The sequence below is a fragment of the Providencia sp. M-27 genome, assembly GCF_011077905.1.
Taxonomy (GTDB): domain Bacteria; phylum Pseudomonadota; class Gammaproteobacteria; order Enterobacterales; family Enterobacteriaceae; genus Providencia; species Providencia huaxiensis.
The window spans coordinates 574,690-632,360 of the sequence record NZ_JAALBT010000001.1; the positions used below are offsets into that span (position 1 = coordinate 574,690).

Here is a 57,671-nt window from a genome sequence, read left to right on the forward strand (position 1 = left end):
CACATTAAAATGCACGATGTCGCGCGGCATTTACAGCAATATAATCTACAAAGCTCACTCGTGGATAGCTACCCAAACCAGTTATCTGGTGGAATGGCAAAACGGGTACTTGCCAGCAGTGCGACACTCTCCTGCGCACAATATATTTTAGCGGATGAAATTTCATCATGGTTGGATGATGACCATGCCATACAGCTACTCGAAAACATTAAATCGCTCTGCCACGATGGCCGAGGTGTTTTATGGGTCACCCATGATTTGTCCATGGCAGTGCGTTTTGCTGACCGTATTGCCTTATTGCGTAACGGAGCATTGGAAGAAGTGTTAAGTAGCCAAACGCTACAACAAGGTGGCGGTGGAAAATGGCTGCAGTCGTTGTGGAATGCGTTACCGGAACATCAATTTATGGCAAGTAAATGAGTATCACTGAACCTATTTTACAAGTAAATAATTTATGCATTGAACAAGGTGGGCGGCGGCTGTGGGATGGCTTTAACTTATCACTCGCTAGCGGTGAACGCCTTGGGATCTCTGCGCCTAGTGGGTTTGGTAAAACTACGTTGGGCCGAGTATTGGCTCAGTGGCAAAAGGCATCTCAAGGAACCATTTTGTTTGAAGGGCGACGGCTACCTCAACAAGGCTATTGCCCGATTCAATTAGTCCCTCAGCATCCAGAAAAAAGTTTTAACCCATACCGTAAGGTCGGTGCGAGTTTGTTTGATGCTTGGCAGCCAGACTCCCATTGGTTAGCACGTTTTTCAATTAAACCTGCTTGGCTAGAAAGGCTTCCCAGTGAGTTATCCGGTGGTGAGCTTGCTCGTATTGCGTTACTGCGAGCCCTTGACCCGCGAACGAAAATTTTAATTGCCGATGAGGTCACTGCGCAATTAGACGCTAATTTGCAAAAAGAGATTTGGCAATTGTTACTGAAGTTATCCGAAGAGCGGCCACTAGCAATGGTTATTTTTAGCCATAACAAAGCGTTATTAGAGAAAGTGTGTAGCCGTATTTGGACTGCGAATACACTACTATGAAATAAAATGGGTTATTAATCCTTTGATACCCACAGTAATTTAAAGTACCACTTGGCTAATTACATGTGTGATTAACCTGAAAATGAAGTTCACTCTAGGCATTTTTGACAAATGTCATAGGGATATCAATTCCCATCCTCTATTTTAAACTCCTCAAATGAAAATGATAACCATTACTATTATTAGGGTGAATATATGTCTTATCGTTTAAAACGGCACCAATTGGCGCATTGTATTGCACTCACTTTAGGCATCGGATCTTTGGCGACACCAATTGGGTTCGCTGCACCAGCAGTAACAGCAGATAAACTGATCGTCACGTCTTCAACAGGGCAAAGCCGCTTGGTACCGAGTGAACAGCAAGAAAAAGATAAACTCGAAAAAGTGGCAGGCGGAACAAATTTAGTGGTTATCGAAAAAGAGACTCGCCTTGCGACTTTACAAGATGCCCTTGATTACCAGCCAGGGCTGGTGATCCAGAATTTCTTTGGAGGGATTGACCAGCCGCGTTTGAATATTCGTGGCTCAGGAGTGCAAAGTGCACCGCTTGCCCGTGGTGTGTTGCTGCTCCAAGATGGTTTACCTGCAACGGATGCAGATGGCAGTTTTCATATCAGTACCTTAGAAATGCGTGATGCGCGGATGGTGAGCGTACGCCGTGGTGCAAATAGCCTGAACCCACAGAGCAATAGTTTGGGGGGAGAATTGGACGTGCTCTCTTACACAGGTCGAAACGAACAAGGCCGACTACGCTATGAGTACGGCTCTCATGGGCGCGAAGGGTTGCAAACGGCATTCGGTGGTGTTTCTGACGATGGGGTACTTGATGGGCGTGTTAATTTTACCTACGACCATTTTGATGGTTATCGAAAACATTCTTCTTCTCAACGCAAAACTTTACGCAGTAACTTTGGTTATGTGACCGATAACTTTGAAAACCGAACTTGGTTGAGCTGGACAGACTTGCGTTTTGACGTTGCAGGGCCCGTTTCCGAAGAGGTACTAAATAATAACCCAACGGATGTGTACCCGATGGTATGGTTGCGTGACCCACACCGTAATGTTGAGCAATTGCGAGTGGCTAACCGCACTGACTGGCAAGTGGATAACCAAGCGATTGGCGCAGGAGTTTGGCACATTCGTACCCATGATAATTTTACCACCCCTGCGTACTATCGCTTTAGCCGCAGCCACAGTGAAGGGCTGCAATTTACCTATAATATTGAAACTGAACCCGTTACTTATCGCACGGCACTTGCTTGGGACCAAATGACCTTGCAGACCGAATTAATGCAAAACCGTAAAGGAACACCAGCAGACAAAACAAAAATAGGTAAATATGATGGCCGAGCTGAAAACCTCTACGGCAGTGTTGGGGTGGATTTACATATTACGCCAACCGTGACAGTTAATTTAGATGTCAAAGGTACGCATGCACGCCGTGATGTGGAAAAACGGCAAAGTCATTTGTCGTTAGACCAAAGTTGGACATTTTGGACACCAAAAGCGGGTGTTATTTGGCGCCCAACAGAAAGTCAGCGCTACTTTGCCAATATCAGTACGAGTGAAGAACCAGCGACATTTTGGGAAATTATTAACTCCAGCAATGGAAAATTGACGAAACTTTCACCACAAAAAGCCATCACTTATGAAATTGGAGGGGAAGGGGATATCACGGATGCGTTGAAATGGAACTTAGCGCTGTATCGTAGCCAAATTAAAGATGAGTATATTACCACTTATGACAGTGCAGGAACTGTCGTGGGCGTGTTTAATTATGCCGCGAAAACTCGCCATCAAGGTTTAGAAGCAGGGCTTGCAGGACGCGTTGGCGCAGGGCCGGGAGATATTAATTACCGAGTTTCTTGGACTTATAACGATTTTCGCTTTATGGGCGGAGAATATAATGGCAACTATATCGCGGGTATTCCACGCAATATTGTCGCTGCTGAGGTGCTATATGAAATTGGGGATTGGAGTGTTGGACCGAATATTCATTGGGCGCCAACAGATATGGCTGTTGACCACCAAAACAACCTTGATATTCAAAAACGTAAACATTATGCCGTACTGGGACTTAAAGGCAGTTATAAGCCAACAGAGCAGTGGTCTGTGTATTTATCGATGGATAATTTAACGGATGAACGTTATGCGACAACATCGGTTGCTAACCAAACCGTCACCGCAAAAGACAGTACCTTATTCCCCGGTATGGGGTTTAATGTGAATGGTGGCGTAACCTATAATTTCTAATAATAAATAACGCATTAATATTGGTTAATGCGTTATGCCTAAAATGGACGCTGTGCAGAAATAGATAATTGCGTTAAGTAGTTTTCATTATGGATATGCACAGTGTCTTTTTCGATATCAATAAATCCTTTTTGCCGCCAGCCAGAAACCAACCGGCTGAGTGTTTCGTAGCGTATGCCTAATTTAGCCGCGAGCTGGCCTCGTGATAAAGGCAAAATAATATTTGAAGTCAATTGCTTGTGTTTTAAATCAAGGATATAAGCGGCTAGTCGTTGCTCCGCAGAACTCGAGGTTAGCCAATCGATATGGTTAATGTTTTCATACAGTTTGCTACTAAAACGCATGAGTAATTTTTCCATAATCTGTGGGCAAGCATGGCAAAGCCGCAAAATATCGCGTTTATCGAGTAGCAAGGCTTCACCGTCGGTTTTCGCCCGTAAACTCATCGGATAGCGGTTGTGCGGCATAAAAACCGCGGCGATGGCAACGATTTCCCCTGTACAAAATAAACCGAAAATTTTTTCCTCGCCCAGATAAGTGTGGCGGTACACCTCGATTTGCCCGCTTATCATTAGGGGGCAATGTTTGAATGGCTCCCCTTCATGGTTCAGAATTTCACCACTTTTAAAGCGAATATAGCCACAATTTTCCAGTAGTAATGCCAGTTTTTCATCTTCTACTTCATTAAACAGCAAGCATGATTTAAGGGCATTGAGCGATTGTGTATGGGGGAAAACGTTTTTGACAAATGTCATAGGTCATCCACTTACGTCGTCTTAGAATGGCTTGAGTATAAATGATAATCATACACATTATCAATTGAGATATTAGCAGAGAGCTGAATAACCCTATGATAAATAATGCTTTTAGACTAGCCGCTGTTTTTCTAACTATTGGTGGGATGGCCAATGCAAGCGCATCACAAGCCGTTGATTTCACAGATATGTCAGGTGATGAAATTCATTTATCAGCCCCTGCAAAACGTATTGTCGTGATCCCAATTCCCGCTGCTTCGATGTTAGTTGGCATGGATGAAAGCAGTGAAAAATTAGTCGGAATGCACCCTTTTGCAAAGGTTGCCGCTCGGGACGGCATGCTAAGCCAAATGTTTTCACCAGTTTTACAGGTGAATTCAAATGTTGTGGGGAATAATTTTACGCCAAATATTGAAGCGTTACTTAATGTCGAGCCCGATCTGGTATGGCAATGGGGGCACCGAGGGGATGACATTATCTCACCAATGCGAGATGCGGGGCTGACTGTTGCTACGTTAGATTATGGGCAAGAGCGCTATACGCAAGAGTGGGTTCGCTTAATGGGGCAAACACTTGGCCACAATGATAAAGCACAAAAAATGATCCAGTGGCGCCAAGAGGTAGTGACCTCACTCTCCTCTACAGCCGCTAAAATTCCTGAATCTGAACAGCCTCGAGTTTTATATCTTTCACACTTTAATCAAAGCATTCAAACGTTTGGTTCAACATCGCACAACAATGCGGATTTTGCGCTAGCGGGTGGAGTAAGTTTAAACCGTGACCTCACAGGGCCAAGAACCCTCAATATTGAGCAAATCCTGGTTTGGGATCCTGACATTATTCTCTTGGGGAATTTCGAAGAGGGGTTATCGCCAGCTGACGTTTATCGTAACCCTATGTTAAGTGAAGTCACTGCAGTGAAAAACCAGCGCGTGTATAAGCTCCCCATTGGTGGTTTTATCTGGGATGCACCAAACCAAGAGACCCCACTGTACTGGCAATGGCTATCAATGATTTTTCACCCAGAAACGATGAAAATGCCATTGCGGGAAGAAATTCGCCTGCGATATCAGCAACTTTATGGCTATGACGTTTCGGATGAACAAATAGACGGCATATTGCAAATGGAGATGAACAAAAGTAGCCAACACTATCTTTCTTTAATGGGGAAACCGCATGCGTAGGCCCCAATATCTTTGGCTTGTTTTCGCTATTTGCCTATTGTTGACTTTTGTTTTGGCACTCAGCTGTGGCCGCTACCCAGTTTCGTTTTCCGCGGTTTGGCATATTCTCTATGACACTATTTTTGGTAACGAAATGGTGGGGAACTATAGTCGTACAGAACAAAATGTTGTGCTGAATGTACGTTTACCACGTGTTCTGATAGCCGGTACAGCAGGGGCGGGGTTAGCCGTTGCGGGGGCGGCTTTGCAGGGGATTTTCCGTAACCCATTAGTTGGGCCACAAATTATTGGTGTTTCATCAGGGGCCGCACTCGGCGGGGCTTTAGCCATTTTATTATTTTCCTCTTTAGTTATCACCATTTCATTCGCTTTCATCGGTGGGTTGTTGGCTATCGTACTGGTTTTTTTACTTGGTTTGAATCGCCAAGGCAGCCAGCTATTAATGTTGATCCTTGCTGGAGTCATTATTAATGCTTTTTTTGCTGCATTAATTTCGTTAATTACCTATTTTGCAGACCCAAACAACACGTTACAAACCATTGTTTTCTGGCTTATGGGCAGCTTTGCCAGTGCGTCTTACCTCAAACTCAATATTGTTTTTCCGGTTGTGCTGGTCTGTGTTTTGGTTATTTTTGCACTGCGTTTTCGTATCAATGTGCTGTCCCTTGGGGAAGAAAATGCACAAGCCTTAGGGATGAAAATCAATAGTATCCGTTGGGCGGTGTTACTCAGCGTTACTTTGATCACCAGTGCGACAGTAGCGGTATCCGGCACTATTGGCTGGGTAGGGCTAATTGTTCCCCATATTGCACGATTAATGGTAGGGCATGACCACCGAATATTACTGCCTGCCAGTGCCGTCATTGGTGGGATTTATATGGTGGCTGTTGACACTTTCGCACGCAGTATGACCAATGCAGAAATTCCATTGAGTGTGATCACCGCACTGATCGGCGCCCACATTTTTGCGTTACTTATCCATACATTAAATAAAAAGGTGGCCGATTTATGATCCAAGTTGAACACCTTAATTTCAAAATTGCCCAACGCCAGTTATTTACCAACTTAAGTTTTCGGCAACCAAAAGGCAGTATTGGCGCAATCTTAGGGCCAAATGGTCGTGGTAAAACAACCTTATTAAAGCTCTTACTCGGCTTACAAAAAGGGGCAACGGGCAATATTTTATTGAATGCACCGGTCGCTTATGTTCCACAGCTTAGTGGTTCACTGTTTCATTATTCTGTTCGCACAATGGTGAGTCTCGGGCGTATTCGTCACCTGCCTTGGTATGCCTCACCTAATGAAAAAGATCACCAAATTGTAGAGCAGTGCTTAGCGTACTTAGGCATAAGCAAATTTGCGGACCAGCCCTTTAACTGCCTCAGTGGCGGGGAAAAACAGATGGTCATGATTGCGAGAGCATTAGCCAGTGAGCCAGAAATCCTGATCCTTGACGAACCGACTTCCGCATTGGATCTCGCCAACCAAGACAGTGTGCTCAGCGTATTACGTGACTTAGCCATACACCGCGGAATGACTATCTTGTTTACGAGTCATTATCCACAACATGCGCTGCATATCGCTGATTATTCACTGTTGTTATTTAACGGCAGCGGTTGTTTATTTGGTGAAACTGAACAAATTTTAACGGAAGAAAACCTGACACAGCTGTACCAATTACCTGTCGCAATTACGCCAATGGATTATCAAGGCCGGCAGACCCAAGGGGTCATTCCGCTATTTAGATAACTGAATGAAAACGATTGAATTAAGGAATATAAAACGATGAGCAATAACACAGTAAGCAGTAACACTATAACACCCGCAGAAGCGCTGATTATCAACCAGTTAATTAATTATACTGAACAGGGGATTGCTAGCCGTGTATTAGCGAAGAATGGCGGGGGAAATATCACCTTATTTGCTTTTGATAAAGGCCAAGCGCTATCTGAACACAGCGCCCCTTTTGACGCTATTGTAATGGTTGTTGAAGGGAGTTTACAACTCACCATCGAAGGAAAGCCTGTGATGGCTAAACCGGGGGAAATTGTCAGAATGCCCGCCAATATTCCTCATGCGGTAGATGCGCTAGAGCCCGCAAAAATGTTGTTAGTTATGTTACGTGAGCCTGAAACGGCTTGTACACACTAGCTTGGAGGTGCGAATGGACCAATCATTTACCGCCCATGAAGCTGGGCACAAATTTTTAGCGCGCTTGGGGAAAAAACGCCTACGCCCAGGGGGAAAAGAAGCCACCGAGTGGCTACTTAGCCAATCAGGGGTACACAAGAACAGCCAAGTTCTTGAAGTCGCGTGTAATATGGGAACCACAGCTATTGAAATAGCCTCCCAATTTCATTGCCATATTACGGGTATTGATATGGACAAGCAGGCGCTCGCTCAAGCACAAAAAAATGTGGCGAATAAAGGGTTAACAGATTTAGTGACAATCCAAATGGCGGATGCATCAAAATTACCATTTGAAGATAACAGCTTTGATGTGGTCATTAATGAAGCCATGCTGACCATGTATGGTGATAAAGCGAAAGCAAAGTTATTGCAGGAGTATTATCGAGTACTAAAACCGGGGGGCTGTCTATTAACCCACGATATTGCATTTAAGGATGCCCAAGCGGTACAAAATGTGGTTTCTCAAATGCAGCAGGCGATTAATGTCAAAGCGCAGCCATTACCTGAGACACAATGGGTGGAATTATTTCAACAAGCGGGTTTCCAGCAAGTGGTATCTCATACAGGGCCAATGACATTGTTATCACCAAAAGGGCTGATTTACGATGAAGGTATATTCGGTGCATTAAAGATTGTCCGTAATGCATTGAAGAAAGAAAATCGTCCCCAATTTTTGCGTATGTTCCGTCATTTTCGGCAAAATCGTGGAAAATTGAATTATATCGCTGTCGTTAGCGTGAAGTAATTAATAGGAAGGCTTTGCGCAAGGATGCGTGACTAATACTGAATAACCTTTCACTTTTTGTTGTTAATAATAATAATTCTTATATTTATCTTGATTCTTAGTTACTGTTGTTAATAATTATTTGATAAAATAATAAACAGTAATTTAATTATGCATTGTGATTTATTTTTTAGATTCAATAACAGCAATTCTAATAATGTAAAGGTTTAATTTAATGAAAATAAAGCATTTTTTTATTATCTCCCCTTGCGTTCTCCCTTTTATTTCTCCCTCTGTATTTGCCGTTGATAAAAAAGAAGAATCCATAACCGTATCCGCTACACGTGGCTATAAATCGGTTTCAGAAATGGCACAAACCACATGGGTGATTGATAATGCTGAAATTGAGCAGCAAGCTGAAGGTGGAAAAGAATTAAAAGATATTTTAGCGCAGCTTATTCCAGGAATGAGTGTCAGCGGCCAAGGGCGGACAAACTATGGCATGAATATGCGTGGCCGTTCAATGATTGTGATGGTTGATGGGGTACGCCTTAACTCTTCTCGTAGTGATAGCCGCCAATTAGACTCCATCGATCCTTTTAATATTAACCATATCGAAGTTATTTCAGGTGCTACGGCGATGTACGGTGGCGGTAGCAGCGGCGGCTTGATTAATATTGTGACGAAAAAAGGCCAAGAAGAAAAACAAGTTTCCCTGCAATTAGGTGGAAAAACAGGCTTTAACAATGGTAAAGATCACGATGAAAATATTGCTGCAGCAGTAAGTGGTGGTAACGAGAACGCTCACGGACGTGTTTCTGTTGCTTATCAACGCTATGGCGGTTGGTATGATGGTAAAGGTAATGCGATTAATATCGATAATACCCAAACAGGGTTACAATTTTCTGATCGCTTGGATGTGATGGCGTCAGGTACTATCAAAATCGATGAAAAACAACAGGTTCAAGCTGTTTATCAGCATTATAAAAGTGAGTCTGATGGTAAACACGGCCTCTATTTAGGAAAAAATTTTTCCGCGGTTAAAGGGCAAGGTGATGCTTATAACAGCAGTAAATTAAGTTCTGACCGTTTGCCGGGAACTGAGCGTAATTTGCTCAACTTACAATATTCAAATGCAGATGTATTTGGGCAGGATTTTGTTGCACAGGTTTATTATCGTGATGAATCACAAAAGTTTTATCCCTTCCCAACCCTTACAGGCAAAGATGTTACAAGTATCAGCTCATCGGATCAAAAAACCAATTTTTATGGAACTAAGCTGACGTTCAATAGCCAACCTATCGATGAATTAACGTTAACTTATGGTGTGGATGCAGAGCATGAGCAATTTCGCGCGAACCAAATGTTTTTTGATTTAGATAAAGCGAAAGAATCCGGGGGAATGGACTTAACTAAAGCTTTCCAAATTGGCCGCTATCCAAGCTATACCACGACGAATATGGCGACATTTTTACAAAGTAGTTATGACATTACGCCAATGTTCACGTTAAGCGGCGGTGTGCGTTATCAGTACACAGAAAATAAAGTGGATGATTTTATTGGTTATGCACAGCAAGAAGCCATTGCTAACGGCAAAGGTAAATCCGCCGATGCAGTACCGGGTGGGAAAACGGATTACAACAACTTGCTGTTTAACGCAGGGCTGCTGGTTAACCTAACCGAAGAGCAACAAACATGGTTTAATTTTTCTCAAGGTTTTGAAATTCCCGATATTGCTAAGTATTACGGAACTGGTGACTATGCGAAGACTCCAGATGCCAATGGCCACTATCATCTAAATAAAAGCGTTAACATTAATGATACCAAGGTAAAAGGAATCAAGGTTAACTCCTTTGAGTTAGGATGGCGCTACACAGGGGAAAACCTGCGCACGCAAGTTGCTACCTATTATTCATTATCTGATAGAAGCTACGGCATTAATAAAGATGACATGAGCATCTATATGAAAACCGATAAACGCCGTATCTATGGGGTAGAAGGTGCGGTGGATTACTTCTTTGCTGACTCAGATTGGAGTGTAGGAAGTAATTTCAATCTACAAAAATCAGAAACTAAAGTGGATGGTAGTTGGGAAAAATGGAGCGTTGATTTCGCGAGCCCATCAAAAGTGAATGCCTATATTGGTTGGGAGCCGAATGACTGGGCACTACGTTTACAAAGCCAGCAAACGTTCAATTTAACGGATGCGGCTGGTAAGAAACTTGATGGCTATAATACCGTTGATTTATTAGGAAGTTATATGTTGCCAGTGGGTAAAGTCAGTTTTGCAGTTGAAAACTTACTGGATAAAAATTACTCCACAATTTGGGGGCAACGAGCACAAAGCTTATATAGCCCTAAATACGGTGCTGCAAACCTGTACGATTATAAAGGCCGTGGTCGAACCTTTGCTCTGAATTACAGTGTGACGTTCTAGTTTATTTTCAAAACCTATTCGACTTGCTGCCAAACATAATATATTTGGCAGCAGTTTGAAGCCACTTTACAGTGGCTTTATTCATACCAACCTTTTTAAATTTAAGGTAAAAGATTTTCCATGAAATTATTTCTCACAGGATTATTGTGCTTACTAAGCTTTTGGGGGCAGGCAAAAACGCCAACGGTGATCACCGACTTACAAGGCCGTGAAGTCACAGTTAATCTTCCCGTTGAAAAGTTATTTCTGGTGGATAGCCGTGATATTTTGCCAGTAGATATTGCTGCGGGTAAAAGTGGGATATCTCGTATCACGGGTTGGAGTGATTCGCTTACACAATACGCACCAGATTTAAAACAAGCTTATTTCAGTGTGTTGCCTGAATTAGGCCAAATTCCAACGTTAAAGAAAACTCGTGAAGCCGGTCTCCAAGTTGAAAAACTGATCGAGTTAATGCCTGATGTGGTAATTATGCATAAGGCTAATTATGGTGCGATGCGTGATAGCCAAATTTTACCGCAACTTGAAGCCGCTGGTATCCAAGTCATTTTTATTGATTTTCGAATGGATATCGCGAAAAACACGCCAAAAAGTATTCTATTATTAGGTGAATTATTAGGAACACAAGAAAGAGCGGAACGATTTGCGAAGCTGTACCACGAAAAATTAGATGCGATTGAAAGCCAATTATCTCAGCCATTTCCAACTGTCTTGATTGAAGCGAATGCAGGGTTATTTAGCGATAATTGTTGTCAACTTTATGGTCGTTCAGGTTACGGTTCTTTAGCGGCCCTGGCAGGCGGAAATAATCTTGTTGCAGATAGCTTCCCTGCAAAAGGGGCTGAAAGTTCCATTGAGAATATTATTACATTAAACCCAGAATATTATTTACTGACAGGCGCCGATTGGCACAACTTTAATCGTCGCTCGCTCGCAGTAAGCTTAGGATATAATGCAAATAAAGCTAACGTGCAGAAGCAGTTATCAGTATTAATGGATAGACAAGGGATCTCATCATTAACGGCAGTTAAAGAAAAGCGAGTTATGGCGATTTACCATAATTTTTACAACAACCCGATGAATATATTTGCCATTGAAGCTATGGCTAAATTTATGCATCCAGAACGATTTAGCGCATTAAATCCAGAACAAAACTTAGTCGAATTTCAAAATCAATTTACAGAGATCCGAGAAACAGGGGTGTTTTGGGTGAGTTTATAGACAAAGTCACCCTTCGCCTTTTGAAGTATAAGTATCAAGATGGTAAATCATGTTTTTATTATCTTAGATACTTATTTTAAATTAAATTTTTAATCGGTTAGATATGATGTTTATGTCTTTTGAGTCATACTTCTTCTGTGTAAATGAACCAATTAAAGACCCTGCAGAGATGGAAGTAAAAGTAATATAGTTAAATATTTATGGCCACTTTTTATAAGTGGCTTTTCTATAAAAACAAATCTTATATTGATGCTCTAATTAAGTTGTCATTTGTAATTTATTGTTCTTATTGTTTGTTATTCTATTTTTAATTCAGTATAAATTTAATCATCAAAATTAGAATATATAATTTATATAAATAATATGCTAATAATAGCTAGCCACATAATTCTATATTTTAAATTTTCAATGGAGTTCAAAATGAGAAAGGTTATTATATCTAGCGTATTATTTGCAGTGTCTACAATTTCATTTAACTCAATGGCAGCAGACAAAAATATGGTTACACCTGAAAATATGACTTGCCAGCAATTTATTAATTTAGATCCTCAAAGTTGGGCACCTGTTGCGTTATGGGTAACAAACCAAGAAACGCAATTTAAAGGTGGGGATTATGTTGCGCTAACAGAGCAAAGTGTTGCTGAAGTCCCTCAGATTGTTGAGTTTTGTAAGAAAAAACCGGAAGGTACTCTGCAAGATTATTTAGCATCTAAGAAATAAAGCAGACTATTATGCCATGGAAGGCATAATAGGCATTACCAACGAGAAGGATAAGCTTTTATTCTGTGGTCGATTAGAAACTAAATTTTTGAAACATTTAACCTGCCTATCTCTATATTTTTATTTATTTACAGCTAATTTATCAGCTAAGTAATCAATAAAAGCACGTGTCTTAGCCGGTAAAACAAGAGTATTTGGATAAAGTAATTGAATATTTTGTTTAGGTAAATGGTATTCAGGTAATACATGAACTAAGCGTTCACACCGCAAGTCGTCATCAACCATCCAAGCAGGGCATATTGCAATACCTAAAGAAGCTAACACCATATGGTGAATAACGGCGGCAGAATTAGACTCGTATTGGTTTTTAATTATAGGTAAGTAATATTTTTCATTTTTTGCGTTCTGTAAAAAATATTGCGGATCTTGCCAGTTTAATAGGGCATGGTTAATCCATGGAACATTTGCTAAATCAGTGAGTTGTTTTATTGGGTGTTTTTCTATAAATTCCGGGGTGGCGACTAAGTAAATTTCATATTCACCCAGTTTCTTCATTTTAAGAGATGAGTTCTTTAGGTTGCCTAATCGAATGGATAAATCGAGTTTTTCTGTGATCAGGTCGTCTAAGGATGAGTTAAATGAATATTGTAACCGTAGCTTAGGATAAAGACGGCAAAATTCAGGAAGTAGTGGCAAAATAAAACGTTGGCCAAACTCACTCGTTGATGAAAAACGCAGCAAACCGGCAATATTAGTGCCTAAATTTTGGCTTCTTTCAAAAGCTTCATCTATTTGACTTTGAATACGTTTAAAGTCGTCATAGAAATGTTTTCCCACTTCTGTTAATGCAATATTTCGCGTATTTCGTGTTAGCAAGCTTACATTGAGCTGAGCTTCTAATTGTTTGATATCCACACTAACCATAGAGCGGCTTAGCCCTAAAATATCTGCGGCTTTCGTGAATGAACCGGAGTCAACAACTTGTAGAAAGCTGATAATCTTTTTGAGATTTTTTTGCATAATGACAATGATTGTTCTTTTTTATTAAACAATCATGTTACCTCCCTTGTATCGACAAAGAAAGTACTTAAATCTATTCTTTGCCACCGGAGGAAGTCCATGACTTATCGATACAAAATCGCCACAGTATTTTTACTCGGTTTCTTTATTGATTGTATTAATATTTTTATGTCAGCGATAGCATTACCTGATATTGCATCGTCATTTTCAGCGAGCCAATCTCAAGTTGCTTGGGTTGCCAATGGTTATATTTTAGGTTTAGTTCTGGTGATGCCCATCAGTTTATGGCTAGCAGGCAGGCTAGGTAATCAAAAGCTACTTTGCTATTCCATGTTGCTCTTTTCTGTTGCAGCTTGGTTCAGTGGGAGCAGTGATTCAATTTATAGTTTAATTTTTTGGCGTTTTATCCAAGGAGCCGCGGGAGGGTTATTAATTCCTGTAGGTCAGGCACTCGTTTTTGCATTATTTCCAAATAATGATCGTCAGCGTATATCAACATTGATTATGACAGTCGCGTTAATTGCGCCTGCATTCTCACCTGCCATTGGTGGTTTAATTATTGATTCTTTATCTTGGCATTGGGTTTTTTATGCTAATTTACCTTTTTCATTGCTAACGGCCGTACTTGCCTGGGTTTGGATAAAAAATGATGGGAAAACAATAAGAGAAAAGCCAGATATTTTGGGGTTAATAATGGTAAGTTTAAGTTTATTAAGCTTATTATTATCATTCTCTTTTTATAATGACTATCACAATTTATTATTGGCTTTGGTGAGTTTTTCTACTTCTGTCCTTGTATTTATTGTTTATCTTAAATATGCAAAAAAATGTCGAGAACCTATTTTAAATTTTCAGTTATTGAAAAACGCCAATCTGCGTAACGCTTTTATTGTTTACTATGCTGTTCCCGGTATTTTTACAGGGGTTAATTTACTCAATATTTTTAATCTACAAGAGAACATGGGATTCAGTGCGGCACAAACAGGGTTATTCATGGTGCTATATGCATTGGGAGCGGTGATATCAATGTTAACTGGTGGTCGCCTTTATTTGCAGATAGGGAAAAAACAATTATTTATTATTGGTATTACATTACATAGCCTTGGTATTTTTCTGCTTTATTGGGTTTCATCTTCAAGTCAGCTCTATTTATTAATAATCGCTTATTTATTGATGGGGATGGGTGGTGGATTGAGCGCCAATACTGCACAAATTAGCTCGTTGATGGACTTCAAAGATAAAGATTTACTTCAAGGGAGCGTTTTGTGGAATATTAATCGGCAAGTCGCATTTAGTGTGGGTGCCGTCATATTTATTTCTATATTTAGCCTAACGACTTTTTCGAGTGATTTATTACGCTATCAATATACGTTTCTTATCGCATCAATACTCGGGTTACTTTCATTAATTTCAGTGATCAAGGAAAAATAAATGAGTGAAACAATGGAAAGAGCGCTGCAAAGCGTTGTGGACGTACATGTCTTAATTGAGAATGTTTTTATGGGGAGAAATGGTGATAAAAGTTTGGCTCCTCTATTAGCCAGTTTCGATAAGCACTTTAAAATGGTTACAACCCAGGGCCATTGTATTGGATTAAATGAAGTGACTCAGTTATTCAGTCAGAATGTAGGGGCTCGAACATTATTTACAACAGAGTGTATTAATCTGATGCCATTACGCGAAGACAATGGTTATTGCTGGGTTCAATATCAAGAAAAACAGCAAATAAATGGTATTGAGTCGTTAAGAATTTCTGCTGCATGTATCAGGGTCGAAGCAGAAGAGTGTATTTGGGTTTATTTGCATGAAACTCCAGTAGTGTAAATGAGATAAAATGAGGGTGATAAAACAGAGTAATTACTGTTTTATCACCAACAGAGAGTATAAGTTTATAGATGATATTTATTCTCATTTTTATTGACCGTCGGTCGGTCGAGTATTATCATGCTACTATGATCGAAGATGAGGTATAAAAAATGAGACGACTTTTTTTGATCCTAGCTGTTTGCTTGGGCACTTTTATGGCAACGTTAGATATCAGTATTGTAAACGTTGCACTACCTGCTATTGGGCGTGATCTCGATGTGAATATGTCTATGCTACAATGGGTTATTGACGCCTATGCACTATGTTTGTCAGCATTGATCTTGTCTGTTGGCCCTATTAGCGACCGTTATGGGCGTAAAAAAATTTGGCTAACAGGAATTGTTATTTTCACTCTAGGGTCTGCAATTTGTGCATTTTCTACATCGTCGCACATGTTGATAGCGGGGCGTATTATTCAAGGGGTCGCTGCCGCGGCTTTAATTCCTGGGGCACTTTCTATCATTACACAAGCTTTCTCGAATGATATTGAACGTATAAGAATTATTGGCATTTGGTCAGCCGTGAGTGCACTTTCCTTAATTATCGGCCCTATTTTAGGGGGCTTTTTAGTCGATAGCTTCAATTGGACAACGATATTCTTAATCAATATCCCGATAGGATTGCTAACATTCCTGTTAGGCTGGCTAGGGATACAAGAAAGTTCAGATCCAGATAAAGCCGCACTGGATCCGATGGGGCAAGCTTTAAGTATCATTGCATTAGGTGGTTTAACCTTTGCTTTAATTGAGGCAGGGGAGCAAGGTTGGGGTAGCTATTTCACATTGAGTGGGTTAATCATTGCGACTATTGCATTCTTAGGGTTTATTTGGGTTGAACGCCACGTAGCTCGGCCATGACTACCTTTCTTTTTATTTAAAAAAAATCCATTTTTCTTTCAATATAATATGGCTTCTTTTGCGTTGGGTTTTGCAACTTACAGCAATGTATTTTTTATTGCGCTATTTTTACAAAAAGGCCAAGGGTGGGGGGCATTTGAAGCGGGGATCCGCATGGCACCTGAGTTTATTGCCATGGCTATTTTTTCATTCTCTTTCGGTAAACTCTCTCGCTATTTAAGCGTGCGAAATCTGATGATCTTTGGCTTTATTTTAATCGCGCTGGCTTCATTATTATTAACTCGTGTTAACGCTGAGACACCTTATATACCTATTGCGATAACATTATTTATTTTGGGTGCTGGAATGGGAATGTCTACCCCTGCAATTGGGGCACTTGTCATGGCGAGTGTTGATAAGGCCTATTCCGGCATTGCATCCGCTGTTATGAATGCATTGAGGCAAACAGGTATGACCCTCGGTATTGCTCTTTTGGGAACGTTGATGACACATCGCGCTGTAGAGCAGCTATTACAGGATGACAAGTTGGTTGGGATGTTATCGACACAGGAAATCAAACATTTGATTCAAACTTCTTCAGCAATGCCATCTGCCTTTATTGAGCAAGTCACACGGTCAGCTTTTGTTTCTGGTTTTAATGTAGCGATGTTAGGTGGAGCGGTAGCCATAATGATTACGTTATGCCTGATGGCAAGGTATAAATCAGTGAATTAATTGGTATTGAGGTTACGGACATAAAAAAACACCTGCCGGAGCAGGTGTTTTTAGGTATAAATCAACTAATTACTCGTCAAGGAAACTGCGCAGAACTTCTGAGCGGCTTGGGTGACGTAATTTACGTAATGCTTTCGCTTCGATCTGACGGATACGTTCACGGGTAACATCAAACTGTTTACCGACTTCCTCAAGGGTGTGGTCAGTATTCATATCGATACCAAAACGCATACGTAGCACTTTTGCTTCACGAGCGGTTAAGCCTGCTAACACCTCGTGAGTTGCAGAGCGTAAGCTTTCTGACGTTGCAGAGTCTAAAGGTAGTTCTAAAGTTGTATCTTCAATAAAATCACCTAAATGTGAATCTTCATCATCACCAATAGGGGTTTCCATAGAGATAGGTTCTTTAGCAATCTTCAGTACTTTACGAATTTTATCTTCCGGCATTAGCATGCGTTCTGCCAACTCTTCTGGCGATGGCTCACGGCCCATTTCTTGCAGCATTTGACGAGAGATACGGTTCAGTTTGTTGATAGTTTCAATCATGTGAACCGGGATACGAATAGTACGTGCTTGGTCAGCGATTGAACGCGTGATAGCCTGACGGATCCACCAAGTTGCATAAGTTGAGAACTTATAACCACGGCGATATTCAAACTTATCAACGGCTTTCATCAGGCCGATGTTACCTTCTTGGATCAGGTCAAGGAACTGCAAGCCACGGTTGGTGTATTTCTTAGCGATAGAAATTACCAAACGTAAGTTTGCTTCAACCATCTCTTTCTTCGCACGGCGTGCTTTCGCTTCACCGATAGACATACGACGGTTGATATCTTTAACTTGTTCAATTGTCAGACCCGTTTCTTCTTCAATTTGACGCAGTCTTTGCAGGCAACGTAGAATTTCTTCTTCAACTTCAAGTAGTTTTTCTGACCAAGGCTTGTTCATTGCTTTTGCAGCAGTTAACCAAGTTTCGCTGGTCTCATTACCACTAAATAAAGTAATGAAGTTTTTCTTCGGCATCTTACATTGTTCAACACACAGTTTCATGATGGTACGCTCTTGTAAGCGAACTCTGTCCATCATTTCACGCATGTTATTGACCAAGTAGTCAAATTGCTTAGGAACTAAACGGAATTCTTTAAATACTTCGGAAAGCTGCTCAATAGCGGCAGCCGTTTTCGCATCACTACGGCCATATTGTTTAATATGTTGACGCGTTTTTTCATATTGCTCGCGAAGATCAGAGAATTTTTGACGCGCTAATTCAGGATCGATGCTGTTATCGTCATCGCTATCGCTGTCATCGCCGTCTTCATCTTCTTCGTCTTCGTCATCATCTTTATCAAGCTCTGCTTGTGGTAATTCAGAGCCAACGTGAGTTGCTGTTGGTGCAAGATCTTCTTCCGCGTTAGGGTCAACAAAGCCGGTGATTAAATCAGATAAACGGCTTTCTCCTGCTTCAACACGGTCATATTGCTCAAGAAGATAGGTGATAGCCTCAGGATATTCAGCAACAGAGCACTGAACCTGATTAATACCATCCTCGATGCGTTTTGCAATGTCGATTTCGCCTTCTCGTGTGAGAAGCTCGACGGTACCCATTTCACGCATATACATGCGGACAGGGTCGGTTGTACGGCCGATTTCACTTTCAACACTGGACAGCACTTGTGCAGCGGCTTCTGCTGCATCTTCATCAGTATCGGAAGTATTTTCAGCCAAAATTAAATCATCGGCATCAGGTGCTTCTTCCATGACCTGGATGCCCATGTCATTAATCATCTGAATGATATCTTCAATTTGATCTGAATCGACGATATCTTCCGGCAGATGGTCGTTGACCTCGGCATAGGTTAAGTAACCTTGCTCTTTACCCTTGGTTACGAGTAGCTTAAGCTGCGACTGCGGGTTTTGCTCCATAAGACGGTATCCACACTTCTGAGTATTTTAATTGGTGTCGGTCGGCGAAACATTCGGCCAACAAGAACATACAAAGGGAATATTTATTATTCGCTACGCCCTTTATTTTCGTAGCATTTTACAGGCATTTGCCTTGTGTTTATCGGCACTTAAGCCGTTTAAAATATTAATTCTGTTTTGGGTTAGATTATGTTTTCACTCTTGAAAGAGTGATTAAGCGGACTTCTTCGCGCTCTTCTGGGGTCAGCCCTTCAGTTCGTTCTTTTGCTATCAAATAGTCAAAACGTTCGTCGAGTGCGCTATTAAATAGATGGTTTAACGCATCTATAAAGGTATTTTCCGCTATCTCCTCTATTTCTATATCGTTCCACGTTGCTAGTTTTTCAAGCTGTTTCGAAAATTTATTATCACGATAACGCTCTAGCAACTGCCCAGTTGACATTCCGGGGGTGGAACGGCAAACATCAACCAATTCCTGAAATAGAGAAAGCCCCGGCATTTGAATATGGGCGATCCCCTCTAATGAGGGAACAAGCTCCGAAAAGTTCGGATTCTGTACCAACAGCGCGATAAGTATTCGCATTGTGGTTGGTTTTAATTTGGGCGCCTGATAGTTAACTTGTTCTGTGCTCTCTCTATCAATCATAGCAAGAACTTGAGAAATATCCGGTATACCAATAAAATTTCCTAGCTCTTGAGCCATATAAAGGCGCAGTGTTTCACCAGGTATTTGTTTAATCAAAGGGATAGCCAGTTTACTAAATTTTGCTTTCCCTTCTTGCGTTTTTAAATCTACCTGAGGCACAAGTGAATCAAATAAAAAGGCGGAAAGGGTTTGAGCATCTTTCATGCGTTGCTCAAAAGTCTCTTTGCCTTCTTTACGCACTAATGAATCAGGGTCTTCACCATCGGGTAAAAACATAAAGCGCAGCTGGCGACCATCCGTTAGATAGGGAAGTGCTGTTTCCAGTGCCCGCCAAGCCGCTTCTCGGCCAGCGCGGTCGCCATCATAACAACAAATAACTGTATCTGTTGAACGATAAAGTAGCTGAATATGTTCAGAGGTTGTTGATGTGCCAAGTGAGGCAACCGCATAGCGGATGTCATACTGAGCGAGAGCAACAACGTCCATATAGCCTTCAACTACGAGTAACTTCGCTAATTCACTACTATTTTGTGTTGCTTCATAGAGGCCAAATAATTGACGACCTTTATGGAAAATATCAGTTTCGGGAGAGTTTAAGTATTTGGGAAGGGCATCCCCTAACACACGCCCACCGAAGGCAATTACACGACCGCGTCTATCCCGAATTGGGAACATGACACGCTCTCTAAAACGGTCATAGATTCGGCCATTATCATTTGTCACTAACATGCCTGCATCATCAAGCTGTTTGCGACTTTCTGGGTTTACAGCGAATTTTTTGAGTAAATTGTCCCAGCCCGCAGGGGCGAAACCAATCGAAAAATGCTCAATAATTTCAGCGCTTAAACCACGTTGGCTTAAATAATCTTTCGCTTTATTAGCCGAAGAATGACTTAAGGCAGCACAGTAAAATTGATTAATTTTTTCCATCAACTGATATAAATTTTGCCGTTGATGAAGTTCTATTTGGCTTGAACCCGTTCCTTTTTCATAAGGGACATCAAGGCCATGCAGTGCAGATAATTCTTCAATAGCTTCGACAAAATCGAGTTTGTCATAATTCATCAAAAAATCGATAGCGTTGCCGTGAGCGCCACAACCAAAACAGTAATAAAATTGTCTTTCACCGTTTACGGTAAAAGAAGGTGTTTTTTCATTATGGAACGGACAACAAGCGTGATGGTTTTTACCCTGTTTTTTTAACGGGACTTTTGCATCTACTAAATCAATGATGTCAGTTCTTGCTAACAAGTCATTGATAAATGAACGCGGAATTCGTCCAGCCATAAGCCTCTTTTTCGCCTGTTGATGAACGATAATAAGCCGCGCTTCCTTGAGGAAAGCACGGCCTTTAACTGCTTAGCTATTTACTACTACAAAAACTAAGTGACTACGAGAGAAACCAACGTTTTGTATTAGCTATCGTCTGTAATGAATGCAGTTTTCACTGCAAACAACTAGTACAGACGAGTACGGCGTGCGTTTTCGCGAGCCAGTTTCTTAGCGTGACGCTTTACAGCTGATGCTTTAGCGCGTTTACGTTCAGTCGTTGGTTTTTCATAGAATTCACGACGACGAACTTCAGCTAAAACACCTGCTTTTTCACAGGAACGTTTGAAACGACGCAGTGCAACGTCGAATGGCTCGTTTTCACGTACTTTAATTACCGGCATGTGCCTCTCACCTCAATAGAAATCGGTTTGTTGCTGGTACTGATTCACCAGCCTTCATTTAAAATGGTGCGGAATTTTACTTCAATGAGTACGGGTTTGTAAAGTGCCGTATAAAATTGAATCACACAAGATTACCTGATTTGCAGTTCATTCGATGAAAAAGCAAACAAAACCAGATAATAATGAGAATTAGCCACACGAAATTTTTTATTACAGGGGACTGATTATAGACTATACAGTCAGGAAAGTCAGCCTTTTACCAACATTAATTACGCGATTGCGCGAAAATAGTGATAGACTTGCGGTTATGCAATAAACAAGGGTAGTGCAATGCGTGTTTTAGGTATCGAAACCTCTTGCGATGAGACGGGTATCGCAATTTATGATGATGAGCGTGGCTTATTAGCCAATCAATTATACAGCCAAATTAAAGTTCATGCAGATTACGGTGGTGTCGTGCCTGAATTGGCTTCGCGCGATCATATTCGCAAAACAGTGCCGTTAATTCAAGCCGCGCTGAAAGAAGCTAATTTAACAAGCCAAGATATCGACGCTGTTGCTTATACTGCGGGCCCAGGTTTGGTAGGGGCTTTAATGGTAGGTGCAACCGTTGGGCGTTCATTAGCTTTTGCATGGAATGTTCCAGCCGTGGCGGTTCATCACATGGAAGGCCATTTATTGGCTCCAATGTTAGAAGAGAAAAGCCCTGAATTTCCTTTCGTTGCATTACTGGTTTCTGGTGGGCATACCCAGCTTATCAGTGTGACGGGAATTGGTGAGTATGAGCTACTTGGCGAATCTATCGATGACGCGGCAGGTGAAGCGTTTGATAAAACAGCGAAATTATTAGGTTTAGACTACCCTGGCGGCCCTGTGCTATCTCGCATGGCGCAGCAGGGTACTGCGGGCCGTTTTGTTTTTCCTCGCCCAATGACAGACAGGCCAGGGCTTGATTTTAGCTTCTCAGGGTTAAAAACCTTTGCAGCCAATACCATTCGTGAAAATGCGGATGACGACCAAACCCGAGCAGATATTGCGAGAGCCTTTGAAGATGCCGTGGTAGATACTCTGGCAATTAAGTGCAAACGCGCTTTAGAACAAACAGGGTTTAAACGCTTAGTGATGGCGGGGGGCGTTAGTGCTAACCGCGCACTCAGAGCTAAAATGGAAGACGTTCTTAAACAGCGCGGCGGTGAAGTTTTTTATGCACGCCCTGAATTCTGTACGGATAACGGCGCGATGATTGCTTTAGCGGGGCTTATTCGCCTTAAAGGTGGGTCAACGACAGGGCTTGGTGTAACAGTTCGCCCGCGCTGGCCACTGGCGGAATTGCCACCGTTAGAAAAATAACATCGCTGATGAGTTTATGTTTTTGATAAAAAGGGCTGGGTGACAGCCCTTTTACTTTTCAATTAAATATTAATGTAAAACAACGATTAGTGTAAGACAACGACCGCATCTTCAAGCCTGCTTGAACGAGCTTTTACCATATTTGATGTCTCTGTACTTTGCTCTACCAGTAATGTGCTTTGTTGTGTGATGGTTTCGAGCTCACTTACCGCTTGGGTAATATCGGCGATCCCAGCTGCTTGTTCAGAGGTTGCTTGGCTAATATGGGTAATCAATTGCGTGACATTCTGTATTTGGTCAACAATCTCCTTCATGGTGTCCCCTGCCGTATTTACTTGATTTTTCCCTGAATTGACTTTCTTTTCGCAATCATTAATTAATTCGCGAATATCATTCACTGCGCTTGCACTACGGCTTGCGAGGCTGCGTACTTCATTTGCGACAACAGCAAAGCCTTTGCCTTGTTCACCTGCACGAGCGGCTTCTACAGCGGCATTTAACGCGAGTATATTAGTTTGAAATGCGATGTCTTTAATCACATCCGTAATGGAATTGATTTTGCTGGTACTATTAACAATCTCATTCATGGTATCGACAACGGCTTCCATCATTGCACCGCCATTTACTGCGGTTTCGCTAGTGGTATTAGAAAGCTGATCAACTTGGATTGTATTATCGGCATTCATTTTTACAGAAACAGCCATTTGGTTCATGGTCGCAACGGTTTGTTGCATATAACCGACGGTTTGCTGAGTATGCGTTTCTAATTCACCACAATCGGAGACTAAAGATTCACTGCCTTTGCGGACGTTATCAACTTGTTCGGAGACATCTTTGATTAGCCAGCGGCAAACCAGTCCAAGTTGCCCTATAGCGCGTAATACTAAGCCAATTTCATCTGTACGTTGCATATGGTTAACGCTATGTTGATTTCCTCGTGCAATACCAAGTGCTTGTTGGGTGATGTTTTCCAATGGTGTGGCGAGCATTTTTTCAAATATCACATTACCGACCAGTAATGTGATAAATGTGCAGATGCTCATGATTAAAAGGGATCCGATTGGTTGCAAAACAACGCTTGCCATGATGAGCCAAAGAATAAACAACAGGCTCATGACGAGTCGGATACGCCAGCGTGTTGAACATATAGAAAAGTGAAACGGTATTTTTTTAGAAAGTACAATTCCCTTAAAAATTTTTCGTTTACTTCTATTTTCATTCATTGCGGTATAGAGCGGTTCTACTGTCGCAATTTCTTGGCGTGTTGCACGGGTTCGAATGGACATATAGCCCGTAATGACACCTTTGCGTTCCACTGGGATGATATTGGCTCTAACCCAGTAATGGTCACCATTTTTCCGACGGTTTTTTACAATACCAGTCCAAGGTTCTCCTTTTTTAAGTGTTGCCCACATGTCGGCAAAAGCTTCTTTGGGCATATCTGGATGGCGGATAATATTGTGCGGACGTGTTAATAACTCATCTAATTCATAACCACTAACTTGGACAAAGAAATCATTAGCGTGAACAATGTTTCCTTGCAGATCGCTAGTTGTCATCAATGTGATATTTTCATCTAACACATATTCATTTTGAGTGATATAAGGGGTTCTGCTCATTACAATACCATTATTATTGTTTAATTTTCCTTTTATATAGTCGACAGCTTTTAAATATTCCTTAGTAATAATTTTGCAATAATTTAACTTTTCTTTAAAAGTGTGCGCTAGTTATGGCTAAAATGTAACGCAGCACAAATTGCTACCAGTACAGTTTTAAGGAGGGATATCGCGCTGTTGTTATTGATGGGCTTTTTTGGGAAATTTTAAACAAGGCAAAATAGCATAAAAAAAGAGCTGAAATCAGCTCTTCTTAGGGAAAAATCAAATGTAACGATCAGTCATCCTGTTCTTGCTCTTTGGCTTCTTGGGCTATTTCTTTATTGGTTTTTTGTTTTTTGTTTTTCAGTTTTTGCCAAATACGGCTTTCTTGGCCGCGCCAAAGGCGTTGTATATTACCGTGATGGCGGACTAACACTAAACAAGACAGCATGGCAACAGGGAAGGTGAATTCAGGTTTAAACCACCAAACATAAAAGGGAGCAAGTAAGGCGCTGACAATCGCGCCGAGTGATGAATAACCACTAAGCAATACTGTAAGTAACCATGTCCCTGCGACTAAACCAGAAAGATCCCAACCAATAGCGGCAATTGAGCCAAATGCAGTTGCTACACCTTTTCCGCCTTTGAAACGAAAGAAAATGGGATATATATGCCCAAGACAGGCTGCAATTGCAACAAAGCCAAGATAGAATGGCTGCACATTTAAATAATAAGCAAGCCAAACGGGTATCATCCCTTTTAATACGTCACAAATGAGTACCCCGGCAGCGGCGGCTTTACCGCCTACACGCAATACGTTAGTTGCACCAGGGTTACCAGAGCCGTGTTGACGGGGGTCGGGTAGTCTCGCCAAACGGCAGATCAGTATCGCACTCGAAACTGAGCCGCAAAGATAGGCGAAGATTATCATGCCAAGCGCGGTTGCACTCATAGCTAACTCCAAAACGGTTAAGGCCATAAATTCACTTCAGTCTTGGATAATACGCATATTTTTGCTGAAGTGGTATCAATTCAGTACATAAATGAGAAAATGACGTGATGGATATCGTATTTATTGAGCAATTATCAGTCATCACCACGATTGGTGTATATGACTGGGAACAAGATATTGAACAGAAACTCGTGCTCGATATCGAAATGGGATGGGATAACAAACGCGCGTCTATGAGCGATAATGTAGAATATTGCCTAGATTATGCCAAGGTTAGTCAGGCTATCCTCGCTCATGTAGGGAATAACAAGTTTGGGTTAGTAGAACGTGTTGCTGAAGAAGTTGCACAATTATTGATGACACAATTTGCTAGCCCATGGGTTCGTATTAAGGTCGCTAAGCCGGGAGCCGTGGCGCGAGCCAAGCAGGTTGGGGTTGTTATCGAAAGAGGCGTGAAAAGCGCTTAAATGATGACTGGCGGTGTTCAGCCGCCAGCTTTATGAGTGTTAGATGATTTGTTGTTGCTGCCAACCTGCAACGGCTTCAATACGTTGTCGCGTAAGTTCTTGACGGATTTCAGGGCCTTGAAAGCCTTGTTCAATAATTGGTTTTACTTCAACGGATTGTGCAATGGAAAAAGCTTGCCTGAAGTACCGTCCTTGTGGATAGGCTTGTTGTTCAAGGCCTAATCGACCTCTTGCATCCGCCTCGCTGATTAAACTGAGTTGTTCAATACGTTCTGGTTTGCGCCAGCTATCAAGCCCATCAAAAATCGCAATGAGCTCATTAGCAGGTAATTTATTGATAACATGGATTTTATCATGATAGCGAGCCGCTAGACGGGCTAAGTCCCGAGCGGTAGTTGGCACTTTTAATCTTGCGCAGAGTGTTTCTATTAATGGAATACCTGCTTCACCGTGGTTTGGGTGACTTGGCCAAACATCCCGTGGTGTCAGCGCTTTACCTAAATCATGGCATAAGGCAGCAAAGCGAATATCCACACTGTTAGATAGCTCGGTAACCACTTTCATTACCATTAGGGTATGAATGCCAGTATCAATCTCTGGGTGCCATTTTTCAGGGGCTGGGACACCAAATAGTGCATCAACTTCAGGAAAAAGAACGGCTAAAGCACCACATTGGCGTAAAACGTCAAAATAAATCTGTGGGGAGTTTGATTTCAGTGCTTTTTCGGTTTCTGTCCAAACGCGCTCGGCGGTGAGGTGAGATAATTCCCCTGTTGCGGCCATTTTTTGCATTAATGCTAATGTTTCAGGCGCAATCGTAAAACCTTGTTCAAAGTAGCGAGCGGCAAATCGCGCAACCCGTAAGACCCGTAAAGGATCTTCAGAAAATGCGTCAGAAACATGACGTAAAATACGGTTGTTGAGATCTTTTACGCCTTGGAATGGGTCAACAATTTCGCCTGATCCACTTTGTGCTATCGCGTTAATTGTTAGATCGCGACGTAGTAGATCATCTTCAATGGTGACATCGGGAGCGCTATAGCAGCTAAAGCCAGTATAGCCCGCGCCAGTTTTACGTTCTGTTCGGGCTAAAGCGTATTCTTCATGGGTTTTTGGATGTAGGAAAACAGGAAAATCCTTTCCGACTTGTTGAAAACCTTGAGATAGCATTGCCTCGGGTGTTGTGCCAACCACCACGTAGTCCCTATCTGAAATAGGTAGTCCAAGAAGTTGGTCACGTACAGCCCCTCCCACGAGATAGACTTTCATTTGAATGGCCTCAATTACATCCAACCATCATTACGTTTTTTACGACGTGGAATAATGTGCGGTAAAATCAAACCTAAAATTAAGCCAACACCGGCGACGCCACCACCATACATAAACCATTGTAAAATCAATTCACGACGGCGATCATCTAAGTTGACCTCAGCAATTTCTAGCTTTTTGCCGGATTTGATCAACTCATTTTTTAATTTTTCATTTTCAGCTTTTAGTTGGCTGACGATATTGTCATTATCAGCGACTTTTTGCTGCATATCTGCAGTTCGTGTATTCCACGTGTTATCAATATTGTCGAGCTGTTGACGTAGTTTTTGGTTTTCAGCTTCAAGTTCTGGAATGCGAGTTTTCATACTTGGTGTATTACTGAGTTGCTCAACGGGTAACCAGACCGTTCTGCCTTTTTCATCGCGAACTTGTGCAAATTTGTTGTCTGTGGAGAGCAGTTCAACCGCTTCCCCGGCATTGAGCGTACCTACGATACGATATTTTGTGCCAGGTCCACTATGAACGTATGTGGATAAATCATCTGATACATAACGTTTTTCTGCTGCATGTGAATTTAAGGAAAGGCCTAGCCCCATGATTGAAATTAATAATAATGGAATTTTTCGCATGGTATTTACAGTCTTTTGATGGTGAATGAGTTTTATATTATTTGAATACTAATGAGTAAAACGCGAGGGTGCAAATCCTAAACGCAGATGTCTCTACAGTCTAAAGGAGAATGAGAACTATCCTAACTGTCTAAATTACCCTTGTTTTTACTTTGTTTTCAATATAACTCACTGAAAGAAATATGACAGGTAGAATTTTTGTTTATCGCACAGTTTCTTTTCTCAGCTTAGCTCGATTGGGGTAATATGAGTGAAGTGAAATAATTAAATAAGGATATGTATGAGCCACGTAGAGGTTGAACTCAAACTTGCTGCTAAGAGTTCCGCAATAGAGGCTGTACGACAGTGTCTATCGACATTGTCTCACCAATACAGTGAGCCGACGAAGTTAACCAATATCTACTTTGATACGGCAAATAAGCAGTTACGTCAGTGGGATATGGGCTTACGTATCCGAGGTTGTGATGGCCGCTATGAAATGACAATGAAAACGGCAGGACAGGCGGTAGGTGGTTTGCATCAACGGCCTGAATATAACGTTGACATAGATTCGCCAGAGCTTGATTTAGCGGCATTACCCGCTGAAATTTGGCCCGAAGGAACTGACATTTCACAGCTTAAGTCTGAATTAAATATCCTTTTCAGCACGAATTTTACGCGTGAAAAATGGTTAGTCACGTTTGAAGATAGCGAAATAGAAGTCGTTTTCGACCAAGGTGAGATATCCGCAGGTTCAAAGGATTTGCCTATTCAAGAGTTTGAATTAGAACTCAAAAAAGGTTTTATTGCTGATGTGCTCAATTTAGCAAAGAAATTTGCAGATATTGATGGTCTGCACCTGTCATCACTTAGCAAAGCTGCACGTGGATATTCATTGCTATCACCGTCAAAAGAGCCATTAGCTCGCCCTGACTCGGTGTTTGACTATGAAGAGCAACCCCTAGAAAAGTCATTAATGCATATGCAATTACTTTGCCAGCAGCATGAAGACTACTGGTTAGCAAATAGCAGCAATGCACGCCAAGGCTTCAGTGAGTTTTTACGTTTTGTTCAGGCATTTTTAGTGCATTACCAAAATTCAGTGCCTCACTTTATCCATGACACGCCACTGGAACAATTACGTTCAGATATTGCCGATGAAACCATCAGTGCGGAGGATTTTTGCTATAGCAGTCAGTGGTTAAAGTGTAAATTAGCCTTTATCCAGTGGTTAAGTGCTTTAACCTATCAAGAAGCCCATTAAGGTATTGATAATATGCATGCTTTTCCTGAGTTATTACAAAGCCAAGGTGAACGCGTTTTAAGCCGAATAACGGAACAGGCTCACGAGTTACTGCCGTTAAGCGAACAAGAAATTCAGGTGCTGTCTTTCAGCGATTTTGCATTCAAGAAAGTACTCGCGCATTCACAGTTTTTACTTGAAATTCGTTCTCAGCCACCGAAAGCGGATGAATGGAAAAGTTATGCATCATGGTTATCACAAGAATTGTCGTCAGTTAGTCATGAAGAACATTTGATGCGAGTATTGCGCATCTTTCGCCACTATATATTAGTGCGCTGCGCATGGATGCAAGTGTTAGAAATAAGCACGCAAGAAGAAACGATTTATCAGCTCAGTATATTGGCGGAGACCTTGGTTGTTGCGGCGCGAGACTGGTTGTATCAAGAATATAGTCAGTCATGGGGAACCCCTTGTAACGCAGAAGGAAAACCGCAGCCACTATTGGTTTTAGGGATGGGAAAGTTAGGGGGCAGAGAGCTCAATTTTTCTTCAGATATTGACCTGATTTTTGCTTATCCAGAAAATGGGGTTACCCAAGGTGGCCGGAAAGAGTTAGATAATGCACAATTTTTTACGCGTTTAGGGCAAAAATTGATCCGCGTACTCGATCAAGTGACGGAGTATGGTTTTGTTTATCGGGTCGATATGCGTTTACGGCCATTTGGAGATAGCGGCCCGCTGGTTTTTAGTTTTTCTGCGCTAGAAGATTATTACCAAGAACAAGGGCGAGATTGGGAACGCTATGCGATGGTTAAAGCCCGTATTATGGGGGCTGATAGCCTGCATTATGAGGCGTGTTTGCGAAAACTTTTGCGTCCTTTCGTCTATCGTCGCTATATCGACTTTAGCGTGATCCAATCCTTACGTAATATGAAAAATATGATTGAGCGAGAGGTTCGGCGTCGTGGTTTGGTCAATAACATCAAATTAGGCGCTGGAGGGATCCGCGAAGTTGAATTTGTTTCACAAGTTTTCCAACTTATTCGAGGGGGGCGAGAACCTGTTTTACAGTCGCAATCCTTATTTTCAACATTACAAGGGATCCGAGAACTTGCATTATTAACTGAAGATCAAGTTGATATCCTGCAAGATGGCTACCTTTTCTTGCGTAGAGTCGAAAACTTACTGCAAAGTATCGATGACCAACAGACACAAACACTCCCTGAAGATACTTTAAACCAAACGCGCTTAGCGTGGGGAATGGGGTTTGCGGATTGGCCTGAGTTTTACCAACTTTTGAGCCAGAAAATGGCGGCAGTACATCAAATATTCACTGAGCAAATAGGCCAGGAAGATGACACTGAGAATACTGATGCATTCGATGAAATTTATATCACACTGTGGCAAAGTGAATTATCGAAAGAAGAATTAGCCGCCTATTTACCCTCTAAAAATGAAGATATTGCACAACGCATTATTCACGGCATAGTGATGTTCCGCCATGATCTCAATAAACGCACTATTGGCCCTCGTGGACGGGATGTTCTTGATGAATTAATGCCTAAATTGTTGGCTAAAGTCGGTGAACGTGATGATGCAGGCCAAGTCATTGAGCGCATCACACCACTGTTATTGAGCATTGTTAGCCGTACAACTTACCTAGAGTTAATGCTTGAATTTGATGAGGTTTTGACGCACGTTATTCGTTTATGTGCGGCTTCACCCATGATAGCGGAGCAGTTAGCGCGCCACCCATTGTTGCTTGATGAATTGCTCGACCCTCAATCCTTATACCAGCCTCTGCCACTAGCGGCCTACCGTGACGAGTTACGCCAATATTTAATGCGCGTTCCTGAAGATGACGAAGAACAACAACTTGAAGCATTACGTCAATTCAAACAGGCTCAATTATTACGCATCGCTGCTGAAGATATTTCAGGTGTTTTGCCGGTAATGAAAGTCAGTGATCATCTGACTTACCTTGCAGAAGCAATTATTGATGCGGTGGTACACCAAGCGTGGCAAAAAATGGTAAAACGCTATGGTGAGCCAGCGCATCTCGAGCAAAGTGACAAAAAACAATATGGGTTTGCGGTATTAGGTTATGGAAAACTAGGTGGCTGGGAATTGGGCTATGGTTCTGATTTAGACCTCGTTTTTCTTTTCGATTGCCCTTTAGATGTCGTCACCAACGGCGAACGTTCCATTGATGCACGCCAATTTTACTTGCGTGTTGCTCAACGCATTATCCATTTGTTTAGTACTCGAACCCCTTCTGGTGTGTTGTATGAAGTTGATGCGCGACTCAGGCCTTCCGGTGAGTCAGGGATGTTAGTCAGTACAATACAATCATTTGATGACTACCAAAAAAATGATGCTTGGACATGGGAGCATCAAGCACTCATTCGAGCTCGAATGGTGTTTGGTGATGAGGATTTACAACGGAAATTTATACAAACTCGCCACGAAACGTTGTGTATGCCAAGAGACCCTCACACCTTGCAGCAACAAGTGCGTGATATGCGGTTGAAAATGCATCAGCACCTAGGAAGCCATCAAGCTAATGAGTTCGATTTAAAAGCGGATCCAGGTGGGATCACCGATATTGAATTTATCGCGCAATACTTAGTTTTGCGTTTTGCCGCAGAAAATAATGTGTTAACACGTTGGTCTGATAATGTGCGTATTTTCGAGCTAATGGCGCAATATGGTTTCATGCCTGAAGATGAGGCGAATGCTTTAACTCAAGCGTATGTCACGATGCGTAATGAACTCCATCACTTAGCATTACAATCATTGCCAAGCCGTGTTGAAATAAACCAATTTACCCAGCAACGTGAACAAGTTTTAGCGAGTTGGCAAAAATGGCTTGAGGAGTAAGGAACAAACGCATTTTATTTAGCTAAACAGCGCAATATGCTAGTATTGTTGCTAATTATTATTAGATTTCCTTTTAAAACTGGAGTGCAGGATGAAAGTAACTCTCCCGGATTATAAACAAGCCGGTGTGCTGGTGGTTGGTGATGTGATGTTAGACCGTTATTGGCATGGTCCTGCAAACCGAATTTCGCCAGAAGCCCCTGTTCCGGTCGTTAAAGTCACGATGGTAGAAGAGCGTCCCGGTGGCGCGGCTAACGTCGCGATGAACATTGCCTCGTTAGGGGCAAATTCACGTCTTGTTGGGTTAACTGGGATTGATGACGCGGCAAAAGCACTGACTGAAAATTTAAATGCGGTGCAGGTGCGTTGTGATTTTGTCGCTATTCCCACTCATCCAACGATTACTAAATTACGCGTACTTTCACGTAATCAGCAACTTATTCGCCTTGATTTTGAAGAAGGTTTTGAAAACGTGGATGTTGCCCCCGTACTGGAGCGCATAGAACAAGCACTGCCACACATTGGCGCACTAGTGCTGTCTGACTATGCAAAAGGGGCATTAACGCATGTTGAGAAAATGATAGCGCTCGCTAACAAGGCCAATGTTCCCGTTTTGATTGACCCGAAAGGAAACAATTTCGAACGCTACCGTGGGGCAACATTATTGACGCCAAATATGTCTGAGTTTGAAGCGATTGTTGGGCCATGTAAAAACAACCAAGACGTTGAAGAAAAAGGCATGAAGCTGCTTCACTCATTGGAGCTTAAAGCACTATTAATTACGCGTTCAGAGCAAGGTATGAGCCTGATCCGCCGTGATGAAGCCCCATTGCATTTACCGACTCAGGCACAAGAAGTGTTTGATGTGACTGGGGCAGGGGATACGGTTATTGGCGTATTGGCTGCGTCTATTGCTTCTGGTCGCCCACTACATGAAGCCTGCGCATTGGCGAATGCCGCAGCTGGCGTGGTGGTTGGTAAATTAGGGACTTCTACGGTTTCGCCAATTGAATTGGAAAATGCGATCCGGGGTCGCGCTGATACTGGTTTTGGTGTCATGACTGAAAGTGAATTAAAACAAGCCGTTGAGAATGCAAGGCAGCGCGGTGAACGTGTCGTGATGACGAATGGTTGTTTTGATATTCTCCATGCAGGGCATGTGTCGTATTTAGCCAATGCACGTAAATTGGGCGACCGCTTGATTGTGGCGGTCAATAGCGATGCATCGACGCGCCGCTTAAAGGGTGAAACACGTCCAGTTAACCCATTAGAACAGCGTATGACCGTTCTAGGGGCTTTGGGGGCAGTGGATTGGGTGGTTGCTTTTGAAGAAGACACTCCGCAACGCTTAATCGCAGAAGTTCTGCCAGACATCTTAGTGAAAGGGGGGGATTACCGCCCTGAAGAGATAGCGGGCAGTGCTGAAGTGTGGGCTGCTGGAGGCGAAGTTAAAGTCCTTAACTTCGAAGATGGTATCTCGACAACGAATATTATCAAGAACATCATGAAAACCAGTTAATTTATTATTAGCTATTAAAAAACCTCACTATGGAACTTCAAGCCAAGTGAGGTTTTTATTTATCTAAAATCAATATGGCGTCAAGCATTGACGTCATATTTTTTTTGTTTTAGATTTTAACGTCACAATATGACGTCATGGAATAGACGATGATAAAAATGAGGGAACTGGATTCGAAGCACCGTAAAACGATGGTGGATATACTCACAATTCCACCTAAATCAGGACTCAAGTGGGGCGATGTAACAAGTTTAGTTGAGCATTTAGGCGGCACTATAAAGAATGGAAGTGGTTCACGTCGCAGGTTTGTTTTACAAAGTTCTTTGTTTTTGACACATCAGCCCCATCCAGGGAATACACTGGATAAAGGTGCGGTGAACGGGTTACGTGTGTGGTTAGAAAATACGATAGGGGTGGAATATGATTAAAAGCAGTAATGTGATGACGATAGACGGCCATCCTGCATCTGTTATCTATGAAGCTGAAATTAAAGCGTTTCGTGGTAAGTTTTTAGATGTAAGTGGTTACTGTGATTTTGTCTCTGATAGCATTGAAGGGTTAAAAAAAGAAGCGCGAATATCTTTAGCGGAATACATTGAAGGCTGCCAAGAAGAAGGGATTAACCCGTTCAAAGAACAAGAAACGGTAAAGTCATTTACGCTGCGTTACCCAAGCCGCTTGGAGGCTTATTTAAATGCAGTAACAACTGAGCATAATGTTTCTAAAAACCAGTATATTGTTCAGTTGCTTGAACGCGAGCTGAATATCAAATAACAAAAGTGACGCCTTAGTCGGTGTCACTTTTTCAATTTAATTACTCAGACGTTTTTTCTTCTACATTTAAATGGGCTTCAAGTGCGCTAACACGTTGTTCCATTTTTGCTAATTTTTCGCGGGTGCGTAACAAGACTTGAGTTTGAATATCAAATTCTTCACGGCTGACTAAGTCTAATTTGCCGAGTTGTGATTGTAACAGTGAACGCAGTTTTTTATCAAAATCTTCACCTAAATCGCGTACGCCTTGCGGTAAAGCGCCTTGAATTTGGCGGGCAACTTGTTCAATTTTTTTCGGATCGAGCATTCGCGGGTCCTTCAGTTAATCAAGATATAATTAAGCGTAGTGTAATACCTCTTTTCGCCTTGTGCTAGCTCGAATTAGTTAGCGAAAAGGCCTAGGTGTATTATCTGTGATGAAAAAAGCTTGGTATTCGTCTGTGGCAGTAAAATTAACCTTGATAACTCTAAGTTTTTATTCATGTTTTTTGACTAAAAGTGTGAGTCGTTCGCCAATTTTGATTATCATCGTTGCGAACTTGAATTATTGGCGTTATATTAATTGCGTATATCTCAGGGCGGGGTGAAAGTCCCCACCGGCGGTAAACATGCATCATGCATGAAGCCCGCGAGCGCTTTACCATTCTGTGGTAAAGGTCAGCAGACCCAGTGTGAATCTGGGGCCGACGGTTATAGTCCGGATGGGAGAGAATTAACTGTATCTGCATATTTGTGCTATTACGCACAATAGTGTTCTGCATACCTGAATAGGTAAATGCCTTTTATTGGCTATTTATATATTCACCATTTCTCGTATTCCTAAGACTGCCTTGATTCTGGTAACTAGTTAATAACTATTTAAGAGGTTTTTTACCATGGATCATTCGCTACTTTCTGTATTCGGTAATCCTATCGAACGTGTTGAAAATGCTATCGAGGCTTTACGCCAAGGTAAAGGTGTTCTTGTTCTCGATGATGAAGATCGTGAGAACGAAGGCGATCTAATTTTTGCAGCAGAAACCATGACCGCTGAGCAAATGGCATTTACCATTCGTTATAGCAGTGGGATCGTGTGTCTTTGTATTACTGAAGAGCGTCGTAAGTTGCTCGAATTACCGATGATGGTGGAAAATAACACCAGCCAAAACCAAACGGGTTTCACGGTAACTATCGAGGCCGCGAAAGGGGTTACCACGGGCGTTTCCGCAGCGGATCGTATCACCACTATTCGTGCTGCAATTGCAGATAACGCAGTTCCTGCCGACCTAAATCACCCAGGCCACGTTTTCCCATTACGTGGGCGTGACGGTGGGGTATTAGCACGTCGTGGCCACACTGAAGCGTCTATCGACCTTGCGACTCTAGCGGGTTTCAAACCTGCCGGTGTGTTGTGTGAGTTGACTAATGATGATGGTTCTATGGCTCGTACTCCAGAAGTCGCTGCATTTGGTAAGCAGCATGGCTTGACGGTGGTGACGATTGAAGATTTAGTGCAATACCGTTTGCAGCATGAAAAGAAAGCGAGCTGATCCTCTTAGAGGAAGAGCTCTAGATAGAGGTTTTGATAAGTTTAAATATTAATAAGCTAAGTTATTTAAATTATTAATAGTACGTTAAGCATATAGAATATCTTGAAGGCCACTGAGTTGCACACCTCGTGGCCTTTTCAATTTTTTTGATGATCATACTCATAATTAGCCCACTGTGTTTCTTGCTGAAAAGCGTATGCTGTAGGGAGAAACTAATTGAGTTGGAGTTTAATCATCATGTCGGTAAATACTTCAGTGGTAAAAAATAAGATCCCTGCCATTTTTATTGGCCATGGTAGCCCGATGAATGCGATTGAGGATAATCCTTACACTCAAGCGTGGGAAAAACTCGGTAAAGTCTTACCTCGGCCAAGCGCAATTTTGGTGATTTCAGCTCACTGGTATACGCGTGGCACTGCTGTGACTTCAATGTTAGAACCACAAACGATTCATGATTTTGGTGATTTCCCCGAAGCCTTGTATCAAATCGAATATCCTGCCCCTGGTTCTCCTGAATTAGCTCAGCAAGTTGCATCATTATTAGCTCCTGAGCCCATTCACCTTGATGAACAAGAGTGGGGATTAGACCACGGTACATGGGAAATTTTAGTACGTATGTATCCAGAAGCCGATATTCCTGTGATCCAGCTGAGTATCGATGGTAGTAAACCTGCTACTTGGCACTATGATCTCGGAAAAAAGTTATCGGTTCTAAGAGAAGAAGGCGTACTAATTATGGGAAGTGGCAATGTTGTACATAATCTACGGGCGATGAATTGGCAAAATTCTCATGCCGAGCCATATCCATGGGCAATATCTTTTGAAAAGTTTGTGTATGATAATCTGCAAAGTCATGAAGTGCCTCATCCATTGACTAAAGGATTAGAACGGGAGGATGGGAAATTATCGAACCCATCACCAGAGCATTACTTGCCTATTTTACCTATTTTAGGGGCTTGGGATGGGCAAGAAGAGATCAGTACACCGATTGAAGGAATTGTGTCGGCATCGTTAAGTATGCTGTCTATTCAGGTAGGATAAGTTTTTTTTCTATGGAATTGATTGATAAAAAAGCCCAAATCATATTGCTATGTTTTGGGCTGAGCTTTTAATTTTAAATACGATTAATCGATGATCGTATGTGGATAAAAGCGTGATAAGTCTTGAGTGATCAGTTCTTTATCTTCACGAATACAGATCCCCGCTGGTTGATCATTCACCAACCAGCTTCCGACTAAGGTGTAGCTACCTTCAAATTGTGGAAGTGGGTGGAACTGTTGAATAATCATACCTTCTTCGCCGTATGGGCCGTCTGCGGCTGCAATTTCCTTGCCATTTTCGATAATACGGATATTGGCACCTTCACGAGAAAATAGTGGCTTAATGACGTATTTTTCGAGTTCTGGTTGGGTTTTGCCATCTGCGAAATAAGCAGGTAGTAAATTTGGGTGATCAGGGAACATTTCCCATAACATTGGCAATAAGGCCTTGTTAGAAATGATGCTCTTCCATGCAGGCTCTAACCAGCGCACGCCAGCGTCTTGCAATTTAGTTGAGAAAATTTCTCTTAGCATAAATTCCCACGGATATAGTTTGAACAGGTTACTAATCACCTGATCTTGTGTATCCGAAAACTCACCTTTTTCACCTAGACCAATTTCGTCGATATATAAGAATTCAGTGGCAATACCCGCTTCATTGGCGCAATCTTGTAAATACTGAACGGTACCGCGATCTTCTTCTGTGTCACGGCAACAAGACATATGTAACAAGCGAAAACCATACTGATCTTTTAATTGCGTAAAGCGCTCGATCAATTGCTCTTGAATACTATTAAACTGATCAGCATTTTCAGGTAATTTCCCTGCTTCAATTTGATCTTCTAACCAGATCCATTGGAAAAATGCAGATTCATATAATGAAGTTGGAGTATCCGCGTTATTTTCTAAAAGCTTAGGTGGGTTAATACCATCGTAAGCAAGGTCAAGCCTAGAATATAACGAAGGTTGCTCGCTTTTCCATGAACTGCGAACAAATTCCCAACAATGTTTAGGGATCTGAAAACGCGCCATTAACTCATCGCTTTCAACAACACGTTCAACCACTTTTAGGCACATTTGATGCAACTGTTCGGTTGCATCTTCGATTTCTTCAATTTGTGCCATCGTGAATTGGTAATACGCGTCTTCTGACCAGTAAGGCTCACCATACATAGTATGAAATTCAAAGCCAAACTCAGAGGCTTTCTCGCGCCAGTTTGGGCGCTCTACTATAGGAACTCGTTTCATTACTTATCAACCACCCATCGAACGGGAAGAAGAAGTTGATTTTGCAGAAGAAGATGAACGTTGTGCCATCGCTTGTTTATTGACGGTGTCACCAAAACCGCCACGAGTCACGGTTGAAGTTGTTGGTGGTTTAGGTGCCATGGCGGTTTTTGGTACGCTCATTGAACGTCCACCTGCAACGGCAGGGCCATAGCTTTTACCTGAAGCGTCAACAAACTTACCGTTGGCTGGGCTCGCTGGGTTTTTCGAGCTGAATAATGGTTGTGATGCAGCGCTACCGCCCATCATACGGCCCATCATATAACCCATCATTAATGGCATCCACATACTACCGCCACTGCTTTGTGCTTGAGCAGTTTGTTCACCATTTGTTGAGCTAGTGCCTGCAAGACCCGCTTGAGCAGGGGCTTGAGTACACATAGATTCACCAAACTCAGCAATACAGTCAGCCTGAGTTTCATATTTAGGTGCAGTTTTAGCAGCTTCTTGTAGTGCATTATTGTAAGCGACGGTGCACTGTTCGGCTTGTGATGGGTTCGCTTGGCTACAATCTTGCGCGTTGGTGTACAGTGATACAGTTTCATCGCTTTCTTCACAAGCGGAAAGCATAAATACGGCACTGACCGCAACAGCCACAGGCGCTAAACGGTATGAACGCCAAGACTTACGGAAGGCGTTCTGATTAATATCTTTGGTACGCTTCATGGTCATGGTAATTACCCTGAATTTAATTAAGTAAGATGTTTTTAGATGTTAGCTCTAGGATAGGGGATAACCGCTGAAAATTAAAGCAGAAATATAGGAGAAATGAGCTGAATTTATCATTTTGATAACTTTCTGCTATTTTTTTCTAATTAGCCGGGTATTTATTGAAGAGTAAAATAATATTTTTATTTTATATCAATAAATTAGCTGCAGGTTGTTTTTTGATCTAAAACGTAGTGAACAGAGTGAGAATTCACTGAATTTGTACCATAGGCTAATGAAAAGGGGTTGTAAGCGGACCAATTAGTACAAATTAGCAATTCTAAACGATTTACTTGGCTTCCATCAAAAAATAACCCGCTATGTAAGCGGGCCATTATATCATTTTCAAATAAACTAAGAATTTTAGTTCATTCTTGGTGCATTGGTACTACGAATAATACTACTTGCAGAGGTTGAAATCTCTTTACCTAAATTCGCATTAAGGCGTGCAATATCGTCTTCGTTTAATGTACCACGAGCAAATTCAATATTCAGTTGGTTAATCATGTAGTCGTAACGCGCATTAGACAGATTTTGTTTCGCTTGGTATAGCGCTGTTGTTGCTGTCAATACGTCAACAATGGTACGTGTCCCTACTTGATAGCCTGCTTCCATCGCATCTAATGAGCTTTGTGCGGAAACAACGACTTGTTTGTAAGCATTAATACTACTGATTGACGATGATACGTTATTAAATGATGAGCGAACTAACTGAATCACATTGCGGTAAACGCTTTCAAGTTGTTCACTAGCACCTTGGAAACCATATTGTGCTTGTTCAACCTGAGAACTGACTGCGCCACCAGTATACAGTGGAATGCTTAAATTTAAGCCAATGCTATTTTGGCCGTTATAGCTGTTGCTCGCACTACCGCCATATGGCGTGTTATAACCGCTGCCGTGTTGGTAACTATTTGTGACTGTTGTTGATGCATCTAAGTTAACTGTTGGCATGTGGCCTGTTTCTGCTAAACGGATGTTTTCACGAGAAACATCTTGCGCTAAACGTGCGCTTAACAGGCTGAGGTTACGCTCTTCGGCTTCTTTTAGGATAGCGTTGATATCGCCCAGCTCATTAGTTTTAAAGCGGTCAATATTTAAAGAGGCGAGTTGGCTGTAGTACACGCCACTGACTTGACGCAGTTTTTCAATCGCATTTTCTAACTCGTTACGGCCTGCAACTTCTTGTGCAATAACGCTATCATAGTTTGCACGGGCGTTTTGCACGTCGGTAATGGCAACAAGACCCACGTTAAAACGTTGTGTAACTTGGTCTAATTGGCGATAAACCGCTTCTTTATTTGCTTCAATATAAGATAGCGCGTCAATCGCTTTTAAGACGTTAAAATACGCAGTTGCAGTATTTAAAATTAATTGCTGTTGACTTGTTTGATACGTGACATCAGAAATACCCGCAGTTTTTTCTTGGATAGTTAATTGACGCCATTTCGACATATCAAACACAACTTGGGTCAGTTTCAATGAAGCATTTAAACCTGTGCTTTCAGTGTTTCTTGCGTCACGGTAACCACTGCCGTAGCTAGCGCCGGCACCTAGACCTAATTGTGGCAATAATGGGCTGCGAGATTCATTAATTTTTTCAAAAGCTTGATTACGTTCAGCTAATGATTTTCTTAATTCAGGGTTACTTTCTTTGGATTTTTGGTAAACCTGTAGTAAATCTTCTGCAAAGCTATTGGTACTGAGACCCACAAAACTCATCGAAATTAAAAGGGGAAGCAGTTTCTTCATTTTGATTCCTTGATTAAACAGCAAATTAAGTTGAGTCTGTTGCCTAAAACGTACCATGCCTAACTAGGCGATAGATATTAAATTATCCGTTTTAGAGACAGTTATTAAAAACAGACACTATGTTGCTCTTTGATTTGAATAATGGCGCTTATTGTAACAGAGTATCACTTCTATTAACGGTAGCCTTTTGTGCCATTTTGTCTCAATTTATTAAACATTACCTCATCTAAGGTTAAAAAACCTCAAAAACTGTTTTAATCCACAATTATTTCCTTAAGATGGAATAATTGAGTTTGGAGAATGAAATGACAAAACAAATAGAGCAGCCAATTAAATACGGCAAAAATGATGTTGAAATTATATCCAAGCGTAAATTATTTAATGGTTTTTTTCAAATGGTTGAATATCAATTTCGTCATCGCCTCTTCGCGGGCGGATGGAGTAAAGAAATTCGCCGTGAAGTTTTTGAGCGGGGCCATGCAGGCGTAGTTTTACCCTATGACCCGAAAGCTGATAGTGTTGTTTTGATTGAACAAATTAGGTTACCTGCAATCGAAACGAGTGAAACACCTTGGTTGCTCGAAGCCATTGCGGGAATGATAGAGCAGAACGAATCACCCGAAGAAGTTATTCGTCGTGAAGCCATTGAGGAAGCCGGGCTGATTATTGGCCGCACTGAAAAAGCGCTAAGTTATCTTTCTAGCCCTGGCGGGACAACTGAGCGCATGCATGTATTTATCGGTGAAGCCGATAGCAGCCAAGCGGAAGGTGTGCATGGTCTCGCGTCAGAAAATGAAGATATTCGTGTACATGTGGTTAGCCGAGAACAAGCTTATCAATGGGTTGAAGATGGCACAATTGATAATGCGGCAACCGTGATAGCGATTCAATGGTTACAACTTCACTATCAAAAACTACATGAAAAGTGGATGAAATCGTTTTAAATACCGATTAATCTGGTGAAGTGTGTGCTGATTAGCAGAAAGTTAGAAAGTAAAGTTTTAAGATAGTTGTAAGTGTGTTTAGCTTTTATATAGTTGTAATGAATAGATTAGGTACTAAATAATATTTAAGGAAAAGGAATACTTTTGGACAGCCAGCTTGAAGTGACTGCAAAGAACTCTAAAATTGTGAGAATTTTACAGGTTACTGATACGCATCTTTTCGCTAATACAGAAAATACGCTTTTAGGGGTAAATACTTACAAAAGCTATCAGGCGGTACTTGATGCTATCACTGAGGAAAATCTCCCAATTGACTTAATTGTTGCGACAGGGGATTTAGTTCAAGACCAATCACCACAAGCTTATCAGCATTTTGCGGATGGCATTGCGCGTATCCCTGCTCCTTGTGTATGGCTTCCTGGTAATCATGACTACCCGCCTGCGATGGTAGAAACACTCCGAGTCGCTGGGATTTCAAGTGCTAAACAAATTTTGATTGGCGATGAATGGCAAATCTTGATGCTTGATAGCCAACTTCAAGATGTACCTCATGGCGAGCTTTCTGAACAACAATTGGAATGGATGAAAGCCAGCTTAGATGCTGAACCTGAGCGTACTACATTGATTATGCTGCATCACCACCCTCTAGCTTCGGGTTGTACTTGGCTTGATCAGCACAGCTTGAGAAATTCACATATTTTAGCTGACTACTTAAAAAACTATTCAAATGTTAAAGCGATGCTATGTGGCCATATTCATCAAGAAATGGATGAAAATTGGCACGGTATTCGGTTGTTAGCAACGCCTTCTACCTGTGTGCAGTTTAAGCCTCACTGTACTAATTTTGCGCTAGACACCGTCGCGCCAGGTTGGCGATATTTAGAATTAAGTATTAATGAACAAAACCAAAGGCATATTACAACCCGCGTTCACCGTTTAGATACAAGGGAGTTTAGCCCTGATCTTGACTCTGACGGTTATTAATTCGCTTATGTCTACTTTACTTTATATTCATGGTTTTAATAGTTCACCTCAATCCGCTAAAGCTAATAATTTAAAGCAATGGATTGATGCGAATTATCCGCATATTAATATGCTTGTACCGCAATTGCCAAATTACCCTCAGCAAGCTCAAGCCATGTTGGATGATATTATCCAACAGCATCAGCATGAAAAAATGGGGCTAGTCGGCTCTTCACTCGGTGGTTATTTTTCGCTTTGGTTTTCAGAACGTTATCAGCTTCCTGCTGTCGTCGTAAACCCCGCAGTGCGTCCTTTTGATTTACTACAAGATTACTTAGGCGACAATACAAACCCATATACTCATGCACAATATGTGTTGGAAGAAAAGCATATCCATGAGCTAAAATCTTTATACATTGAAAGATTAACTTCCCCTCATCTTATTTGGTTGTTACAACAAATGGGCGATGAAGTACTTGATTATCGAGAGGCTGTTGCCTATCTTTCAAAGTGCAAACAAACTGTGGAACCTGACGGTAATCATGCCTTTATTGGTTTTGAATCTTACTTTTCTCAAATTGTTGATTTCCTACAATTGGCAGAGAAATAGTGTCAAAACGTATGAACACTGTTATTATCAACAGTAACTCACTGATTGAATAGTTCAATTAATCACCTATTACCGCAGAATGACAACATGACTCAATCTAGTTATAACGCAGAGGCCATTGAAGTCCTCAGTGGTTTAGAGCCTGTTCGCCGTCGTCCGGGGATGTATACCGACACCAGTCGACCGAACCATTTGGCTCAAGAAGTAATTGATAATAGCGTCGATGAAGCGCTTGCGGGGCACGCGAGCCACATCGAGGTTATTTTACATGACGATCAATCCCTTGAAGTCATCGATGATGGGCGCGGTATGCCTGTCGATATCCACCCTGAAATGAAAGTGTCAGCGGTTGAACTGATTTTGGGGCAACTACATGCAGGGGGAAAATTCTCCAATAAAAACTACCAATTCTCAGGTGGTTTGCATGGTGTCGGGATTTCTGTCGTCAATGCGTTATCAAAACGTATTGAAGTTACTGTTCGTCGTGATAGCCAAGTGTATCAAATTGCCTTTGAGAACGGCGATAAGGTGGAAGATTTACATGTCATAGGGACTTGTGGCAAACGTAACACAGGGACTAGCGTGCATTTTTGGCCGGATGGCAGCTATTTTGATAGCCCAAGATTTTCAGTAACACGTTTAACTCATAACTTAAAAGCCAAAGCTGTTTTATGCCCTGGCGTGAAAATCACGTTTAAGGATAAGCTCAACAATACAGAACAAAGTTGGTGTTACAGTGATGGGTTGACCGATTACCTCATGGAGTCAATTGACGGCCTTGAGGCGTTGCCACCAAAACCGTTTACAGGTGAATTTTCTGGGGAAACGGAAGCCGCTCAATGGGCACTGCTTTGGTTGCCTGAAGGTGGTGAATTACTCACGGAAAGCTATGTTAACCTTATCCCTACAGCACAAGGTGGAACCCATGTTAACGGGCTTCGCCAAGGGTTGCTTGATGCTATGCGTGAGTTTTGTGAGTTCCGCAATATATTGCCTCGCGGTGTTAAGCTCTCAGCGGATGATATTTGGGAGCGCTGTACCTATGTGCTTTCTGTTAAAATGCAAGATCCACAATTTGCCGGGCAAACCAAAGAGCGCCTATCTTCTCGTCAATGTGCCGCATTTGTTTCGGGCGTGGTAAAAGATGCCTTCAGTTTATGGCTTAATCAAAACGTGCAAGTGGCTGAACAGCTTGCAGAAATGGCCATTTCTAGCGCACAACGTCGAATGCGTGCAGCGAAAAAAGTGGTGCGTAAAAAACTCACCAGTGGACCTGCATTGCCGGGTAAATTGGCCGATTGTAGCTCGCAAGATCTAAGTATGACGGAGCTGTTTCTTGTTGAAGGGGACTCCGCTGGCGGGTCTGCAAAACAAGCGCGTGACCGTGAATATCAAGCTATCATGCCGTTGCGCGGTAAAATCCTCAATACATGGGAAGTGTCTTCCGATGAGGTTTTAGCTTCCCAAGAGGTGCATGATATCTCTGTGGCTATTGGAATAGACCCTGATAGCGAAGACCTTAGCCAATTACGCTATGGGAAAATTTGCATACTTGCGGATGCGGACTCCGATGGCTTACACATTGCTACATTGCTATGTGCGCTATTTGTCCGTCATTTCCCAACACTGGTTAAAGCAGGGCATGTCTATATGGCAATGCCACCGCTATACCGCATCGATTTAGGCAAAGAAACGTTTTACGCCCTTGATGAAAGCGAAAAAAATGCTGTGCTTGACCGCCTTAGCCGCAAGCGAGGTAAACCCAATGTTCAGCGATTTAAAGGGCTGGGGGAAATGAACCCACTGCAATTACGTGAAACCACATTAGATCCAAATACTCGTCGTCTTGTACAGCTAATTATCGATGATGAAAACTACCAACAAACTCTTGCTGTGATGGACATGCTTCTGGCGAAAAAACGCTCGGAAGACCGCCGTAATTGGCTGCAAGAGAAAGGCGATATGGCTGAAATTGATGTCTAATATCCGAATTGCGATGAGAAAGGAACGAATTGAATGAGTGAAATTACTCATGATGGTGTAGAGCGTTTACCGCTACACGCCTTCACTGAAAATGCCTATCTGAACTATTCGATGTACGTCATCATGGATAGGGCATTACCATTTATTGGCGATGGGCTTAAACCTGTTCAGCGCCGTATTGTGTATGCAATGTCAGAACTTGGCTTAAGCAACACTGCGAAATATAAAAAATCAGCCAGAACTGTGGGTGATGTGTTAGGTAAATACCATCCACACGGTGATAGAGCTTGTTATGAAGCGATGGTATTGATGGCACAGCCATTTTCTTACCGCTATCCGCTGGTGGATGGGCAGGGAAACTGGGGGGCACCCGATGACCCTAAATCATTCGCAGCAATGCGTTATACCGAATCACGACTATCCAAATACGCTGAAGTTTTACTCAGCGAACTTGGTCATGGCACCGTCGATTGGGTACCAAACTTTGATGGTACGCTAAACGAGCCAAAAATGTTGCCTGCGCGTTTGCCGAATATTCTGTTAAACGGTACAACAGGTATTGCCGTTGGGATGGCGACAGATATTCCACCACATAACGCCCGAGAAGTGGCTCAAGCGTTGGTTGCCTTGTTGGATAAACCTACGCTAAATCTTGATGACATCATGGCATTTGTGCCGGGACCTGATTTCCCAACGGAAGCAGAAATTATTTCTTCCCGTGATGATATCCGTAAGATTTATCAAAATGGACGCGGTTCTGTACGAATGCGTGCGGTGTGGGAAAAAGAAGATGGTAATGCGGTGATCACGGCATTACCTCATCAAGTTTCAGGTGCAAAAGTACTGGAACAAATTGCCAGCCAAATGCGTGCAAAAAAATTGCCGATGGTTGAAGATTTACGTGATGAATCAAACCACGAAAACCCAACTCGTTTAGTGATTGTTCCGCGCAGTAATCGTGTTGATCTTGAACAAGTCATGACACACTTATTTGCGACAACGGATTTAGAGCGTAGTTACCGCGTTAATCTTAATATGATTGGTTTAGATAACCGACCTGCGGTGAAAGGGCTTGTTGAGATCTTAAATGAGTGGATTGCTTACCGTCGCCAAACTGTGCGTAACCGCTTAAATCATCGGTTAGAAAAAGTATTAAGACGCTTACATATTTTAGATGGTTTATTAATCGCCTACCTGAATATTGATGAAGTCATTGAAATTATTCGTACAGAAGATGAACCGAAAGCGGTTTTAATGTCACGTTTTAATATCAGTGATACCCAAGCTGAAGCTATTTTAGAGCTAAAATTACGCCATTTAGCCAAGCTTGAAGAAATGAAAATTCGTGGCGAGCAAGATGAATTAGCCAAAGAGCGTGATGAATTACAAGCGCTCCTTGGGTCTGAAAGACGTTTAAATACGTTGATTAAAAAAGAGATTCAAGCCGACGCCAAAGATTACGGTGATGACCGCCGCTCCCCATTGCATGAACGCGAAGAAGCGAAAGCCATGAGCGAACATGAGATTTTACCATCAGAACCGATTACCGTTGTGCTTTCTGATATGGGGTGGGTGCGTAGTGCTAAAGGGCATGATATCGAGCCGACTAACCTGAACTATAAAGCGGGAGATGGCTTTAAAGGGGCAGCGCGAGGCAAGTCAAATCAAGCAGCCGTGTTCCTTGATACCACAGGGCGCAGTTATTCTGTTGACCCGCTGGAGTTGCCATCTGCACGCAGTCAGGGTGAGCCTTTAACCGGTAAGTTAACCTTGCCACCTGGCGCAACCATTGAACATGTGTTAATGGCGCCTGACGAACAAAAATATTTAATGGCTTCGGATGCAGGTTACGGTTTTATTTGTACCTTCAATGATTTAGTCACTAAAAATAAAACAGGTAAAGCCTTAATTTCTTTACCTGAAAATGCAAAAGTATTGGCGCCAATTGAGTTGCATAATGAGCAAGAAGATTTGCTGTTGGCAATTACCAAAGCAGGGCGTATGTTAATATTCCCTGTGGCAGATCTACCTCAGCTTTCGAAAGGTAAAGGGAATAAAATTATCAATATTGCCGGTGCGCAAGCGGCAACTGGCGATGATTTATTGACTTGGTTGATGATTTTGCCTGTGGGGGCATCAATGACCTTGCATTTTGGTAAGCGGAAGCTGAAGTTTAAAGCAGAAGACTTGCAAAAATACCGCTCAGAACGAGGTCGTAAAGGGACGTCGTTACCGCGCGGAATGCACAATATTGAGCGTATTGATATTGAGCCAGTAGAGTCTAAATAATTAACAAAGAACAAACCTTATAAACCTTTTTTAGTATGAACTTCAAAAGGTTTATAAGTAGATAATATTCATCATGGGGCTGAAAAGCTTCTTACAATTTGGGGTTAGTATGTTAGCGCTTATTAGAGCGATCATTGTTATTATTTATACGATTGCGGTGTGTGTAGGGGGCGGGATTTACTGCCTATTTAGCCCACGCAACCCAAAACACGTAATGACATTTGGTCACATGTTCGGGCGGTTATCAGTCGTTTTTGGGATTAACGTCATAAATCGCGTACCTGAGAAAGCGAAGAGCTATGGCCCGAGTATTTATATTGGTAATCACCAAAACAATTACGACATGGTGACCATGTCAAATGGGGTGTTACCAAGAACGGTGACTGTGGGTAAAAAAAGCTTGGTTTATATACCTTTTTTTGGCTTTTTGTATTGGATCACGGGTAATATTTTAATCGACCGCGCTAATCGCTCTAAAGCCCATAACACAATTACGCAAGTTGCTGACCAGATTAAAAAACGTAAAATTTCGGTATGGATGTTCCCTGAAGGGACTCGCAGTCGTGGCCGTGGTTTGCTGCCATTTAAAACGGGTGCGTTTCATGCCGCGATCGCCGCAGGGGTACCGATTGTGCCTGTTTGCGTTTCGAGCACACAAGGTAAAATTAAGCTAAACCGTTGGAATAATGGTACCGTTATTATTGAAATGCTAGACCCTATCGATACATCGCTCTATAGCCGTGAGCAAGTTAGGGAATTATCTGAGCATTGCCATGCTTTAATGGAAGCAAAAATTAAAGCGCTCGATCTTGAGGTTGAAGAGATGGAAAAACAAGGTAAATAGCCTAATCGATTGAATTTACTTTAATAATGGGCAATATGTGAATATTGCCTATTTTTTTAGATTTAACATAGCATAAATTGACTTTATTGTTTCCTACCTGACTTATTTCCTTTTTTAATTACTTACCCCTACTATTTATAATCTTATTAATTATATTTTTACACATTTGCTAGATATTTTTAGAATTTAACCTTTTTTCGCGATATCATGGCTCACAAATTATTATGGCCTTAAATTGTTGCATCTAAGTAGTTATATTGCTAGCGCCAAACTTAAATTAGCCATCTCATTGGCTAAAAATTTATAATATTAAATAATAAAATGCGCTGGAATTTTGTTTAGCGGAGAATTTATGTCATTCAATCGATGCCAAACCCTGATAGCGGCAGGGATGGCTCTATGTATGTCCTATGCGCCTATTTATGCAAGTGCAGAAGGGGCGACAGCTTTACCTGTGCCACCGTTATTAGAATCACGGTCGGGACAGCCATTATTTTTAACTTTACAAAAAATTCATTGGTCTTTTGATGGAAAATATTCAGCCGATATTTGGGGGGTTAATGGTTCTTCTCCTGGGCCGACTGTCAAAGTAAAAAATGGCGATGATATTAAGCTTATTTATAGTAATCGCTTACCTGAAGCGGTTTCAATGACAATTAGTGGGTTGCAAATACCCGGTACACAAATTGGCGGTGCGGCAAGGTTAATCTCACCTAATGCAGATTGGTCTCCGGTGATCCCAATTCGCCAAAATGCGGCAACGCTTTGGTATCATGCCAATACCCAAGGAAAAATGGGTGAACAAGTCTACAATGGTTTATTGGGTATGTGGATCATTGAAGATGACGTGACGAAAAATTTGCGCTTACCGAAACACTATGGTGTTGATGATTTTCCTATCATTATTCAAGATAAGCGTTTAGATAATTTTGGCGTTCCAGAATATAAAGCAGATGAAAATGGCTTTTTAGGCGATACATTACTGGTTAACGGCGTGCAAGATCCTTATGTTGAGGTTTCTCGAGGGTGGGTTCGTTTACGGTTATTAAATGCGTCGAACTCCCGTCATTATGTGATGAAAATCAGTGATGGTCGCCCATTCTCGTTAATTGCATCTGACCAAGGTTTGCTAACCGTCCCTGTGAGTGTTCAAGAACTACCATTAGCGCCCGGTGAACGGCGAGAAGTCTTGATTGATATGGCGAAAACGCAGGAACTAACGATTACTGCGGGTGAGTCAGCTACCTTTATGGACCGTTTGAAAGGGTTATTCGAGCCATCGAATAATTTAATTTCAACTAATGTATTAACTATCAAAGCGACAGGTTTGATGTCATTAGTAACAGATGGCTTACCAACGCAGTTAGTTGAAGATAAAACACAAGTCACATCCAGTATTACACAACGCAATATTCACCTTAATGATGGTTTTGGTATTAACAATGCGACCATTGATACAAACAGGGTTGATTTTTCAAGTCGCCAAGGTAATTGGGAGCGTTGGGCTGTGACGACAAATGAACCACAAGCGTTTCATATTGAAGGTGTGCGCTTTAAGGTACTAAATCGCAATGGCAAGCCAACACCAGCAGAAGATTATGGTTGGAAAGATACGGTATGGGTTGATAGTAGAGTTGAATTATTAGTACAAATGATGCAACCGTCCTATAACCATTTCCCATTCTTATTCTATAGCCATAATTTAGAGAAGGCGGATTTAGGCTCGGCAGGGCAAATGGTGGTTGCACCGCAAGACACCATGCAATAATGGGCATTATAACAATATTGAATATTCAAAAAGCAGGCGTTTAGCCTGCTTTTTTGATGAGAGAGAATAAGGTTAGCTCAGCGCGACTCGAATACCGAAAGCGATTAATACCACCCCGAGAACCTTATCAACATATTTTTGCACTTTTGCTAGGCCTTTTCTTACAGGAGCGCTTTGGATTAAGAAAACTAAAATAGGCCAATAGATAACGGCTAAACCCCAAATAATAAAGGCAAACCACAGCTTCTCACTAACAGTAGAATTAATGTCTAGCACTTGGGTAAAGACCGCTAAAAAGAACAGAGTGGCTTTGGGATTTAATACATTACAGAGAAAACCTTGCATAAAGGCTTTTTTAAACGAAACTACTTCATGTTTACCCGTTGCTAAGTCAACTAAATGGCTTGATTGTGGGAGTAAACTTTTAATACCGATCCAAACCAAATAGGCCGCACCTGCATATTTTAAAATATTAAATAGCCAAGGCGTGGTGGTAATCAAAACGGCTAGGCCTGCAACGCAGTAGGACATATGCAGTGCAATAGCAACTATCACACCACACGCGCTCATCAATGCAGCAGAGCGTTGATAGCGCGCAGCATTTTTGACAATCAAAAAGAAATCAGGCCCTGGAGAGAGCATACCGAGTGCAGCGATGGTAGCAACCATAATACTCGTTTCGTACATGTTATAATCTCTTTTCCCGTTCAATGTTGGCAAATAAAAATGACCTGCTAAATACTTACATTTAGGCTGATATCAGAGGGTTCATTTTGTTTTTAAATGTTATTTTTCGTCGTAAGTTTATCAATTCGAGTATAAGTGATTCAAAGCTGTTTAAGGAAGCTTAAATTTAGTCGACGAAACAATTCTCTTTCCGTATAGTGTGCTCAATTTTTATATCTTGTTTCTAAGGTGAATAGATGAATATTAGCTTAATCGCAGCAATGGCGATCGATCAGGTTATCGGCATGGAAAAAGCGATGCCTTGGAATTTGCCGGGGGATCTCGCGTGGTTCAAACGAAATACGTTAAATAAACCGGTTATTATGGGCCGTGTTACCTATGAATCAATTGGGCGCCCATTACCACAACGTGTGAATATTGTATTAAGCAGTGCACCTGGTACTGATTCTGATGTTATTTGGGTAACGTCAATGGAAGAAGCGTTGGCTGCGGCACAAGCCGTTGAAGGTAATGATGAAGTTATGGTCATTGGTGGTGGTAAAATTTACCAGCAGTTCCTGCCACTCGCGAACAAGCTTTACTTGACGCACGTAGATGCCGAAGTTATCGGTGATACCCATTTTCCAGCTTATGAGCCTGATGAATGGGATTCTATTTTTACGGAATACCATGAAGCTGACGAAAACAATACCCATGGTTATTGTTTTGAGATCCTAACCAAAAGAGCATAATTTTGGGTTTGAATACAAAAATGGCGCTTAATGGCGCCATTTTTTTTATAACTTGCGGTTAATCATACAAAAAATTATTCTTTGCGGCTTTTTTGATATGACTTTTGTCGGTGATATTGCTTGGTTTCCCAATGGAATAACGTTAAATCGCCTCCCCAGCAGCATCCTGTATCTAAAGCATAAACGTTATCAGGGGTGCATTTTCCTTCGAGCGATGCCCAGTGGCCAAAAAACACTGAATAGTCATCAGGAATTTTACTTTGTAGATCAAACCAAGGTTTTAGCGGAGCAGGGGCCTTTTTAGGGTTTTCCTTACAAATCATATCTAACTGCCCGTTCGGAAAACAGTAGCGCAAACGTGTTAACGCATTAGTACTAAAACGCAAACGAGCTAGCCCCATTAAGCCTTCAGACCAATTGTTTGGCATGTCGCCATACATGGAGTCGATAAATAATGGATAGGCATCACTAGACAGCACCGCTTCAACTTCCCTTGCACACATGCGTGCCGTTTCGATATCCCATTGTGGTGTTATACCTGCATGAGTCATCAAGATCTTTTTTTCTTCATCAATTTGTAATAAAGGCTGACGACGTAACCAATTGATCAGTTCGTCAAGATCAGGTGCATGTAATAACTCATCGAGGTGATCTTTGGGCTTATTACGACTGATTTTACAGTAAATCCCTAATAGATGGAGATCATGGTTACCAAGAACTAAACGCACGGCAGAACCAAGGCTTTTTACATAGCGTAAAACTTGCAGTGATTCAGTTCCACGGGCAATGAGATCGCCTGTTAACCACAATGTGTCCTTGGTTGGGTCAAAATGGACACTTTCCATCAAGTCACGGAGCTCACGATAACAACCGTGAATATCACCTACTAAATATGTCGACATAATTAATTAATCAGTGTTGGGATAGCAAGACGAAAAGCTGGGATATCAACGTGGAAACTATCCCCTTGTGTGCTTATCATCACATAATAACCTTCCATCGTACCCATTGGTGTTTCAAGGATTGCGCCACTGGTATAACGGTATTCTTTTCCTGGTGGAATAAGGGGTTGTTCACCCACGACGCCTTCACCTTGAACTTCGGTCTTATGGCCATCACTGTTAGTAATGAGCCAATAACGGCTCATTAGTTGGATAGGCTCTCGTCCTAAATTACGAATGCAGATTGTGTAAGCAAACACATATCTCGCAATATCGGGTTGAGATTGGCTTTCTATATAGACACTCTGAACTTGGATGCTTACATTTGGCTCATTAAGCATAGTGCCTCCTTCAACAGACTATTCTGAACGGTTAGAGAGATAGTTTGCCATTTTACAGTATTGTTCAACAGAAATATTTTCTGCTCGGGTGCTTAAATCAATACCCAGTTCAGTTAGCTCTTCAACACTGAATAAATCCCCTAAACTGTTACGGATCGTTTTACGGCGTTGGTTGAAAGCTTGTGTGGTAATACGACTTAAAAATTTAATATCTTTTACCGGATATGGATTTTCGCGATGAGGGATCAGCCTAACAATGGCAGAATCTACTTTTGGCGCAGGTGTAAATGCAGTCGGTGGTACTTCCAATACCGGCACCACGTTGCAATAATATTGCGCCATAACACTCAAGCGACCAAAGGCTTTGCTGCCTGGGCCTGCAACTAGGCGATTCACCACTTCTTTTTGTAACATGAAGTTCATGTCAGAAATAGAATTGGTGAATGTGAATAAGTGAAACATTAGCGGTGTGGAGATGTTGTAAGGTAAGTTACCAAAAACTCGCAGGGGTTGGCCTGCTTGTTTGGCTAATTCACCAAAATCCACTGTCATTGCATCTTGCTGAATGATAGTTAATTTATCTTTTAGCTGAGGGTGAACGTGTAAACGTGCTGCAAGGTCACGGTCAAGTTCAACGACAGTCATTTTATCGATTCGGCTACCGACAGGCTCGGTTAAGGCACCTAAGCCGGGACCAATTTCTACAATGGACTGACCCGGCAGCGGGTTCATAGCATCCACGATGCTGTCGATAATAAATTGGTCAGTTAAAAAGTTCTGCCCGAAGCGTTTGCGGGCAAAATGCCCCTGATGGACTCGATTATTCATGTATTCTTAGATGTCATTTGGATAGCTAACTTTAATGCGGTGATAAAACTTCCCGCATCAGCATGACCCGTACCTGCGAGTTCAAGGGCTGTGCCATGGTCGACAGAGGTACGGATAAAAGGCAGGCCGAGAGTGATATTTACTGCTCTGCCAAAACCTTGGTATTTTAACACAGGAAGGCCCTGATCGTGATACATAGCTAGCACTGCGTCTGCATGGTCTAAATACTTAGCTTGAAATAAGGTATCGGCAGGTAACGGCCCAATCAAATTAATCCCTTTTGCTCGTAGGCTTTCAAGTGCAGGCTCTATCGTATCAATTTCTTCGGTACCCATATGGCCACCTTCCCCTGCATGCGGATTTAAACCACAGACATAGATGGCTGGTTTTTCAATACCAAATTTTGTTTGTAAATCATGGTGTAAAATCGTGATGACTTCATGCAGGCTCTGTTGAGTGATGGCGGCCGACACGTCTTTGAGTGGTAGATGCGTTGTGGCTAATGCAACACGCAGTTCTTCGGTAGCTAGCATCATAACAACGCGTTCACAGCCACTTCGTTGTGCAAAGAATTCTGTGTGGCCACTGAATGACATGCCTGCATCATTAATAATCCCTTTATGTACGGGACCTGTTACAAGCGCTGAAAATTCACCATTTAAACAGCCGTCACAAGCTTTTGCTAAGCTCTCCACAACATATTGGCCATTATCAACGTTGAGTTCACCTGCTTTTGCCACCGTTGCCAACTGAACTGGTAGAACGGATAAGTGGCCTGCAGGCTGTACTTCAGTAATTGAATTGGGGGAATATTCAATTAATGTCAGAGGCAAATTGAGTGCTTTGGCACGTTGGCGTAATAAGTCAGGATCGGCGCAGGCAACCAGCTCAACAGGCCATTGCTGTTGAGCGAGCTGAATAAGTAAGTCTGGGCCAATCCCGGCAGGTTCACCGGGAGTGATGACAATAGGCTTAATTTGATTTTTCATCTGTAGATTGGCTGTCACGACCATCAACCATTTTTACGTAAGCGGAAGCACGTTGTTCTTGCATCCAGCTCTGCGCTTCTTCGTTAAATTTACGATTAAACAGCAAACGGTATGCTTGATCTTTTTGTGCCGCGTCTGTTTTATCAACGTTGCGTGTGTCTTCTAACTGAATTAAGTGCCAACCAAAATTTGATTGAACAGGTTGGCTTAATTCGCCTTTATTCAATCTCATTAACGCATCACGGAAAGCTGGGTCATAGACGTCAGGCATATTCCAACCTAATTCACCGCCTTTTAACGCACTACCCGGGTCTTCAGAATTTTCTTTTGCAGCATCTTCAAATGAGATTTTGCCTGAACGAATTTCCTGAGCAATTTGAGTTAGTTTTTGTCTTGCTTGTGCATCATCCATAATTGGAGATGACTTAATCAAGATATGGCGCGCTTTCACTTCTGTGACAGAAATAGGTTGGCTGCCACCACTGACATCGTTAACACGTAAAATGTGGTAGCCGACACCGGAGCGAATTGGGCCAGCAATATCGCCTTTTTTCGCATTTTTCAGTTGTTCAGCAAAGACAACTGGTAATTCTTGCAGGCGTGACCAACCCATATTACCGCCTTTCAGCGCTTGGGGATCTGCGGAATAAGCGATAGCTAATTTACCAAAATCTCCACCTTTTTTCAGTTCATCTAAAATTTTATTTACTAACGCTTCAGCGGTTTTTAGCTGTTCTTGTGTTGGATTTTCGGCTAATGGGATCAAGATATGACTTAGGTTAACGCCCATTTCGTAATTTGCTTGTGAGCTCATTTGTTCAGCAAGCGAATCAACTTCTTGAGGTAAAATGGTAACACGGCGGCGAACTTCATTGTTACGCACTTCAGCAATCAGCATCTCTTTACGAATTTCGCTACGATATTGATTCATATTGATGCCATCTGCGGTTAAACGCTGTTGCATTTGCTGCAGTGTTAAACCGTTTTGACGAGCGATATCAGTAATAGTTGCATCCACGGCTTCATCTGGAATATTGATTTGCATTTGGCTAGCCATTTGCAAAATGATGTTATCCATAACGAGACGCTCAAGGATCTGATGACGCAGAGTTTGATCATCAGGCACCTGTTGACGTGCGTTCTGAGCATTCAGTTTTACCGTGTTGATCATATTCTGGACGTCACTTTCCAGTACAACACCGTTATTGACGACCGCAGCGACTTTATCCATTTGCTGAGGCGCAGCCAAAGCAGTGGAGCTTGCGAACATCAGTCCCAGAATAAGCGTTCTCCAATTCTTCATAATGGTCCTATAAATATTGACTTTGATTCCGCAAAAGCGGGCTAATCTCTTTTTACTCGTCATACTTCAAGTTGCAGTGTTGTTGACTGCGTTCATTCGCACTAGTCACATACTTATGTATGCTCCCAACTGCCCTCGAATTATTAGAGCAAATTTATGTTATTTTTATCAGAAAGCGCGTTGATAAGGCATAATGCCACTTTCTAACATTTTCTGGCTACCTAAACTATGATTGTTATTTAGGCCTCTAAGTTCCACATTGATTGACCATTTATTGTCATATTCACTGCTGAACTTCTCTTTTTGCCAACCAACTATCTTACGTTCATAACCAAGATTGACTGCCCAGCAACAAGTATTGTATTGCAAACCAACCAGTTGGCTAGCAGGTTGCTGCTGTTTAGTATCATAATAATATGACCCTACAAAGCCCCAACGTTCACTTAATGGCCAACTCACGACAGTACCCACTTGTGAAATACCACGTTGGTATTCAGGCAGCGTATAGGTATAGCCTCCGTTTGCCGTATCTTCACGACGGAAGGTTGCTTGAATATAATCGCGGTCAACGAAACGGTAGTTCAACTGAACTAAACGATCGGCATCTAAACGGTATTCTGCAACCGCATTCCCCATAGTGACATTACCGAGGCGGCGGTCATATTGTAAACCACCCCGTAAGCCCCAGTTATCATCAATTCGCCACATAGAGTCAGTGGCCCACAATAATGAGCCCGTGTTGCTTTTATCATCAATTGGACGATTTGAATCACCTGCACGTGGGCGTTCAAAGTAATAAATTTGACCCACGGAGAAGTTAAAGCGTTCCGCTAAAGCATCGTCATAAACACGTGTTGTAACACCTGTGGTGAACTGGTTTGCAGAGGCGATACGGTCAAGGCCACTGTAAATTCGGTCACGGAATAAACCGCTATAGTCTGACTGCAATAATGAAGAGTCAAAATTATTGATATTGTCTTGATCTTTATACGGAATATACAAATATTGAACACGTGGTTCTAATGTTTGAACGAAATCGCTGCCTTGGAAAAGGTCTCGTTCGAAGACAACTTTTGCATCGCTTTTAAACATAGGCAGAACGCGCGTCACATTTTTTTCTAAGCTTTTATCCGTATTTGAGCGAGGGATATCTTGGTCGTAATGAGTCGCATACAGTTTGATACTGTTATTCATATTTGCCCAGCCATTAGATAATGGCAGGTTCACTTCAGGCTCAATGTGTAAGCGAGTTGCATCTGGGTTATTTTTCCCCACACTCGTAAAGCGAGCCGCTTGTGCGTATGTATGCACATCAAAGGCACCTAAATTATTTTTATAATAATTGAAGTCCACCTGTGGCTCTGCTTTATAAGCACGCTTGTTGGGGTTATCCGCAAAAATTTGGAATTGTTTGTGAGTGACTTTCGCATTCCAGTTTGTATCTGAATAACCTGCACTGAATTTTTGCGTGGCGTAGCCATCAGTGGTGTTACCGTACTGGGAACTAAAGTCAGTAAAATAGCTAGGGTCGCTCACTTTGGTATAGTCAGAGCTAAAATTCCAGTGCCCTGCATAAGTCCCAGAATGGCGCCAGTAGAATAACCAGCGGTCATCGCTATCACGATCTTCACGCTTACCACGTTCTTTGTCTTTGATATAAGCTCGGTCATGATTTAGAAAATCAAAGGCCACGGTCCCTGTACCAGGAGCAATGAGGTAACGGAATTCATTATTTAATTTTACACCACGGTGGGTCATAAATTGAGGTGTAATCGTGGCATCGTAGTTTGGCGCAATATTCCAATAATAGGGTAATGAAAACTCTAGCCCATCGTTACTTGAATAACTCCCAGTCGGAATTAAGAAACCGGAACGACGTTTATTACCAATTGGTAATTGCATATATGGGCTATAGAAAATAGGCACGTCACCGACTTTAAAACGTGCATGCCAAATTTCAGCGACTTCTTCTTCGCGGTCGATTATCACTTCAGAGCCTGCAACGCTCCAGCTATTATTGCCGGGTAAACAGGTCGTGAACGTGCCGTTTTCCATAATTGAATAACGGTTTTCACCACGCATTTTCATTTTCGTCGCGTCACCACGCCCCTGACGGCCTACCATCATGTAGTTACCATCATTCACATCCGTGTTTTTATTATCTAAGTTAGACCACGCAGAAGGGCCTTTTAAGATAATTTGTGGGTCATCGTAGTGAACATTTCCGGTTGCCGTGACTTCGCGCACAGGGAGT

At 41.9% G+C, this 57,671-nt stretch carries 50 protein-coding genes, 1 pseudogene and 1 riboswitch (2 of these 52 only partly in view); of the genes and pseudogenes, 31 read left to right on the forward strand and 20 right to left on the reverse strand.

Annotated elements, in window-relative coordinates; genetic code table 11:
* From G6Q48_RS02705 to G6Q48_RS02715, 3 genes are all read left to right on the forward strand, one after another.
* Nucleotides 1-420: the 3' portion of an ATP-binding cassette domain-containing protein gene (locus G6Q48_RS02705; RefSeq protein WP_166264379.1), read on the forward strand. The gene continues 357 nt to the left of window position 1, outside the view; the window shows 420 of its 777 coding nt (coding positions 358-777); its start codon lies off the left edge, out of view; it ends in the stop codon at nucleotides 418-420.
* A gap of 14 nt (nucleotides 421-434) precedes the next feature.
* Nucleotides 435-1,034 carry an ATP-binding cassette domain-containing protein gene (locus G6Q48_RS02710; protein ID WP_166264509.1) on the forward strand — a complete coding sequence of 200 codons (600 nt, stop codon included), beginning with the start codon at nucleotides 435-437 and terminating at the stop codon, nucleotides 1,032-1,034.
* Between the two features lie 195 nt (nucleotides 1,035-1,229).
* Nucleotides 1,230-3,287: a TonB-dependent receptor family protein gene (locus tag G6Q48_RS02715; RefSeq protein ID WP_166264381.1), complete on the forward strand. Its 2,058-nt coding sequence runs from the start codon at nucleotides 1,230-1,232 to the stop codon at nucleotides 3,285-3,287.
* A gap of 38 nt (nucleotides 3,288-3,325) precedes the next feature.
* Here G6Q48_RS02715 and G6Q48_RS02720 read toward each other — a convergent pair whose 3' ends face one another.
* Entirely contained in the window at nucleotides 3,326-4,042 is a 717-nt protein-coding gene (locus G6Q48_RS02720) for a Crp/Fnr family transcriptional regulator (protein ID WP_102137860.1), read from the reverse strand.
* A 95-nt stretch (nucleotides 4,043-4,137) separates the two neighbouring features.
* Between G6Q48_RS02720 and G6Q48_RS02725 the strand changes: the two genes are divergently transcribed.
* The 8 genes from G6Q48_RS02725 (at nucleotide 4,138) to G6Q48_RS02760 (ending at nucleotide 12,518) form a co-directional block, all read left to right on the forward strand.
* The gene (locus G6Q48_RS02725) at nucleotides 4,138-5,226 is read left to right on the forward strand and encodes an ABC transporter substrate-binding protein (protein WP_166264383.1); all 1,089 of its coding nucleotides are present in this window, start codon (nucleotides 4,138-4,140) and stop codon (nucleotides 5,224-5,226) included.
* A complete protein-coding gene (locus G6Q48_RS02730; RefSeq protein ID WP_166264385.1) occupies nucleotides 5,219-6,238 on the forward strand; it encodes an iron chelate uptake ABC transporter family permease subunit in 1,020 nt (339 codons plus the stop codon). Before G6Q48_RS02725 ends, G6Q48_RS02730 begins: the two co-directional genes overlap by 8 nt.
* Entirely contained in the window at nucleotides 6,235-6,975 is a 741-nt protein-coding gene (locus tag G6Q48_RS02735; RefSeq protein ID WP_166264387.1) for an ABC transporter ATP-binding protein, read from the forward strand. Before G6Q48_RS02730 ends, G6Q48_RS02735 begins: the two co-directional genes overlap by 4 nt.
* A 36-nt stretch (nucleotides 6,976-7,011) precedes the next feature.
* Nucleotides 7,012-7,377, forward strand: a complete 366-nt coding sequence (locus G6Q48_RS02740; protein WP_102137856.1) for a cupin domain-containing protein — start codon at nucleotides 7,012-7,014, stop codon at nucleotides 7,375-7,377.
* A gap of 13 nt (nucleotides 7,378-7,390) precedes the next feature.
* Nucleotides 7,391-8,161: a class I SAM-dependent methyltransferase gene (locus G6Q48_RS02745; RefSeq protein ID WP_166264389.1), complete on the forward strand. Its 771-nt coding sequence runs from the start codon at nucleotides 7,391-7,393 to the stop codon at nucleotides 8,159-8,161.
* Between the two features lie 214 nt (nucleotides 8,162-8,375).
* Nucleotides 8,376-10,577 (forward strand): TonB-dependent siderophore receptor, encoded by a 2,202-nt coding sequence (locus G6Q48_RS02750; protein ID WP_166264391.1) that lies wholly within the window; start codon nucleotides 8,376-8,378, stop codon nucleotides 10,575-10,577.
* A gap of 120 nt (nucleotides 10,578-10,697) precedes the next feature.
* Nucleotides 10,698-11,798: an ABC transporter substrate-binding protein gene (locus G6Q48_RS02755; protein ID WP_166264393.1), complete on the forward strand. Its 1,101-nt coding sequence runs from the start codon at nucleotides 10,698-10,700 to the stop codon at nucleotides 11,796-11,798.
* Between the two features lie 420 nt (nucleotides 11,799-12,218).
* Nucleotides 12,219-12,518: an HdeA/HdeB family chaperone gene (locus G6Q48_RS02760; protein WP_166264395.1), complete on the forward strand. Its 300-nt coding sequence runs from the start codon at nucleotides 12,219-12,221 to the stop codon at nucleotides 12,516-12,518.
* A 120-nt stretch (nucleotides 12,519-12,638) separates the two neighbouring features.
* Here G6Q48_RS02760 and G6Q48_RS02765 read toward each other — a convergent pair whose 3' ends face one another.
* The gene (locus G6Q48_RS02765) at nucleotides 12,639-13,538 is read right to left on the reverse strand and encodes a LysR family transcriptional regulator (protein ID WP_166264397.1); all 900 of its coding nucleotides are present in this window, start codon (nucleotides 13,536-13,538) and stop codon (nucleotides 12,639-12,641) included.
* A gap of 99 nt (nucleotides 13,539-13,637) precedes the next feature.
* Between G6Q48_RS02765 and G6Q48_RS02770 the strand changes: the two genes are divergently transcribed.
* From G6Q48_RS02770 to G6Q48_RS02780, 3 genes and pseudogenes are all read left to right on the forward strand, one after another.
* Nucleotides 13,638-14,969 carry an MFS transporter gene (locus G6Q48_RS02770; RefSeq protein ID WP_166264399.1) on the forward strand — a complete coding sequence of 444 codons (1,332 nt, stop codon included), beginning with the start codon at nucleotides 13,638-13,640 and terminating at the stop codon, nucleotides 14,967-14,969.
* Entirely contained in the window at nucleotides 14,970-15,362 is a 393-nt protein-coding gene (locus G6Q48_RS02775) for a hypothetical protein (RefSeq protein ID WP_166264401.1), read from the forward strand.
* 152 nt (nucleotides 15,363-15,514) lie between these two features.
* A pseudogene (locus G6Q48_RS02780) lies at nucleotides 15,515-16,975 on the forward strand (MFS transporter).
* A 69-nt stretch (nucleotides 16,976-17,044) separates the two neighbouring features.
* Here the strand turns inward: G6Q48_RS02780 and rpoD are convergent.
* The 3 genes from rpoD to rpsU form a co-directional block, all read right to left on the reverse strand.
* On the reverse strand, nucleotides 17,045-18,898 hold the full coding sequence (gene rpoD, locus G6Q48_RS02785) for an RNA polymerase sigma factor RpoD (protein ID WP_102137848.1): 1,854 nt from the start codon (nucleotides 18,896-18,898) through the stop codon (nucleotides 17,045-17,047).
* Nucleotides 18,899-19,085: 187 nt separating this feature from the next.
* Entirely contained in the window at nucleotides 19,086-20,831 is a 1,746-nt protein-coding gene (gene dnaG / locus G6Q48_RS02790) for a DNA primase (RefSeq protein WP_102137847.1), read from the reverse strand.
* Nucleotides 20,832-21,001: 170 nt separating this feature from the next.
* Nucleotides 21,002-21,217, reverse strand: a complete 216-nt coding sequence (rpsU, locus tag G6Q48_RS02795) for a 30S ribosomal protein S21 (RefSeq protein WP_001144069.1) — start codon at nucleotides 21,215-21,217, stop codon at nucleotides 21,002-21,004.
* A gap of 330 nt (nucleotides 21,218-21,547) precedes the next feature.
* Between rpsU and tsaD the strand changes: the two genes are divergently transcribed.
* Entirely contained in the window at nucleotides 21,548-22,567 is a 1,020-nt protein-coding gene (gene tsaD, locus G6Q48_RS02800; protein WP_102137846.1) for a tRNA (adenosine(37)-N6)-threonylcarbamoyltransferase complex transferase subunit TsaD, read from the forward strand.
* 86 nt (nucleotides 22,568-22,653) lie between these two features.
* Here the strand turns inward: tsaD and G6Q48_RS02805 are convergent, their stop codons facing one another.
* Nucleotides 22,654-24,186 (reverse strand): methyl-accepting chemotaxis protein, encoded by a 1,533-nt coding sequence (locus G6Q48_RS02805; RefSeq protein ID WP_102137845.1) that lies wholly within the window; start codon nucleotides 24,184-24,186, stop codon nucleotides 22,654-22,656.
* A gap of 277 nt (nucleotides 24,187-24,463) precedes the next feature.
* Nucleotides 24,464-25,120, reverse strand: coding sequence for a glycerol-3-phosphate 1-O-acyltransferase PlsY (plsY, locus tag G6Q48_RS02810; RefSeq protein ID WP_125890346.1), 657 nt, complete (start codon nucleotides 25,118-25,120; stop codon nucleotides 24,464-24,466).
* A gap of 107 nt (nucleotides 25,121-25,227) precedes the next feature.
* Between plsY and folB the strand changes: the two genes are divergently transcribed.
* Complete coding sequence (gene folB, locus G6Q48_RS02815; RefSeq protein WP_102137844.1) at nucleotides 25,228-25,587, forward strand: bifunctional dihydroneopterin aldolase/7,8-dihydroneopterin epimerase; 360 nt, start codon at nucleotides 25,228-25,230, stop codon at nucleotides 25,585-25,587.
* 39 nt (nucleotides 25,588-25,626) lie between these two features.
* Here the strand turns inward: folB and G6Q48_RS02820 are convergent, their stop codons facing one another.
* Both G6Q48_RS02820 and G6Q48_RS02825 read right to left on the reverse strand, forming a co-directional pair.
* Nucleotides 25,627-26,856 carry a multifunctional CCA addition/repair protein gene (locus G6Q48_RS02820; protein ID WP_166264403.1) on the reverse strand — a complete coding sequence of 410 codons (1,230 nt, stop codon included), beginning with the start codon at nucleotides 26,854-26,856 and terminating at the stop codon, nucleotides 25,627-25,629.
* Between the two features lie 14 nt (nucleotides 26,857-26,870).
* A complete protein-coding gene (locus G6Q48_RS02825) occupies nucleotides 26,871-27,485 on the reverse strand; it encodes a TIGR04211 family SH3 domain-containing protein (protein WP_166264405.1) in 615 nt (204 codons plus the stop codon).
* A gap of 280 nt (nucleotides 27,486-27,765) precedes the next feature.
* Here G6Q48_RS02825 and G6Q48_RS02830 point away from each other — a divergent pair, with 280 nt between their 5' ends.
* From G6Q48_RS02830 to G6Q48_RS02850, 5 genes are all read left to right on the forward strand, one after another.
* Nucleotides 27,766-28,728: a CYTH domain-containing protein gene (locus G6Q48_RS02830; protein WP_166264407.1), complete on the forward strand. Its 963-nt coding sequence runs from the start codon at nucleotides 27,766-27,768 to the stop codon at nucleotides 28,726-28,728.
* Nucleotides 28,729-28,740: 12 nt separating this feature from the next.
* Nucleotides 28,741-31,587 carry a bifunctional [glutamate--ammonia ligase]-adenylyl-L-tyrosine phosphorylase/[glutamate--ammonia-ligase] adenylyltransferase gene (glnE, locus tag G6Q48_RS02835; protein ID WP_166264409.1) on the forward strand — a complete coding sequence of 949 codons (2,847 nt, stop codon included), beginning with the start codon at nucleotides 28,741-28,743 and terminating at the stop codon, nucleotides 31,585-31,587.
* Nucleotides 31,588-31,678: 91 nt separating this feature from the next.
* Nucleotides 31,679-33,106 (forward strand): bifunctional D-glycero-beta-D-manno-heptose-7-phosphate kinase/D-glycero-beta-D-manno-heptose 1-phosphate adenylyltransferase HldE, encoded by a 1,428-nt coding sequence (gene hldE, locus G6Q48_RS02840; RefSeq protein WP_102137839.1) that lies wholly within the window; start codon nucleotides 31,679-31,681, stop codon nucleotides 33,104-33,106.
* Nucleotides 33,107-33,255: 149 nt separating this feature from the next.
* Complete coding sequence (locus G6Q48_RS02845) at nucleotides 33,256-33,534, forward strand: type II toxin-antitoxin system HicA family toxin (protein ID WP_166264411.1); 279 nt, start codon at nucleotides 33,256-33,258, stop codon at nucleotides 33,532-33,534.
* Nucleotides 33,527-33,880, forward strand: coding sequence for a type II toxin-antitoxin system HicB family antitoxin (locus G6Q48_RS02850; RefSeq protein WP_004257748.1), 354 nt, complete (start codon nucleotides 33,527-33,529; stop codon nucleotides 33,878-33,880). The genes G6Q48_RS02845 and G6Q48_RS02850 overlap by 8 nt, the downstream gene beginning before the upstream one ends.
* Before the next feature lie 40 nt (nucleotides 33,881-33,920).
* Here the strand turns inward: G6Q48_RS02850 and ubiK are convergent, their stop codons facing one another.
* Nucleotides 33,921-34,187: a ubiquinone biosynthesis accessory factor UbiK gene (gene ubiK / locus G6Q48_RS02855; protein ID WP_102137837.1), complete on the reverse strand. Its 267-nt coding sequence runs from the start codon at nucleotides 34,185-34,187 to the stop codon at nucleotides 33,921-33,923.
* A gap of 258 nt (nucleotides 34,188-34,445) precedes the next feature.
* Nucleotides 34,446-34,597: riboswitch (FMN riboswitch) on the forward strand.
* Between the two features lie 158 nt (nucleotides 34,598-34,755).
* On the opposite strand from ubiK, the gene ribB reads away from it, so the two are divergent.
* A complete protein-coding gene (gene ribB / locus G6Q48_RS02860) occupies nucleotides 34,756-35,409 on the forward strand; it encodes a 3,4-dihydroxy-2-butanone-4-phosphate synthase (RefSeq protein WP_102137836.1) in 654 nt (217 codons plus the stop codon).
* A gap of 237 nt (nucleotides 35,410-35,646) precedes the next feature.
* The gene (gene ygiD, locus G6Q48_RS02865) at nucleotides 35,647-36,450 is read left to right on the forward strand and encodes a 4,5-DOPA dioxygenase extradiol (RefSeq protein WP_166264510.1); all 804 of its coding nucleotides are present in this window, start codon (nucleotides 35,647-35,649) and stop codon (nucleotides 36,448-36,450) included.
* Nucleotides 36,451-36,533: 83 nt separating this feature from the next.
* Here ygiD and G6Q48_RS02870 read toward each other — a convergent pair whose 3' ends face one another.
* The 3 genes from G6Q48_RS02870 to tolC form a co-directional block, all read right to left on the reverse strand.
* Nucleotides 36,534-37,697, reverse strand: coding sequence for a glutathionylspermidine synthase family protein (locus tag G6Q48_RS02870; protein ID WP_102137834.1), 1,164 nt, complete (start codon nucleotides 37,695-37,697; stop codon nucleotides 36,534-36,536).
* 6 nt (nucleotides 37,698-37,703) lie between these two features.
* A complete protein-coding gene (locus G6Q48_RS02875) occupies nucleotides 37,704-38,408 on the reverse strand; it encodes a DUF1190 family protein (RefSeq protein WP_166264413.1) in 705 nt (234 codons plus the stop codon).
* Nucleotides 38,409-38,807: 399 nt separating this feature from the next.
* Complete coding sequence (tolC, locus tag G6Q48_RS02880; protein ID WP_166264415.1) at nucleotides 38,808-40,196, reverse strand: outer membrane channel protein TolC; 1,389 nt, start codon at nucleotides 40,194-40,196, stop codon at nucleotides 38,808-38,810.
* A gap of 305 nt (nucleotides 40,197-40,501) precedes the next feature.
* On the opposite strand from tolC, the gene nudF reads away from it, so the two are divergent.
* The 7 genes from nudF to ftsP all read left to right on the forward strand — a co-directional run bounded on the left by nudF (nucleotide 40,502) and on the right by ftsP (nucleotide 49,597).
* Entirely contained in the window at nucleotides 40,502-41,140 is a 639-nt protein-coding gene (gene nudF / locus G6Q48_RS02885; protein WP_166264417.1) for an ADP-ribose diphosphatase, read from the forward strand.
* A 144-nt stretch (nucleotides 41,141-41,284) separates the two neighbouring features.
* Entirely contained in the window at nucleotides 41,285-42,124 is an 840-nt protein-coding gene (gene cpdA, locus G6Q48_RS02890) for a 3',5'-cyclic-AMP phosphodiesterase (RefSeq protein ID WP_102137830.1), read from the forward strand.
* A gap of 7 nt (nucleotides 42,125-42,131) precedes the next feature.
* Entirely contained in the window at nucleotides 42,132-42,713 is a 582-nt protein-coding gene (gene yqiA / locus G6Q48_RS02895) for an esterase YqiA (protein ID WP_166264419.1), read from the forward strand.
* An 87-nt stretch (nucleotides 42,714-42,800) separates the two neighbouring features.
* Nucleotides 42,801-44,696 (forward strand): DNA topoisomerase IV subunit B, encoded by a 1,896-nt coding sequence (parE, locus tag G6Q48_RS02900; protein WP_102137828.1) that lies wholly within the window; start codon nucleotides 42,801-42,803, stop codon nucleotides 44,694-44,696.
* Nucleotides 44,697-44,729: 33 nt separating this feature from the next.
* Nucleotides 44,730-46,985, forward strand: a complete 2,256-nt coding sequence (parC, locus tag G6Q48_RS02905) for a DNA topoisomerase IV subunit A (RefSeq protein WP_166264421.1) — start codon at nucleotides 44,730-44,732, stop codon at nucleotides 46,983-46,985.
* A 109-nt stretch (nucleotides 46,986-47,094) separates the two neighbouring features.
* A complete protein-coding gene (locus G6Q48_RS02910; RefSeq protein WP_166264423.1) occupies nucleotides 47,095-47,829 on the forward strand; it encodes a 1-acylglycerol-3-phosphate O-acyltransferase in 735 nt (244 codons plus the stop codon).
* Nucleotides 47,830-48,181: 352 nt separating this feature from the next.
* The gene (gene ftsP / locus G6Q48_RS02915; RefSeq protein WP_102137826.1) at nucleotides 48,182-49,597 is read left to right on the forward strand and encodes a cell division protein FtsP; all 1,416 of its coding nucleotides are present in this window, start codon (nucleotides 48,182-48,184) and stop codon (nucleotides 49,595-49,597) included.
* A 72-nt stretch (nucleotides 49,598-49,669) separates the two neighbouring features.
* On the opposite strand, the gene G6Q48_RS02920 is transcribed toward ftsP, so the two are convergent.
* A complete protein-coding gene (locus G6Q48_RS02920; protein WP_166264425.1) occupies nucleotides 49,670-50,284 on the reverse strand; it encodes a LysE family transporter in 615 nt (204 codons plus the stop codon).
* A 236-nt stretch (nucleotides 50,285-50,520) separates the two neighbouring features.
* Between G6Q48_RS02920 and folA the strand changes: the two genes are divergently transcribed.
* Complete coding sequence (gene folA / locus G6Q48_RS02925; RefSeq protein ID WP_102137824.1) at nucleotides 50,521-51,015, forward strand: type 3 dihydrofolate reductase; 495 nt, start codon at nucleotides 50,521-50,523, stop codon at nucleotides 51,013-51,015.
* 74 nt (nucleotides 51,016-51,089) lie between these two features.
* Here the strand turns inward: folA and apaH are convergent, their stop codons facing one another.
* The 6 genes from apaH to lptD all read right to left on the reverse strand — a co-directional run.
* Entirely contained in the window at nucleotides 51,090-51,917 is an 828-nt protein-coding gene (gene apaH, locus G6Q48_RS02930) for a bis(5'-nucleosyl)-tetraphosphatase (symmetrical) ApaH (protein WP_102137823.1), read from the reverse strand.
* Between the two features lie 2 nt (nucleotides 51,918-51,919).
* Nucleotides 51,920-52,297: a Co2+/Mg2+ efflux protein ApaG gene (gene apaG / locus G6Q48_RS02935; RefSeq protein ID WP_004257676.1), complete on the reverse strand. Its 378-nt coding sequence runs from the start codon at nucleotides 52,295-52,297 to the stop codon at nucleotides 51,920-51,922.
* 18 nt (nucleotides 52,298-52,315) lie between these two features.
* Entirely contained in the window at nucleotides 52,316-53,125 is an 810-nt protein-coding gene (gene rsmA, locus G6Q48_RS02940; RefSeq protein ID WP_004257672.1) for a 16S rRNA (adenine(1518)-N(6)/adenine(1519)-N(6))-dimethyltransferase RsmA, read from the reverse strand.
* The gene (gene pdxA, locus G6Q48_RS02945; RefSeq protein ID WP_102137821.1) at nucleotides 53,122-54,114 is read right to left on the reverse strand and encodes a 4-hydroxythreonine-4-phosphate dehydrogenase PdxA; all 993 of its coding nucleotides are present in this window, start codon (nucleotides 54,112-54,114) and stop codon (nucleotides 53,122-53,124) included. The genes rsmA and pdxA overlap by 4 nt, the downstream gene beginning before the upstream one ends.
* On the reverse strand, nucleotides 54,098-55,417 hold the full coding sequence (gene surA / locus G6Q48_RS02950) for a peptidylprolyl isomerase SurA (RefSeq protein WP_166264427.1): 1,320 nt from the start codon (nucleotides 55,415-55,417) through the stop codon (nucleotides 54,098-54,100). The genes pdxA and surA overlap by 17 nt, the downstream gene beginning before the upstream one ends.
* 168 nt (nucleotides 55,418-55,585) lie before the next feature.
* Nucleotides 55,586-57,671 carry the 3' portion of an LPS assembly protein LptD gene (gene lptD / locus G6Q48_RS02955; RefSeq protein ID WP_206275847.1) on the reverse strand. The gene runs 287 nt beyond the window's last position, so 2,086 of the gene's 2,373 nt are visible here — the last part of the coding sequence; the start codon falls outside the window, past its right edge — the gene reads right to left on this strand; its stop codon occupies nucleotides 55,586-55,588.

Coding starts and splice junctions, on each gene's coding strand:
- G6Q48_RS02715 (WP_166264381.1), top strand. CDS start 1,230: ATGTCTTATCGTTTAAAACGGCACCAATTGGCGCATTGTATTGCACTC.
- G6Q48_RS02720 (WP_102137860.1), bottom strand. CDS start 4,042: ATGACATTTGTCAAAAACGTTTTCCCCCATACACAATCGCTCAATGCC.
- G6Q48_RS02725 (WP_166264383.1), top strand. CDS start 4,138: ATGATAAATAATGCTTTTAGACTAGCCGCTGTTTTTCTAACTATTGGT.
- G6Q48_RS02730 (WP_166264385.1), top strand. CDS start 5,219: ATGCGTAGGCCCCAATATCTTTGGCTTGTTTTCGCTATTTGCCTATTG.
- G6Q48_RS02735 (WP_166264387.1), top strand. CDS start 6,235: ATGATCCAAGTTGAACACCTTAATTTCAAAATTGCCCAACGCCAGTTA.
- G6Q48_RS02740 (WP_102137856.1), top strand. CDS start 7,012: ATGAGCAATAACACAGTAAGCAGTAACACTATAACACCCGCAGAAGCG.
- G6Q48_RS02745 (WP_166264389.1), top strand. CDS start 7,391: ATGGACCAATCATTTACCGCCCATGAAGCTGGGCACAAATTTTTAGCG.
- G6Q48_RS02750 (WP_166264391.1), top strand. CDS start 8,376: ATGAAAATAAAGCATTTTTTTATTATCTCCCCTTGCGTTCTCCCTTTT.
- G6Q48_RS02755 (WP_166264393.1), top strand. CDS start 10,698: ATGAAATTATTTCTCACAGGATTATTGTGCTTACTAAGCTTTTGGGGG.
- G6Q48_RS02760 (WP_166264395.1), top strand. CDS start 12,219: ATGAGAAAGGTTATTATATCTAGCGTATTATTTGCAGTGTCTACAATT.
- G6Q48_RS02765 (WP_166264397.1), bottom strand. CDS start 13,538: ATGCAAAAAAATCTCAAAAAGATTATCAGCTTTCTACAAGTTGTTGAC.
- G6Q48_RS02770 (WP_166264399.1), top strand. CDS start 13,638: ATGACTTATCGATACAAAATCGCCACAGTATTTTTACTCGGTTTCTTT.
- G6Q48_RS02775 (WP_166264401.1), top strand. CDS start 14,970: ATGAGTGAAACAATGGAAAGAGCGCTGCAAAGCGTTGTGGACGTACAT.
- rpoD (WP_102137848.1), bottom strand. CDS start 18,898: ATGGAGCAAAACCCGCAGTCGCAGCTTAAGCTACTCGTAACCAAGGGT.
- dnaG (WP_102137847.1), bottom strand. CDS start 20,831: ATGGCTGGACGAATTCCGCGTTCATTTATCAATGACTTGTTAGCAAGA.
- rpsU (WP_001144069.1), bottom strand. CDS start 21,217: ATGCCGGTAATTAAAGTACGTGAAAACGAGCCATTCGACGTTGCACTG.
- tsaD (WP_102137846.1), top strand. CDS start 21,548: ATGCGTGTTTTAGGTATCGAAACCTCTTGCGATGAGACGGGTATCGCA.
- G6Q48_RS02805 (WP_102137845.1), bottom strand. CDS start 24,186: ATGAGCAGAACCCCTTATATCACTCAAAATGAATATGTGTTAGATGAA.
- plsY (WP_125890346.1), bottom strand. CDS start 25,120: ATGAGTGCAACCGCGCTTGGCATGATAATCTTCGCCTATCTTTGCGGC.
- folB (WP_102137844.1), top strand. CDS start 25,228: ATGGATATCGTATTTATTGAGCAATTATCAGTCATCACCACGATTGGT.
- G6Q48_RS02820 (WP_166264403.1), bottom strand. CDS start 26,856: ATGAAAGTCTATCTCGTGGGAGGGGCTGTACGTGACCAACTTCTTGGA.
- G6Q48_RS02825 (WP_166264405.1), bottom strand. CDS start 27,485: ATGCGAAAAATTCCATTATTATTAATTTCAATCATGGGGCTAGGCCTT.
- G6Q48_RS02830 (WP_166264407.1), top strand. CDS start 27,766: ATGAGCCACGTAGAGGTTGAACTCAAACTTGCTGCTAAGAGTTCCGCA.
- glnE (WP_166264409.1), top strand. CDS start 28,741: ATGCATGCTTTTCCTGAGTTATTACAAAGCCAAGGTGAACGCGTTTTA.
- hldE (WP_102137839.1), top strand. CDS start 31,679: ATGAAAGTAACTCTCCCGGATTATAAACAAGCCGGTGTGCTGGTGGTT.
- G6Q48_RS02845 (WP_166264411.1), top strand. CDS start 33,256: ATGATAAAAATGAGGGAACTGGATTCGAAGCACCGTAAAACGATGGTG.
- G6Q48_RS02850 (WP_004257748.1), top strand. CDS start 33,527: ATGATTAAAAGCAGTAATGTGATGACGATAGACGGCCATCCTGCATCT.
- ubiK (WP_102137837.1), bottom strand. CDS start 34,187: ATGCTCGATCCGAAAAAAATTGAACAAGTTGCCCGCCAAATTCAAGGC.
- ribB (WP_102137836.1), top strand. CDS start 34,756: ATGGATCATTCGCTACTTTCTGTATTCGGTAATCCTATCGAACGTGTT.
- ygiD (WP_166264510.1), top strand. CDS start 35,647: ATGTCGGTAAATACTTCAGTGGTAAAAAATAAGATCCCTGCCATTTTT.
- G6Q48_RS02870 (WP_102137834.1), bottom strand. CDS start 37,697: ATGAAACGAGTTCCTATAGTAGAGCGCCCAAACTGGCGCGAGAAAGCC.
- G6Q48_RS02875 (WP_166264413.1), bottom strand. CDS start 38,408: ATGACCATGAAGCGTACCAAAGATATTAATCAGAACGCCTTCCGTAAG.
- tolC (WP_166264415.1), bottom strand. CDS start 40,196: ATGAAGAAACTGCTTCCCCTTTTAATTTCGATGAGTTTTGTGGGTCTC.
- nudF (WP_166264417.1), top strand. CDS start 40,502: ATGACAAAACAAATAGAGCAGCCAATTAAATACGGCAAAAATGATGTT.
- yqiA (WP_166264419.1), top strand. CDS start 42,132: ATGTCTACTTTACTTTATATTCATGGTTTTAATAGTTCACCTCAATCC.
- parE (WP_102137828.1), top strand. CDS start 42,801: ATGACTCAATCTAGTTATAACGCAGAGGCCATTGAAGTCCTCAGTGGT.
- parC (WP_166264421.1), top strand. CDS start 44,730: ATGAGTGAAATTACTCATGATGGTGTAGAGCGTTTACCGCTACACGCC.
- G6Q48_RS02910 (WP_166264423.1), top strand. CDS start 47,095: ATGTTAGCGCTTATTAGAGCGATCATTGTTATTATTTATACGATTGCG.
- ftsP (WP_102137826.1), top strand. CDS start 48,182: ATGTCATTCAATCGATGCCAAACCCTGATAGCGGCAGGGATGGCTCTA.
- G6Q48_RS02920 (WP_166264425.1), bottom strand. CDS start 50,284: ATGTACGAAACGAGTATTATGGTTGCTACCATCGCTGCACTCGGTATG.
- folA (WP_102137824.1), top strand. CDS start 50,521: ATGAATATTAGCTTAATCGCAGCAATGGCGATCGATCAGGTTATCGGC.
- apaH (WP_102137823.1), bottom strand. CDS start 51,917: ATGTCGACATATTTAGTAGGTGATATTCACGGTTGTTATCGTGAGCTC.
- apaG (WP_004257676.1), bottom strand. CDS start 52,297: ATGCTTAATGAGCCAAATGTAAGCATCCAAGTTCAGAGTGTCTATATA.
- rsmA (WP_004257672.1), bottom strand. CDS start 53,125: ATGAATAATCGAGTCCATCAGGGGCATTTTGCCCGCAAACGCTTCGGG.
- pdxA (WP_102137821.1), bottom strand. CDS start 54,114: ATGAAAAATCAAATTAAGCCTATTGTCATCACTCCCGGTGAACCTGCC.
- surA (WP_166264427.1), bottom strand. CDS start 55,417: ATGAAGAATTGGAGAACGCTTATTCTGGGACTGATGTTCGCAAGCTCC.